We start from the raw sequence: 57,671 nt of genomic DNA, 5'->3' as shown, positions 1-57,671 counted from the left end.
ATAGAATAGAGTAGGATTCAAAGTGTATTTTTTCTTGGAAACGCTGTATCCAAATTCAAATGAATCAACATATGAAGGATTAAGATTTACATTTCCTAAGAATATGTTCTGATTATCTGTAATAGAAAAATATGGAATTAAAAACCAAGAACGTGGTCTGTCAATTCTTCTGGAATAATTTAGTAAAAACTGATTATCTTTTCCTAAATCATAACTTAAATATACACTTGGAAATAAATTGTTGTAGTTTTTATTATTATTTATAGAGTTTGTTTTAGGGTCAGTGTCAAGATTTCTATAATCAACTTTTACATTAGATAATTCATCTCTGAGGCCTAGCTGATAGCCAAATTTTCCAATTTTACTACGGAATTGCAAATAAAATGCATTAAATAATTCGTCGTAATTGGTGACATTTGTAAACTTAGGCATTAATGTAAGGGGAAGATTTAAATCAAACGCTTCATTAGCTGTGTTATCATAGAAATTGTTATTACTATCAATTCTGTAACCTGCTTCTAATTTTGAATTTTCACCTATAGGAAGTTCGTAATCAACTTTACCAATTATCGTTTTTGTAAGAGAATATTGCGAGTTATTACTTACTTGATAACTCATTGCTCTATCAATACCTATGATTTCATTAAAATCATCATCATTATCAACATCAAGCTCATCTCTTCTTATTTTGAAATTAGATTCCTGGAAGATGTCTGTATAATTATTACTTCTGTTTCGTTGAAGACTTAATGATACTGATAAATTTTGGCCTTTGTCATCAAATTTGTGATCCCAGCCCAAATCACCCTGTAATGCAAGGTTGGTATTGTTACCATCACTTGTTCTTAAAGTATAAGGATTTGGAAAGGCAGCATAATTATAAAGATAATTATAATTTATTCTGCCATCTGTTTCGTTATCAAAAGTCCGTATTGTTCCTGATAAATTTACAGAGTTTTTATAATCAATATCATAAACAAATCCAGCATTTGCATTGTAATTTTTAGAATAATTTTTATTCTTGGTTTCCTGGTCAGATCTCAATAATTGAAACTCTTGATTCTTATCATAATTCGTATTGCTGTTTCTATTGGTATTCGTGGCTTCATTATAGCCTCCACCACCGTTTAGAAACCATGTCCATTTATTTTTTCTCCAGCTTAGATTTGCATTTAACATTGTTCTCGGCTGGTAACCCAGTGTTCCTACAACGCTTCCATTAAATCCTACTTTTTTGCTTTTCTTCAAAATAATATTCAGAATTCCTGAAGTTCCACTTGCCTCAAACTTTGAAGAAGGGTTTGTTATCACCTCAATTCTTTCAATTTGATCGGCTGGAATACTTTGAAGTGCATTACTTCCTTCAGAAATACCAAGAAGTGCAGAGGGTTTGCCATTAATCAGAAATTTGACATTAGAACTTCCTCTCATAGAAACAGTTCCATCTGTGTCAACTTCTACAGAAGGTACATTTTGAAGCACATCCTGAAGATTTCCTCCTTTACTTACGATGTCCTGGGATGGGTCGTAGGTTCTTTTATCAAGCTCTACCTTGTAAGGTTTTGTGGAAGGTGCAGTGATAACAACGCCCTGGATTTCTCCTGTTTTGATGTTGGTGGCACTTGATTCCGGATCAATGGAAAGTGCCCCGATATTGCCGGCTGCAGCAATTTGTTTGGTAATGACGCTCTTTTTGTAATCGATTGCCTCTACCGTAATGTCATACTGGCCGGGAGTAAGATCAAGCTTGTACTGTCCTTTTTCATCGGTAAGCGTAGCGTCGCTGAACTGTTTGTTTGCTTTATTGCTGAACGTAACCGATGCGTAAGGAACGGGTTGGTTGTTTTTGCTGACGACCGACCCGGAAATACCCACCTTCTCCTGTGCAAAAGCCAAGGCAGCTGCTGAAAGTACAAAAGTAAGCCCTAAGGTTTTTTTTGTAAAAATGTTAATGATTTCCGTCTGATTCATAAGGTATTTTTTTGTGTAAAATCGTGAAAGATTTCTCTTAATATTATGAAATTGTCAATTGGATTTTAATTTCAAATATTAAGCCTAATTTATTATTTGTAATATATATGTCGCTTTTAAAAGCGAAATGTTAATTATTAAATAGTTAAAAAAAAGTTAATATGGTTATTATTTTATGTTTTTTGAATTCAGCCAGTCCTGATAGGCCTTTGCATTGATGGCGTGCTGCTCCGCACTTGCCGTGAATTTGTGGTATCCCAAACGTGCGGGATCTGCACACATAAAAATGTAGTCGTTTTTTTCAGCATTTAAAACCGCATCCACCGAATTTTTATCTACTATGCAGATCGGTCCCGGAGGAATGCCTTTATTAGCGTAGGTGTTATAAGGTGATGGAGTAGACAGATGTTTATAGAAAACTCTTTTGATCTGCTGTTTAAAATTCGTCAGCTTATTGATGGCATAAATTACCGTAGGATCAGACTGAAGCTTCATCCCTTTTCTGTAGCGGTTCAGGTATAATCCAGCGATCGTTCTCATCTCATCTTTCTTGCCTCCGGATTCTTTGTAAACAATAGAAGCCAATGCATAGATCTGATCTCTCGTCAGTCCGGACTGCTGTTCCTTAGCTTTTCTCTCAGTGTTCCAGAATTCATTGTACTGATCGTCGAATTTAGTGAAAAATTCTTCAGGAGTTACCGTCCAGAAAAAATTATACGTATCGATAAAGAAATATTTTTTTAGGTCTTCTGCGCTGTTGTAACCTTTTTCAGAGGCAATGGTGTTAAGGCCGGTTACAAATTTTAAAGAATCCAGTTCTGTTTTTTTTGTGACTTTTCCCAGCATCTGGTAAACATCCCCGAAATCGCCGATCCTGAAGCTGTTTTCACTTTGGTTTCCTGCTTTGATCATGTTGATTAATTTGGCATTTCCCAAACCCTTCTGAAAGTGGTATCTTCCGGGCTTGAAATGTGTTTCCAAATCTTTTTCTTTAGCCACCGCTTCAAACGCTTCGTTGTTATCCACATATTTTGCGGTAGAATCAAGAATCTGTTTAAAGCTTGCGTTATGGGGAATCAGTACATAACCGTCTTTTTTAATGTTGTTCCCGTAATATTTTATATAAAATCTAAAACCAAAAAATCCACCTATCACAAAAACAAGAAGGATAATGATGAGTATAGCTTTTTTCATTTACTATTTGATTAATTTTGTTTTAAATAAGGTCAATTTTGCCTTTAAAAACCTGTTTTGCAGGACCTTCCAGCCATATATTTCTGAAAGCATCTCCATCTTTTTCAGCATATACCTTAAGATTTCCTCCCAAAGTCTTTACCTTAACGGAAATTAGATTATGGTTTTGAAGAAAAGTTAAAGCTGAAGCTGTAACTCCGGTACCACAGCTGTAGGTTTCATCCTCAACGCCACGCTCATACGTTCTTACAAAAATTTCGTCATCATTTACTTTTTCCACAAAATTCACATTAATTCCCTTTTCCATATAATGTTCAGAATTTCTGATGCCGTTGCCTTCTGCGAAAACATTGTAATTAACAAGATCTTCAACATATTTCACATAATGCGGAGATCCGGTATCCATTACCGAATCGTTACCGTCATTAGAGATTGTGTCGACATCAGACATTTTCAGTTTTACAATACCATTATGAATTTCTGCAATATGTTCGCCGTCTATCGCAGTAAATTTGCAGTGGCCTTCAAAAATATCAAGAAAAAAAGCAAAAGCTACCGAGCATCGTGCGCCGTTTCCGCAAAAACTTTTCGAACCGTCTGAGTTATAATAATCCACTTCAAAATCATAACCTTCCGCTGTGTTTATTTTAATCAGTCCGTCTGCACCGATTCCGAAGCGGCGGTCACAAAGTTTCTGAATATGATCGATTGATAGGTCGTTCCATTCCCCGGAGCGGTTGTCGATCATGACGAAATCGTTTCCCGTTCCCTGATATTTATAAAATTCCATATGATAGCTGATTGATTCGAATTTAACATGCAAAATTAGTGCAATTAAAATAAAAAACGAACAGTGTTAGCTGTCCGTTTTCTTATTTATAATCGTTTTACCTAAAACCACCGCTGTTCGTATTCCGGTTGGTGTTTGGCTGGGGCGAGCTCTGCTGGGTTGTGGTTCCGGAATTATTTCTGAACCCTCCGCTGTTGGAATTGGAACCCGGATTGGAGTTGGAAGAATTATTCCTGAAGGTATTGTTTGAACTATTCGACGAGTTGTTTCTGAATCCTCCGTTGTTATTCTGGTTTTTCGGAGTACTGCTCTGCTGTGGGCTTCTGAATCCGCCGCTGCTTGATCGCTGGCCATTATCAGTTCTGCCGCTGTTTCTGAACCCTCCGTTGTTTCCGTTTCCTCTGAAACCGTTGTTGGGTCTTGCAGAAGCGGTTCCGCCATCGGATCTTCTTTCAACATAGACTTTTCTTCTCGTGTTGTTGTAGTTCTGATAGTAGTATGGGATTCCGTTATCATAGTAATAATTCATATTATTCCTGTAATAATATCCGTCATTTCCCCAATATCCTCCGCTACCGTAATATCCCTGCGGTGCGTAATAATATCCGTTATCATAATAAGGATCTCCGTATGCATTTGCATAAGGATCCGCGTACGCTGTACATGAAGCTAAACTTGCTATGGTGACAACGCTGAATGCTATTTTTAATAAATTTTTCATGACTTTCTCAAACTTTTTTTCTTAAACTTTTTTTCCAGGTGATAAAGCCCTGGATGGCCATTATAGTAAATACCAAATATTGAACCGAAGTGATTCCAAGACCTTTATAAATCATCATGGGAATGCAGATGAAATCCCCGATGATCCAGAAGATCCAGTTTTCGATGCGTCTTTTGGCCATGAACCACATGCCGACCAGAAATACGGAAGTGGTGACAACATCCAGCCAGTTTCCCCAGTCGAGATGATAAAGACCTAAAGTAACCCTATCCATCGAAAACTGATTATCGATATACGGTTTATAATAGTATACTCCACTTACTAAGATTAAACTTAATGCAAAAAGTAAAATCGCGTAACCCCATTCTTTTTTGGTGGCCCAGGTAACATCGACGTGAATATGGTCGTCTGAGCTCTTTGCCCACAGTATCCATCCGTAAATGCTCATGACAGTATAATATACATTGATCATGCAGTCTCCCAGTAAGCCGAAATTAAAGAGAATGTAAACATATAGAAGAGTGGAAATGATTCCTGTCGGGTAAACCCAGATATTTTTTTTAATAGAAAAATAAACACTTAAAATTCCGAATACGCTGGCAAAGGCTTCCAGGAAAATCTCAAATGTAGTGTAGGTTTCGTAGGGCTTTACGAAAAGATCGTATAAATTCATGACTTCAAAAATACTCAAAAATTAAGACAGTTTAAATGATTTAAATAATATGGAAATCAGTTTTTTATATTTCTTTATCTAAAATAAATGATGAAAATCTATTAATAAACGTTAAGGTTTGTAAAATTTTTATATTTTCGTAAATCTTTAATAAATAATAAAATATGTCTAAAATTTGGACCAAGAAACCGATGAGTGCTTTCGAAAATGATATGAAAAGCAGTCAGCTCAAAAGAGTACTCGGTAAATGGAGTCTTACAGCTATCGGGATCGGAGCTATTATTGGTGGGGGAATTTTCGTACTTACAGGTACCGGAGCTTACTACCATGCCGGACCCGCATTGGCTATTTCTTTTATCATTGCGGGAATTGCCTGTATTTTCGCAGCATTATGTTATTCTGAGTTTGCCTCCATACTTCCTGTAGAAGGGTCTGCCTATGCCTACGCCTACGGAACGGTAGGAGAGATCTTTGCCTGGATCATCGGGTGGGGACTTATCCTCGAATACGCAATGGGATCGATGACGGTGGCGGTTTCCTGGTCGGGATATTTTAATAAACTTTTGAAAATGTTCGGGATTCATCTTCCGGATTATCTTACTTCAGATCCTGCCAGTTATGCGGGAGAAGGTTTTTCTATGAATTTGCCGGCTTTTCTTATTGTTTTATTTGTGATCGGTATCCTGATCAAAGGAACAAAAGAAGCTGCCAAAACCAATAACCTTATTGTGATCATGAAAGTTTCTGCCGTTCTTTTTGTTATTATTGCAGGGGTTTTCTTTATCAATACTTCAAACTGGGATCCTTTTATTCCTGCACAGAAAATGGTAATGGAAGGAGATAAAATGAAAGAAGCCTATGGCATTCAGGGGATTGTGTCCGGAGCGGCTGCAATCTTTTTTGCTTATATAGGGTTTGATGCCGTATCTACCCAGGCGGGAGAAGCGATTAATCCTAAAAAAGACGTTCCTTTTGCGATTATCGTTTCGCTTTTGGTATGTACGTTTTTGTATATTTTAGTATCTCTTGTGCTTACAGGAATGATGCATTATTCAGATTTTGATCCGCAGGGTAAATATCCTGACGCAATCAAAGCACCCGTAGCCTACGCCTTTGAAATTGCAGGGCAGGGCTGGGCCGGATATATTATCACGATTGCAGCAACCGTAGGTCTGGTTTCCGTTTTAATGGTAATGATTATGGGACAGTCGAGAATTTTCTTGGGAATGTCTAAAGATGGCCTGATCCCTAAGTTATTCAGTGACGTACATCCCGTAAGGAAAACGCCTGCTAAAAGTTTAATGCTATTGGGAATCGTAATTGCAACCATCGCTGCTCTAACGCCGATCAGTAAGCTGGCAGACATGACAAGTTTCGGGACGCTTTTCGCTTTCACAATGGTGTGTGTAGCGGTTTGGATCCTTAGAAAAAAAGAACCTCATTTACCAAGAACATTCAAAGTACCGGCATTACCAGTGATTGCAACTTTGGGAATCTGCATCAACGTATACCTGATCTGGAACCTGAGCCACGAAGCAAAATACCTTTCCTTAGGATGGCTTGTACTGGGTGTTTTGATCTATTTCACCTACAGTCTTAAGAACAGTAAGCTTCATAAAGTTGGTTATGGCGAAACTTTCAAAGCAGAGCAGGAGCCTTTAGATAAACCTGATTTAGATTTATAATTAAAAATATATATCAACAAAAACCACAGCATGCTGTGGTTTTTATATTTTTGTGAATATGAAAAAAGCCTTATTATTTTTATTTCTATTTGTCGGTATTTCTGCATTTTCTCAAAAGATAGAAAGCTTTAAAAATATTTTAAACGATAAAATCAGCATCAGGGCATTAGAAATATACGACAATAAAGTCTGGTACAGCGGTACGGATTCGAAATTCGGCTTTGTGGATTTTAAAAATCCTGGAAATCAAAAGCAGATCAGATTATCTGAAAAGAAATTACAATTCAGGACGTTAGCACAGAATAAAAATGCTTTTTATGCTGTAAATATCGAGAGTCCTGCTGAGTTTTTCAGAGTAGATAAGAAGGATCTCAGTATACATAATATTTATACGGATACTTTAAAAACAGCCTTTTATGATACATTTGTTTTTGCAGATGAAGAAATGGGTTTAGCTTTGAGTGATCCCGACAAGGATCATAACATGAGATTGGAAATGCCACTGATCTCAGCCCATAGAATCTATGATTTTAATGAAACCAGGACAAAAGATAAAAAGGAGTTTGTAAAGTTTAATGAAGGAGAAGCGGCCTTTGCGGCAAGTAATACCAATATTGCGACTTATAAAACCCAATTCTGGATAGCCACAGGAGGAAAAGTGTCAAGAATCATAAAAGGTGATTTCGGATCCTTGGAATTAAGTATCTACAATACGCCTTTCATCCAGGGAGAATCTTCTCAAGGAATTTATTCCATCGATTTTTATGAAGATAAATTCGGGATTGCTGTCGGCGGAGATTACACCAGGCAGGAAGCCAATATCAACAATATCGCCACCACGAAAGACGGCGGCAAAACCTGGCAGATTCAGGCATCAGGGAAAAATGCGGGCTATATGACCTGTGTAAAGATAAAGCCTGGTTCCAAAGGAAAAGAGATCATTTCTGTGGGAGATCAACACATCAGCTATTCCTCAGACTTCGGGAAAACCTGGAAGAAAATTTCGGATGAAAAAGGTTTTTATGTATGCAGGTGGATTGATGGAAATACCGTTGTATTCGCAGGCAAGGACAAGATTTCTTTAATGAAGTTAAGCTTTAAATAAAAGAATATCCTCGAACGAAGAGAAATTCGCTATGCCAATGAAATTTAACGGAAAAATCAAAAGCAATTGGATTGATTTAAATTTGCACAAAACAGGCTAATATATTTCATGGTTAAAAATTCATCAGTTATGCGTAATTTTGTATTATGAAACTTGATGCAAGTTCATTAAAATTTTAAATCAATAATGAATTCTTTAATAGATAAATATAATATTCCCGGTCCGCGTTACACCTCTTATCCTACCGTTCCGTATTGGGATGAAAGCAGTTTTTCTCCCGAACGGTGGAAGCAGAGTGTAATCCGAACGTTTAAGGAATCCAATGCAGAGGAAGGAATCTCCATTTATATCCATTTGCCTTTTTGTGAGGCGCTCTGTACGTTTTGTGCCTGTCATAAACGGATTACCAAGCAGCACAGTGTAGAAATTCCCTATCTGGAAAGTGTTTTGAAAGAATGGCAGCTTTATCTTAATCTGTTTAACGAAAAGCCGAAACTGAAGGAACTACACCTTGGAGGAGGGACCCCGACTTTCTTTTCGCCACAGAATCTTAAAACCTTACTGGAAGGTATTTTCGAAACGGTTGATATTGCCGGAGATCAGGAGTTTTCTTTTGAAGGACATCCCAATAATACGACGAGGGAACATCTTCAGACCTTATATGATCTTGGATTCAGAAGAGTAAGCTTCGGCGTGCAGGATTATGATTTAAAAGTTCAGAAAGCCATCAACAGGATTCAGCCTTTCGAAAATGTAAAGCAGGTGACCGAATGGGCCAGGGAAATCGGGTACAGAGGCATCAGCCATGATCTCGTGTTTGGTCTTCCGCACCAGACCTGGGAAGCGATGGAATATACCATCCGCAAAACGATGGAACTGAAGCCCGACAGGCTGGCTTTTTATTCTTATGCCCACGTCCCTTGGGTAAAAGGGGTCGGGCAGAGAGGTTTTGATGAAAACGACCTTCCGAGCGGCGAAGAAAAACGAAGACTGTATGAAGATGGTAAAAAATTACTTGAAGATCTGGGATATATCGAAGTCGGGATGGATCATTTCTCGCTTGCGCATGACGATCTCTACCAGTCTCTGATTCAGAAGAAGCTGCATAGGAATTTTATGGGCTATACATCCAGCAAAACCCAGCTGATGGTCGGCCTGGGGATGTCTGCTATTTCAGATTCCTGGTATGCTTTTGCCCAGAATGTAAAAACGGTGGAAGAATACCAGAAAATCGTCGAAGAAGGGGAGATTCCGGTGGTGAAAGGCCATATCCTTAATGAAGAAGACCTTCTGGTACGAAGACATATTCTTAATCTGATGTGTCAGCTGGAAACCACTTTCGATCTCAATAACGCATTTCCTGAATTGCAGAATGCCTTTGAGATGTTAAAAGAAATGGAAAAGGACGAACTGGTTGAAATTCATGACAGCCGGATCAGCATAACGGAGAAGGGAAGAGCCTTTACCAGGAATGTGGCGATGGTATTCGACCTTAGAATGATGAGAAACAAACCCGAAACAAGGATTTTCTCCATGACCATCTAATATAAACAACATTAAAAAATAGGCTTAAAATGTTTCTGTCCGAATCCTCAGGCAGAAGCATTTTTTTTTAAACTGGCGCGTCCGGAAATGATCATCCGCATCAATCTCAAAATTTATCAAGGTAATTTCGGAAAATCATCAAGGTAATTTCTGTAAATCATCAAGATAATTTCTGTAAATCATCAAGATAATTTTGGAAACTCATCAAGGTAATTTCGGAAAGTTATCAAGATAATTTCGGAAAGTTATCAAGGTAATTTCAGAAAATCATCAAGATGAATTTTTAAAGTCATTCGGATTAAGTTTTAAAGCAAAATTAAACTCCGGCTGAAATACCGGAGCTTAAAGGATTATGGATGTTGATTTGTTTATTTAATGATGAGCTTTTTACTGTAAGCTTTCTGATTTCCGGAATTGAGGTTGATGAAATAAACGCCGCTCGGAATCCCAGAAATATTGATCCCGTTGTCGCTTTCAATTTTTGCCTGTTCCAGAACTTTTCTTCCTTCGGTATTTACAATTTCCACCGTTGTATTTTTATCCTTTATTCCTTCAATAAAAACTCTTTTAGAGGCAGGATTAGGATAAATCTTTATCGGAGATGATAGCTCGCTGTCGTTCGTTGCCAGTGAAGAGGTCGTCACCCTGAATATCTTACCGTTATTCACTGCTGCTACGAAAAGCTCATTCTGATTGTTGATTCCGAAAGTGGCAAAGTTGTTTCCGGAAAAAGCAGGGGTCCAGGTAATAGAGTCGTCGTTATTAAGGATCCCGATCTGGGTAGAGCAATAGTCGGCAAAGATGTATTTTCCCTGCAGAGCGGGATATTGCGTTCCCCGGTACACATATCCTCCGGTGATGGAACATTTTCCACCCGAATGATCGTAGGCGGCTACCGGGAACGTCATGGTAGACTGTGCCGCACAGCCCGATGTATTGTACGAGTCATTCCCTTCGTAGCATCTCCATCCGTAATTGATTCCGGCCTGTGTCAAGGGCATTCCGTTGATCTCCTCGATCTGTCCCTGGCCCACATCCGCAATCATGACATTTCCCGAAACCGTGTCGAAATTGAATTTCCAGGCATTTCTCAGACCGTAAGCCCAGATCTCGTCGGCTCCGTCGGCACCTACAAAAGGATTGTCAGGCGGTATATTGTACGGCCCTGTGGAGTTGATATCGAGTCTCAGCATCTTTCCCAGGAGAGAATTTTTATTTTGGGCATTATTGTTGGGATCTCCACCGCTTCCTCCGTCTCCTGTTACGATCCAAAGATATCCGTCAGGTGCAAAATGAATGCTTCCTCCATTATGGTTGGCAAAAGGTTTGGGCTGATTTAAAATAATTTTTTCAGTGGCCGCATCGGCAACATCCGCATTGGAGCTTCGGGTATACCTTGCAACAGTAATATTTCCGCTGGTATCGTTATAATACACAAAAAAATACCCATTGGTAGCATATTGCGGATGAAAGGCAAGTCCCAGCAGGCCTCTTTCGCCGCCGTAGGTGATCTTTGAGCTGATATTCAGGAAATTTGTGGCGTTGACCGTTCCGTTCGGCTGCACGATTTTGATGATTCCGTTTTGCTGAACGACAAACATTCTGCTGTCATTGGCATTCACGATTTCCACAGGAGCCGTGAATCCCGTTGCAAATTCTTCAAGGTTAATGCTTTGCGCATTAAACAAGGTTGCAGAAAGAAGGCCTGCACAAAAAAGTAGATTTTTCATAATATTTTGATATTTAATGTATTAAATCAGAATGAAAATTTCGTACCATTAAATCATTACAAAATTCATTACAATACCACGAAAAAATTATTAAATCTTAAATAAAAATAAGATTGCCGATATATCTGAAAATAAATGATTTCTGTTGTTAAAAATTCCTAAAATTGAAGAAAATGATTATATTTGCCGACTTAATTTAACGTAGTTATAACAAAATGCAAGGAAAAGGACTTATTACAATTGTTGCTATTGTACTAGGGTTGATTTGCTTAAATGAGCTATTACCAACATGGTACGCCAGCAAAATTGAAAAGCAGGCGACTGCTATTGCAGGAGACAATCAGGAGAAGTATAACAAAGAAATCGCAAGACTTTCTAAGGATACACTGAATCTTGGATTCACAAAACTTTATTACACCAAAGCCAGAGACAAGGAAATGAAGCTTGGTCTAGACCTTAAAGGCGGGATCAACGTTCTTTTGGAGATCAACCAGAGAGACCTGGTAAACGATCTTACCAATTATTCCACCAACCCTGTTCTTATTGAGGCTTTGAACAAAACCGATGAAGTTCAGAAGAATTCCACAAAACCTTACATCGACAATTTCTTTGAGCAGTTCGATGCAATCAACAAGGCAAAAGGCACCAACCTGAAGCTGGCCGATCCGGAAATCTTCGGAAATACCGCGCTTACCGAGGTGAAGTACAACACGCCTGATGAGCAGGTAAAAAGTATTGTAAAAAGAAAAATCGATGCTTCTGTAGGAACTGCCTATGAAGTAATCAGAACCAGGATCGACAAAATGGGTGCTGTGCAGCCAAACGTTCAGAGAGTGCCGGGTACGGCAAGAATCTCAGTGGAAATGCCGGGGATGAAGGACATCGATAAAGTGAAAAAGATGCTTCAGACTTCTGCAAAACTTCAGTTCTGGGAAGTACAGCAGGTTCCTGAAATAGCGCCTTATTTCCAAAGCTTAACCGCAGCTGTTGCTGCAAAAGGTGATTCCATGGGGGTTGCGAAAACAACCAACTTCATGAACCTTTTACATATTGATAAACTGAGAACCAATGGTGTTGCCAATGTGAAGCTGTCTGATACCGCCGCTGTTAATAAAATTTTAAACAGCAAAGTAGCACAGTCTTTACGTCCGGCCAACATTAAATATACCCAATTCATGTGGGGATACAAGCCTGAAGCAACCGACGCGGAAAGCCTTGTATTGTACGCTATCAGAGGAAATATCAACCAAAAAGCCCCTGTAGACGGTGCCGTTGAAACAGCAAGCATCGGCTATGATGAACTGAGCAGAATAGTGGTAGACATGCAGATGGATTCCAAAGGAGCCAAAGAATGGAAAACCCTGACGGAGAAAAACGTAGGAAAACCAGTTGCTGTAACCCTTGATAACAGAGTGTATACTGCACCGAATGTGGTGGGTGCTATCCCTAACGGTAGAACGCAGATCTCAGGAAACTTCTCTCAGGAAGAAGCCAAAGAACTGGTAGATGTATTGGGAGCAGGAAAATTACCGGCCGGTGCCAAAGTAGTTCAGGCTACGGTAGTAGGACCTTCATTGGGTCAGGAATCGATCAACGCCGGGATGATCTCATTCGGTATCGCATTCCTTCTGATTATCGTTTATATCATTTTCTATTACGGAGGAGCGGGTGTTTATGCAGTGATTGCCATGATCATCAACTTATTCTATATTTTCGGAATTATGGATTCCGTGGATGCTACCCTTACACTTCCGGGGATCGCGGGTATCGTACTGACTATGGCCATGGCGGTGGATACCAACGTTATTATCTATGAAAGAACAAAAGAAGAACTTTTCGCCGGCAAAAGCATTCTGGAAGCCTATAAAGACGGTTTCAAACATGCATTGAACGCGATTGTCGACGGTCACTTGACGACATTGCTTACCGCAGGGGTACTTTTCCTTTTCGGAACAGGACCGATCAAAGGTTTCGCCTTAACACTGGGAATCGGTATCCTGATGACTTTCTTCACTTCGGTACTGATCTCAAGGGTCATGATCTTCTCAAGACTTAATAAAGGAAAACACCTTTCCGTATGGACTGGGGCAACGAAAAATCTTTTCAGAAATACCTGGATCGATTTTATCGGGAAAAGAAAATATGCATACATCGTTTCCGGGATCTTAACGGTAATTTCTATCGCATCGATTGCCATCCACGGATTCAAATACGGGATCGACTTTACCGGTGGTAGAAACTATATCGTAAGATTCGATAAACCGGTCAATGCTGAAGATGTTGAAGCCAATCTTGTGAAAATGTTCCAGACTGAAGACGGTAAGAACTCTTCTGTGGAAGCGAAAACATTCGGGAACGACAAGCAGCTGAAAATTTCTACGGATTACCTGATCGATGACGAATCGCTGAAAGCAGATCAGACGGTTGAGAAAAAGCTTTACGAAGGCCTGAAATCAAGCTTACCGGCCAATATGACAATGAATGCATTTAAATCTGCTGACAAAGACCATGCGGGAATTATTTCTTCCGAAAAAGTAGGTCCTACGGTGGCTGATGATATTCAGAAGCATGGTATTCTTGCGGTTGTTGCAGCTTTGGCAGGTATCTTTATCTATATCCTTGTGCGATTCAGAAAGTGGCAGTTTTCACTTGGGGCTGTTGCAGCATTATTCCACGATGCGGTTATTATTTTAGGAACGTATTCGTTACTTCACAAATACATGCCGTTCAATATGGAGATCAACCAGGATTTTGTGGCGGCGATCCTTACCGTATTAGGATATTCAATCAACGATACCGTAATCATCTTCGACAGAATCAGGGAATACTTAAGAGAGAAGAAGTCTTTAACCCTTGCCGGATTATTTGATGATTCTATTTCAAGTACGTTGGGTAGAACTTTCAACACGTCATTTACAACGATCCTTGTGATTTTAGCGATCTTCATTTTCGGTGGGGATAACTTAAGAGGATTTATGTTTGCGATGTTGATCGGTATCGGATTTGGTACGTACTCATCGATCTTTATTGCATCGGCGATCGCTTACGACTTCCTGAAAACAGGTAAGGAGGAAGAAGTTCACGGTAAGTCGACTTCAGATAAGGAAGTCCTTGCTTCAAAATAAAGTTTACTACAATAAATAAGAGAAAGCCTTTCATTAATGAGAGGCTTTTTTAGTTTATAAAGTTTAATGGTAGTTTAATGCTTTTTTTCTCCGCTTTTAATTTTTTCTTCGTTTTTTTGCCAATGGTCGGTTCCGTATGGTTCAATGATGAATTTTTCCATTATCATTAATAATTGACTCCCTTAGCAAAATTGCCAATTGACAATTCAAACTAATCTCCGATTTCACTATTTTTGCAACATTATGGAAAACTCAAGAAAGAAAGCCGCGATGAGCTTTATATTCATTACTCTGTTAATCGATATTACAGGATGGGGAATCATCATTCCGGTAGTTCCCAAACTGATAGAGGAGCTTATCCACAGCGATATCAGTGAAGCCGCAAAATATGGCGGATGGCTTGGGTTTGCCTATGCTTTTACGCAATTTATTTTTTCTCCGGTGGTCGGGAATCTGAGTGACAAGTTCGGGAGAAGACCGATTATACTGATTTCACTGTTCGGATTTGCGATAGATTACATTTTGCTGGCTTTGGCACCGACAATACTATGGCTGTTTATCGGAAGGGTTATCGCCGGGATCACCGGAGCAAGTGTGACCACCGCAAGTGCTTACATCGCCGATATTTCAACGGATGAAGACCGTGCGAAGAATTTCGGACTGATCGGTGCTGCTTTCGGACTTGGATTTATCATCGGACCTGTCGTAGGCGGTCTCTTAGGGCATTATGGAGCGCGTGTTCCGTTTTATGCTGCCGCTGTACTGTGTTTGCTGAATTTCCTGTATGGATATTTCATCCTTCCCGAAAGTTTAGATAAAGATAAAAGAAGGGAATTCAGCTGGAAGAGAGCAAATCCTATTGGCTCTTTTAAGTTCCTGGGAAAGCATCCTGAAATTTCCGGATTGATTGTTTCTTTAATACTAATTTATATCGCGGGACATGCTGTTCAGAGCAACTGGAGCTTTTTTACCATGTATAAATTCAACTGGACCGAAAGAATGGTCGGAATCTCTCTAGGGGTTGTGGGCTTGCTGGTAGGTCTTGTCCAGGGCGGGCTCATCAGATATACCACGCCTAAACTTGGTGAACAGAAAAGTATTTATTACGGACTTACGCTGTATGCAATTGGAATGTTATTATTTGCTTTTGCAACCGAAGGGTGGATGATGTTTGTCTTTTTAGTGCCTTACTGCCTCGGGGGAATCTGCGGTCCGGCTCTTCAGTCGGTGATCACGAAAAGTGTGCCTTCTAATGAGCAGGGCGCATTGCAGGGCGCACTGACCAGCCTTATGAGCGCTACATCGATCATCGGCCCGCCCATGATGACGAATTTGTTTTACTTTTTCACCCATGATAAGGCTCCGTTCAGATTTTCAGGGGCGCCCTTCTTTTTGGCTTTCATTTTAATGGCCGTAAGCGTAATCATTACGTATTTGAATTTCAGTAAGAAAAAAATCAATACCAAAGAAATTTAAGAACCCGTCCGGAAGCTTAATATTTTATTAAAACTAAATATTAAGTATTCAGATTCACATATCTTTTGTAATTTTGTGCTATGGAACTAAGCATTGGAGAAATGGCGCTGATTGCTGTGGCAATCGTAGTATTATTCGGACCGGATAAACTTCCTCAAATTGCCCGCGATCTGGGTGCAGGGGTAAGGAAAATGCGTGGGGCAGTGGAAGACATCAAAACGGAAATTATGAAAGAGACGGATAATCCTGTTTCTGAGATCAAACGTGAGATTGAAAAAGTAAAAGATGCTGCAAAGGATTTTAATCCGATGAAAGATGTTCAGGAGAATATTCTTACCGATCCCAAGACTTCAGAAGAACTTCCAAAACCCAAGCCTTCTTCAGAGGATGAAACCTACGAAGGCCCTGTAAGCAGATAATATGGAGGAAATTATTCAGGAAGACAAGAAACTTTTTCTGTTTCTCAACAATTTGGGAGACTCATCTTTCGATCAGTTCTGGATGCTGATTTCAAGTACCTGGATCTGGGTTCCGCTTTACATTATTTTCCTTTATTTCTTATTTAAAAATTACAAACTAAGATCATTAGTTTTTATTCTGATATTTGTTGCAATCGGTGTGACGGTTTCTGATCAGGTCGCCGGCATCTTCAAACATGGCGTAGAACGGTTAAGGCCTTGTCATGATCCATCTTTAGAGCATTACATGAGGATTGTAAAATGTGGCGGACAGTTCGGGTTTTATTCTGCCCATGCTTCCAATACATTCTTTTTGGCAACTTATTTAAGTATTTTGTTAAAAAAGAAGCTTAAATGGTTTCCTTATGTTATATTTGTGTGGGCGGCAGTAGTATCTTACAGCCGTATATATTTAGGAGTGCATTTCCCGGTAGATATTTTGGTGGGGGCGTTTGTTGGAACTTTATTGGGGGTGATATTTGCTGCACTCGCAAAAAAAGTAATCAACAAACAGAATATAACCTCATGAAAAAACATTTACTCTTTTTAAGCTTAGTGCTTGCAACATCGTCTCTGAATGCCCAGGATAAAAAAAATGCCGAAGAATGCTTTCAGAAAGCAGACTATAAGTGTGCTGAAGAAGAATATTCAAAACTTGTGCAGACCGAGAAAATCCAGAAATTAAAATCCGAATATTATAATTACCTCGGAACTTCCCAAAGAAGACTGGGCAAGACAAATTCTGCCTTCAAATCTTACGAATCGGCGCTGAAAGCCAATCCCATGTCTGCTGCCGTATATGCAAATTTAGGCTCTATTCACGGCCAGAAAGGGAATAAACAGGCTGCGCTGGAATACCTTAATCAAGGGCTGAAACTGGAGCCGGAGAATGCCGATATGTATCTTACGCGGGCTAAGGTCTATGAAAATTTGGGTAAAAAAGATTTAGCCGCCAAAGACCTGAGCCAGATCCTAAGTTTTGCTCCGGATAATATTTATGCCAGAACGGGATTGGCGAATCTAAAAAAGAACAGCGGTGATCTGGAAGGCGCCCTTAAAGATTACAATCAGCTGATTTCCGAAAAACCGGAATCTCTCCTGTACACCGGAAGGGGAGATGTTTATTTTAAATTAAAGAAAAACAAAGAGGCTCTTGCTGATGTCAACAAAGCCATTTCCATAGATCCTAAATTTTCCCAGGCGCACGTCAATAAGGCGCTGATCTTATTTGAAACCGCAAAGCCGAAAGAAGCCTGCGCAAGTCTTGATAAGGCGGTAAGCTTAGGGTATGAAAAACCTCTGCTGCTGGAATATTATTCTAAATGTGAGATCAGGAAATAACCTAATCGTTATGATAAGGTTTGCCCTGTAAAATCTGGTCTGCACGATACAGTTGTTCCACGATGAAAAGTCGGATCATCTGGTGGGTAAAAGTCATTTTTGAAAGTGAGATTTTTTCATTTGCCCTGGCGTAGATCTCATCTGAAAATCCATAGGCACCGCCAATCAGAAGATGAATTTTTTTTACGGAAGAATTCATCCATGTATCAATTTTCTGTGAAAATTCACGGCTGGTAAACTGTTTTCCTTTTTCATCAAGAATCATGACGAGATCGGTTTTATCGATGGTATTCATAAACAGTTTGGCCTCTTCCTTCTTCAGCAGATCGGGAGACAGATTTCTTGCATTTTTCACATCAGGAATTTCTGTAATTTCAAAATTCCAGTGTTTTGGAAGTCTTTTTAAATAGTAATTAATTAAAGAAGTTATCTCCTTATCATCCGTTTTTCCGATACAAAGCAAGTTAATCTGCATTTTTTTTCTTAAATTATACTTCAAAGATATTCATAAATAAAGAAAAGTCATCATCACATAGTTCCACTGTTCAAGCAAAGTCTAAAAAAAGTATTATTTTTGTACCACACCAGACCGATGAAAGTAATAAATCTGCCTTTTTTATGTTTCTTTTTTCCGTTAATTTCTTTCGCACAGGAAAGTAATGATGAAAAGGCTGATCAATATCTGCAGGAAGACCGCCACAAAATTGCGGTAGTTGGCGGATTGAGCTATCTTCACAATTCGTTTGGTTTGCTTTACGAAGGCAAAGTATTCCGTTTAAGGCCTAATGATGCTTTTTATACTGAGTTTTTTCTAAGATACCGATGGCTTGATATCAGTTTTTCCTTTGCACCGAAGTTTACCCATATCAATAACGATGATCCAGAAAAAGGGGAATCAAAATATTTCAACTTCGGATTTACTTTCTTCCTTACCGAAAAGATCAGGCAGTATCTCTATTTCAGCCAGGTCAAAGGACTGTATTTCCAGGATACAAAAGAATTTATGAAGGCTTTTTATGGCAATGATTATAATGAAGAAGGGTACCTGCAGTTTCCGGATGCGAAATACCGTTCTTTTAAAGGAGAGACAACATACCTTTGGATGGGAAATAAAACAGATTACAGAAGCTTTAATAACATGACGTATCAGCCATTAAAAGATGTTTTTGTGGTGAGTACAGGTCTTTTTTATCAGTACAATATTCTGAACAATACCAACAAAACGGTTTACCAGGGCGAGACTTTTATATTGAATGATGATTCTCCTTCCAAGGATCTTAGGATTGCTTTAAGATCGGGTGGCGGTGTTCAAAAGAAGATTTATAATAATTGGTACGCGATTGTAGAAGCTTACCCGGAATTTTATTATGCACAGCTGATGGATGAGAATTTCCATGAATATAATGTGGGTCTTTTTTCAAACGCGAGAATAGGTTATGACAACGGAAAATGGTTTTTCGGCGGCGGTGCACAGGTGAACTGGATCAACAGTTCCAACGAAAATTTTTACTCCACCACGCAATGGCTGTTCAGGGCAGGAATTGGTTTTCGTTTTAATTCTCCTACATTTGTAAACAGAAACTTTGACAAAATAGATAATATTTTAAAATAATATGGGACTGAAACTTCCGAAATTTTTAGTAAAAGTTCACGATTTTTTTGATGACATCCATATTCCTCTTTTGGGAATATCGGTTTGGCAGATGTTTCAGATTTATATCAGGGGGATTTTTAAAGATAAAATCGGCAGGAAAGCAGCCGCCATATCATGGAGCTTTACGATCAGTTTATTTCCGTTTATTCTTTTTATACTCTCTGTAATTCCCTATATGCCTCATTATGAGAAGCTTCATTTTTACATATTTGATGTTCTGATGCATAATGTTTTCCCGTCCAATATGGAAGGAGATGTACGGAATTATATTGAAGAAAGCATTATTCCCAACATGAAGGGAATCAGTAATTTAACCATTGTTCTGGCTTTGGTATTCGCGACAAACGGGACGTTTTCCCTGATCAACGGATTCAATGAAAACACGAAGGAAAAAATGAGTGATGTCAAAGAGTTTATTCTGTCCTTTTTCATTACCATCGGCTTTGTGCTGATTGTTTTTCTTGCGCTTTTCGGAATATATTATTCTGAAATTGTGCTGAAGCAGTTTACTCCGGTTTATGATGTTTCGTGGCTGGTAGATAATCTTTCGAAGATCATTGGTTTTGTTTCTTTTCCTCTGTTTTATTTCATCCTTTTGACGCTCTTTTACTGGCTGGGAACGGTGAGGATTACCAGATTCAGACAAGCTATACCGGGAGCGATTCTTACAACGGTTCTGTTTGTGGTGACCACTTATTTTTTCGCGTTATACGTTAAAAATATTGCCCGTTACAATGTGCTCTACGGCTCCATAGGAAGTATGATTCTTCTGATGGTTTGGGTTAATGTGAATGTCTACCTTCTCCTTTTTGGAAATGAACTGAATATGGCGATCAGAAAGGTGAGAATGGAAAAACTGTTGTCCGACGAACTGAAACGGTCCAGAAGTCAGAATCCTGATCCTGAAAAGCAATAAATATTAAATGATATTGCTTTCTTCCTCTTCTTCAGAATAGCTTTTGCCTGAGCTTAATTTTAAGATCAGATATCCTGAAACACCAGCGAGAAAAGAAGCTATTAAGATGGCAAATTTTGCCTCATTCTGAATTTCAATTTCATTTTTAAAAGAGAGAAGTGCTATGAAAATCGACATGGTGAAACCGATACCCGCAAGAAAACCCACCCCCAGCATCTGTTTCCACGAACTGTTCTGAGGAAGCGAACTTAATTTTAATTTTATCGCAATTAAAGAAAATAAGTTGATTCCGATCAGTTTTCCTAACACAAGTCCGCAGATAATTCCCAAGCCTAAGGTGCTGGTAAGACCGGAAACCATCTCATTGTTAAAAGTAATATTGGTATTGGTAAGCGCAAATATAGGCATGATTAAAAATCCTACCGGAAAATGAAGCTGATGCTCAAGTTTTTCCAGAGGAGAGATTTCCGTATCTGAAATATTCGTCGGAATGGAAAATGCCAGTAAAACTCCCGCAATCGTCGCATGGATCCCCGAATGATGAAGGAAATACCATAAACATATTCCCGGAATAAGATAAAAAATAATTTTGGTAACCTTTAAAAAGTTTAAAGCAAATAATAAAACGGTTACCCCCAAAGAAAGCAATAGGTACATCCAGTGGATTTGCTCGGTATAAAATATGGCAATAACCAAAATAGCACCCAGATCATCTACAATCGCCAGAGCGGCTAAAAATATTTTAATGGAGTTTGGTACTTTTTTTCCCAACAGTGAAATAATGGCCAGCGAAAAAGCGATATCCGTCGCCATAGGAATTCCCCAGCCATTGCCATACGTTGTCCCTGAATTGAAAAAGGTATAAATGACAGCCGGAACAATCATTCCGCCGACAGCAGCAAAAATAGGAAGCGAGGCATTTTTGAAAGATGAAAGCTCACCTTCTATTATTTCCCTTTTGATCTCGAGCCCTACCAAAAGGAAGAAGACAGCCATGAGCCCGTCGTTGATCCATATACTGACCGGATATTTCAGTCCTAGTATGTCGGTTCCGGTTTCCTGGTCCAAAACTCTCTGGAAGGATTCCGCCAGAGAAGAATTGGCTATGACTAATGAAATTAATACGCAGAAAATCAGAATAATTCCCGAAGCCTGGTTGCTGCTGAAAAACTTTTTAAAGTACTTTGTAAGATTCATAATTAAGACTGTAACCTTCTTACTTTCGAAATGCCATCAATGTCATTAAGCTTTTTAAAGGTTTGTTCGAGCTGACTTTTATTTTTGACCTCAAGATTAATCGTTCCCGTAAAAATACCGTCATTGGATTCAATCGACATGCTTTTCATATCCATTCCCATGGCACCACTGATTACGGTGGTTATATCATTGATCATTCCCATCCTGTCGAGTCCTTCAATCTCAATTTTCACCCTGTTCTTAAAGCTTTCTGCGTTAACCCATTTGGCAGGAATGACCCTGTAATCGTACTGGGCACGAAGGTTGATCGCATTCGGGCAATTGTCACTGTGAACTTTTATTCCGTCTGAGATCGTAATGAATCCGAAGATTTTGTCTCCCGGAATTACAGTACAGCACTTGGCGTACGTGTAATTAAGTTTTTCTTCGTCCTTACCGAAGACGATCATATCAAGATTCTGCTCTTTGGGCTCTACAAAAGCAGTATTCTTAGAAGGAGACTTCCTGAACCTTGAAAGCAGGTTGTTGAATACATTTTTACTTTCAATGTATTTTCTTAAGCTGCTCGCATCCAGTTCGTTACTTTGGAATTTAAGGAAAAGCTCCTGGGAAGATTTGAGATGAAAAAATTTCTGAAGCTTGTTTACTTCATCATCATTGAAATTAATCTTAGCATGACGGAGTTTTCGCTGAAGAATCTCTTTTCCATCTTCTACCAGCTGATTTTTTTGTGAATTTAAATAACTCTTGATTTTCGATTTGGCCTTGGAAGTCACCACGAATTCCAGCCAGTCGGATTTTGGTTTCTGATTCTGAGAAGAAAGGATGTCTACCTGATCACCGTTCTGCAAAACATACGAAATCGGCACCAGTTTCCCATTGATTTTTGCGCCTAAACATTTCATTCCCAGATCAGAGTGTACGGAAAATGCAAAGTCAAGAGCGGTCGCATTGGTCGGAAGAATTTTAATTTCGCCTTTTGGGGTAAATACGAAGACTTCTTTTGAATACAGGTTCAGCTTAATATTATCCAGAAGCTCCGAAGTAGAAAGATTCTGCTGCTGTTCAAGCACTTCGCGGATTTCCGTCACCCAGTTTTCAAAATTCCGGTCTTCGGAACTTTGCTTGTAGCCTTCCTTGTATTTATAATGTGCTGCAACTCCTTTTTCGGCAATCTCATCCATTCTCTCGGAACGGATCTGTACCTCAATCCATTTTTTATCAGGTCCCAAAACCGTTAAATGCAAACTTTCGTATCCTGTGGAACGCGGCTGTGTGATCCAGTCACGCATTCTCGACGGATTACTGTGGTATACATCCGTTACGATCGAATAAATTTTCCAGGCCAGAAATTTCTCGTTCTTGGCATCTGATTTATAGATGATTCTGATCGCATAATTGTCATAAACTTCTTCAAAAGAAACCCCCTGTTTCAGCATTTTCCTGTAAATGGAAGAAATGGCTTTGGCGCGGCCTTTTATTTTAAAGTTTAAACCTTCTTCATGCAGCTTTTCAGAAACTTCCGTTTTAAATTCTTCGATATATCTTTCACGGCTTTCTTTGGCGAGCTCCAGTTTTTGCGTTATTTCCGTATAGACATCCGGATTATTATACTTTAAAGATAAATCTTCCAGCTCGGATTTTATATTGTACAGACCCAGACGGTGCGCCATGGGAGCGTAAATATACACGGTTTCGGAAGCAATTTTTTTCTGCTTGTCAGGAGCCATGCTTTCCAGCGTACGCATATTGTGGAGGCGGTCTGCAATCTTAATCAGGATCACCCTGAAGTCTTCTGAAAGGGTGAGCAGGAGTTTTCTGTAATTTTCTGACTGAACCGAGATATTCTGGTGGTTCATGATGGAAATCTTGGTAAGTCCGTTGACAATATTGGCAATTTTTTCACCAAAGATTTTCTTAAGATCTTCGTAGGTATAATCAGAATCTTCGATCACATCATGCAAAAGGGCACAGGCGATCGACGTCGCACCCAACCCGATTTCCGTAGCTACAATTTTGGCCACCGCAATGGGATGGTAAATGTACGGTTCACCAGATTTTCTTCGCTGATCTTTATGTGCATCCAATGCAATATCGAATGCTTTTCGGATAAGTTTGTTATTTTCCTCATCCAAAGTTCTGTATGTGTTAGAAATCAGATCCTTATACCGGGCTAAGATTTCTTTGTTTTCTTGTTCTAAGTCGTAACTCATTCGTGCTAATCCCTTATTTAGACGAAAATACGAAAATTTTCGCACTTTTCAAACACGAAAAAATCCGTAGACAATCTACGGATTCCGGTTATTAATTCTTATCATTTGTTTTAAAACTTGACTTCAGAGTCCATTCCGCTGGTAGAACCTTTGATTCTTACGTCGGGGCTGTTGTGGATTTCCGCTTTATTGGTGATGGTTATATAGTTTCTTATATCTTTATAATTAGCTTCTTCAAGGCTCATATTTTCTAACAGATACGTTTTTAAGGCTGTGTTCTTGTTAAAAACGTCCCGGGCATTGGCTATCTGATCATCCTTTACTTCCACGGTTACAAAGTAAGGTGAAGATTGACTTCTTTCATTCAGATAGACAATATAATCTGAATTTTCGAAACCGGAATTTTCAAGATCTGCTTCCAGCTTTTTGTAATCGCTCTGGTGTTCAAATAATCCAGCTAATATATTTGACATAGCAATAGTTTTTTAATTTGTCTAAAGGTACTGAAATTTATTTAAATATTGAATAATTTTTAAAGAAATGGTGTGTTTATTATTTTATCTATATTAAAATTAATTTTTATCTAAAATATCTATTATGTGAAATAAAAAAGAACGGAAGGAAATTCCGCTCTTTAGGGTTAAACTCTGTCATTCTTTATTTCCTCTACTATTTCAGGATTTAAAAGGGTCGTGATGTCTCCAAAATTGCTGAAATCGCCTTCTGCAATCTTCCGCAAAATCCTTCGCATAATCTTTCCTGAACGCGTCTTAGGCAATCCTGAGACAAATTGAATTTTGTCGAGCTTTGCAATCGGGCCGATCTGTTCGGAAATAAGCTGGTTGATCTCCTTTTTAAGATTGTCTCTCTGCCTGCTTTCTCCGGTTTCCTTTAAAACCACGTAACCGTACAATGCATTTCCCTTAATATCGTGGGGGTAACCTACAATCGCAGACTCTGCGACCGCCGGGTGCTGATTGATGCTGTCTTCGATCGGTGCTGTTCCCAGGTTGTGCCCCGATACGATGATGACGTCATCCACACGGCCGGTAATTCTGTAGTAGCCGACCTCATCACGCAAGGCGCCGTCTCCCGTAAAATATTTACCGGGAAAAGCAGTGAAATACGTTTCTTTATACCGCTGGTGATCTCCCCAGATAGTCCTCGCAATTCCAGGCCATGGAAAGCGGATGCAGAGATTCCCGGTAACCTGGTTGCCCAGGATTTCGTTTCGTTTGTCGTCCATCAAAACCGGCTGTATTCCCGGTAGCGGCAATGTGGCGTAAGTAGGTTTGGTAGGCGTTACAAAGGGGAGGGGAGAAATCATTATTCCGCCGGTTTCCGTCTGCCACCATGTATCCACGATCGGGCATTTTTTCTTCCCCACGTGATCGTTGAACCAGTGCCATGCTTCTTCATTGATAGGCTCACCTACAGATCCGATGACCTTTAAAGTGCTCAGATCGTGCTTATCAACCCATTCCACGCTCTCTTTTGCGAGTGATCGGATAGCCGTAGGAGCGGTATAGAACTGTGTAACTTTATGCTTTTCAATTACTTCCCAGAATCTGTCCGGTTGAGGATAGGTAGGCACACCTTCAAAAATAACGGTGGTCGCACCATTCAGAAGCGGTCCGTACAGAATGTATGAATGTCCTGTGATCCATCCGATATCCGCGGTACACCAGTAAATATCATTTTCCTTATAATTAAATACATTTTTAAACGTGTAAGCAGTATACACCATGTATCCTGCGCAGGTGTGAAGCATTCCTTTAGGTTTTCCTGTAGAGCCGGAAGTATATAGAATGAAAAGCGGATCTTCTGCATCCATAATTACACTCACAAAATCGGGAGAAGCTTGTTCGTAAAGATCTTCCATCCAGAAATCTCTGTGCTCCTTCATTTTAATCTCATTCTGTGTTCTTTTTACCACCAGCACTTTTTCAACACTTGGCGTTTTTTCAAGGGCTTCGTCAACGATACTTTTTAAATCCAGAACTTTATTGCCCCGGTAGCTGCCGTCGGAAGTGATTACCATTTTTGCTTCACAGTCATTTACTCTCGAAGCTACGGCAGAGGCGGAAAATCCTGCGAAAATAACAGAATGGATGGCGCCCAGTTTAGCACAGGCAAGCATGGTAACAGCCAGCTCAGGAATCATAGGAAGATAAATGCAGACTCTGTCTCCTTTTTCAACTCCCATTTCTCGGAGGACGTTTGCTGTTTTATTTACTCTTGTGTATAATTCGCTGTAAGAAATATGTTGGGCTTCCTCTTTCGGATCATTGGGTTCCCAGATGATAGCGGTTTTGTCTCCTCTTACGGAAAGATGCCTGTCCAGGCAGTTCTTCGTAATATTTAATTTGGCATTTTTAAACCAGGCGATTTTGGCTTCATTCATGTCGTATTTTACCACTTTGCTCCAGCGCTGATACCACACGAAGTTTTCATCGGCTATTTTATCCCAGAATTTTTTAGGGTTTTTAATCGATTTTTTATAATCTTCGAAATAATGCGGTAAATCTTCTATCAGGTAATTTCTCATATTCCTTCTTTTTATTTTTTTTATATTTTAAATTTAAACTTAATTTCTGTTTTTTGTCCTGTATTCCGTGATTTTTTGCTGAATTTCATCAATGATTTTTTCGTCGTCTATGGTAGACGGAACCTGAAAGTCTTTTTTATCCAATAGGGTTCTGATAAGCTTTCGCAATATTTTTCCGGATCGTGTTTTGGGAAGACGTTTTACAGTCATTACATTTTTGAGGCAGGCCACGGCGCCGATTTTTTCCCGGACATTGGCTACGATTTCTTTTTCAACCGTCTCTTCAGAGATTGTGGTGCCGTTTTTTAAAACAATGGCAGCAAAAGGAATTTGCCCTTTAAGATCATCATCAATTCCCACAACAGCGCATTCTGCAACATCCGGATGGGACGATACGATTTCTTCCATTTCCGAGGTAGAGAGTCGGTGCCCTGCAACGTTGATCACGTCGTCCACACGCCCAGTTATGAAAATATAGCCATCTTCATCTTTTATGGCGCCGTCACCGGAGAAATAATACCCGTTGTACTGCGACAGATAGCTGCTTTGGAAACGTTCTTCATCATTCCAGACGCCAAGCAGGGCGCCGGGTGGCAACGGAAGTTTTATCACCAGGTATCCTTCATGGTGAGGATCCAGTTCATATCCGTTTTCATCAAAAATTTTAATATCATATCCCGGAATGGGTTTTCCGGCAGAAGCTCTTTTAATATTATAATTTTCATCAAAAGTTATCAGACCCAACATCGGCCACCCAGATTCGGTCTGCCACCAATGGTCTATTGCCGGAACGCCGATGTGTTCTGCAAACCAGTCGAGTGTGGCTACGTCACATCTTTCGCCGGCCAGAAACTGTTTTTTAAAATGGCTCAGGTCATATTTTTTTACCAATTTCCCGTTTGGATCTTCCTTTTTTATGGCTCTTATCGCTGTGGGGGCCGTGAACATGACAGCAACCTTATGCTCGGAAATGACTCTCCAGAAAGTCCCGGCATCAGGTGTCATGATGGGTTTTCCTTCAAAAATAACGGTGGTATTCCTGTTGATCAATGGCCCGTACACGGAAAAGCTGTGGCCGACGGCCCATCCGAAATCCGAAGCCGCCCAGTAGGTTTCGCCCGGTTCGACACCGTAAATATATTTCATGGAAAATTTCAAAGCCGTAGCATATCCGCCCGTATCTCTGGTGATTCCTTTCGGCTTTCCGGTAGTTCCCGATGTGTACAATAAATACAATGGGTGGGTAGATTCTACCTCAACACAGCCTGCAGGTTCCGATTGCTGAACCAATTTTTCATAATCGATAATTCCGTCAAACATTTCGTGTTGGTTGTCTACCAATTTCCTGTTGAAGACGATGATATTTTCTACTTTATCCTGCGCAAGTTCAATGGCTTTTTCAACCAAAGGTAAATACGGGATTCTTTTGGCGATTTCTATGCCTGCCGTTGCGGTAATTAAAGCTTTGGGTTTGCAGTCGTCAATTCGTACCACCAGCTCGTGGGGTGCGAATCCGCCGAAAACGACATTGTGAATAACACCAATCCTTGCGCAGGCCAGCATGGCAAAAAGCGTCTGTGGAATCATCGGCATATAAATCACAGCCGTATCACCTTTTTCCAGGCCTAAAGAAATAAGGCCTCCCGCTAATTTTGAAATTTCCTCTTTCGCCTGATTAAAGGTATAAGAAATCTTCTGTTCCGTTACCGGCGAATCATAAATCACCGCGATTTGTTCTCCGTAACCGTCGGCAATATGTTGGTCTATGCATAAATAACACATATTCAGCTTTCCGTCGGAAAACCATTGGGTGTAATTGTTTCTATCTTTAGAAATAATCTTTGCAGGAAATGTAAACCATTCGATTTCCTGAGCTTGTTCTTTCCAGAAATTTTCTTTGTCGTCTATGCTTCTTTGAAATAAATCTTCTGCATTCATAATATTTTATTTTGTGTTTAATCCAAAAACTATTCAAACATTTCTTCGATCTGCTGCATGAGTTTTTTGATAGAATACGGTTTTGTCACGTATGCATTAGCACCCATTTCCAGCCCCTTTTCAATATCTTTCGGATTGTTTTTGGCACTCAGGAAAATAACTTTGGTGTCTTTTAATTTTTCATCCTGTCTGATGATCTGTAAAGTGCTGAAGCCATCCAGATTGGGCATCATGATATCCAGCAAAATAACGTCCGGAACCATGTCTTTCAGGAATTCCAGAACTTCTGTACCGTCTCTGGCAATATAAACATCATACCCGGTTTTCTTAAAGCTGTATTCCAGTGACATTAATATTTTGTGCTCATCATCTGCAATAATTATCTTTTTCATGTTTTGCTGTGGTTTTGTTCGACTGCATTTTTATATTCTTTCACCGAACCGGGCAATGTGATTGTAAATGTTACCCCAAGTCCGCTGTTTTCTGCTTTTATGGTTCCTCCCTGTGCCTGTACAATTTTTCTGCAGATCGCCAGCCCCAGTCCGCTTCCTGCAGGTTTCAGGATATTTTGGTTTTTTGACTGGTAAAACTTATCAAAAATCATCTCCAGGTCTTCCTCGGGAATATGTTTTCCGGTATTGAAGATTTTTATGATCAGCTGATTTTCCTTATCGGCCAATTTTGTCTGAATCGTTCCCTGGTCGTCTGTGAATTTTAAAGCATTTCCAAGGATATTCTGGAACAGCTGGATCATTCTTGCTTCATCATAATCAAACAAAAAATGATTCAGAAGGTTGACCTCATTCAGATGGATGTTTTTTTGCTGAATGAGATGTAAAATTGGATTTAATGCCTTTTTATAAGTTTCGAAAATATTGTTTTCCTGAATATGCAAAGCGATTTCACCATGCTCCAGCTTGTCGAGATAAAGGATGTCATTAATAATTTCGCTCAGCCTGTCGGATTCTGTGATGATGTTGTTTAAAAACTCTTTTTTTATTTCTAAAGGAATATCGTCATCATCGGCTAAGATTTCTCCAGCTGAACGGATGGCTGTAATCGGTGTTCTCAGCTCATGGGCCACCGAATCCAGGAAGTCATCTTTCTGGCGGTCTTTAATGATTAAATTTTCATTGGCATTGCGCAGGTCATCAGATAACTTCTGCAGTTCTTCCGACTGCTCGGTAAGCTTTTTATTAAGGCTGATGTTTTCTTTAGATTCCTCCAGGATATTTAAAACCTCTTTTAAGGATATCTTATCTTCTTTGGTGACGCCTTCGATTAAAATTTTTGCGGAAGCGGTTCCTATTCTTCCGGCCAGAAGATTTTCGGAAAACTTGATGAATCTCGAGTCTGCGGTTTCTGTCTGGGAATCAATATTGTATTTTAAATTGAAAATTCTCAAAGCCTGCTCTGTCTTGCTTTTACCTAAAAACCGTTCGAGAATATTTTTGATGTCCGAAATATAAGCGGTTCCGCGCCAGATGAAAGCATTTTCATGATTCTGGATGTATTTGTCGATATCCACATACAATTCGGCAAAATTTCTCTCGCGGTAATTTCCTTTGGTGCTGACTGAGATAATGGCAAATAAGCCGGTATTCACTAGGAGAGACCAGAAAAATATCTCCGGGATCCTGCTCAGGTACGGAATGGTGAAAAAATCAAAAGTGTTGTACAGATCTCTCAAAACGCCCTTGAATTCCTGGTTGTATGAGAAGTAATATTGTGGGATAATCAAGCCGAAATAGCAGATGGCAAGCCCTGCCAAAAGCCCGGTCATTGCGCCTTTGTAACTTCCTCTTCTCCAGAAAATAGCTCCGAAAAAGGCCGGAGCCAACTGGGCGATGACGACAAATGAAATCAGACCGACCGAATCCAGCGATGTTTTTAAGATGAAATATTTATAAAAAGCAAAAGCCATAATGATCAGTGCGAAAATGCTGAATTTCCTGATATTCGTGATGTTCCGTGTGTTCTGAATCTCATTCTCCGATTTGAATTTACCCAATAAGCCATACGGAATAATCAGGTTGTTGGAGAGCATGATGGATAAAGTAATTGAAGAAATGATAATCATTGAAATACAGGAGCTTAAGCCACCGAGGAAAACCAGAACCGTAATCAGTGTATTATTGAAATACTGAGGGATCAGGATCGAGTAAAATTCCGGATTTACTTTTTGTCCCTCGAAAATTAACCTTCCTCCCCAGGCAATCGGAAATATAAAAATGGTGAAAATCAATAAATAAAGCGGAAAAAACCAGATGGCTGTTTTAATGTGTTTTTCCTGTCGGTTTTCCACAATCGCGGTATGGAACTGTCTTGGTAAAATGCAGATCGCGGTCCCTGAAATCATACAGAGAATCATCCAGTTTATCGCTCCTTCGGGTCCGTTGAACGTGTTTTTTTCTTTAAAATCTTTAAACTGGCTTGCCTTCTGGTAAATATCTGAAAAACCATCAAAGACAAAATAAATAACAAAAAGGCCTAAGATGATGATAAAGAATAATTTAAGAAAGCTTTCAAGAGCGATGGCGGAAGTAATTCCCAATCGTTTTTCCGAGGCATCGACATAGCGGGTTCCGTAATATGATGAAAATAAGGCAATTAAAACAACCACAAATGTAGCATTATCAGTAAGGATATTTTTTGAAATAGCGGTTTCGGTCACCAGGTGGAAGGTTTCGGAGATCGCTTTGATCTGTAATCCGATATAGGGAACGATGGCCAGAAGACATACAATGGTGATAACGGCACTGAAACTCCGGCTGTTTCCATACCTGAGAGAAATGAAATCGGCGACGCTGCTGATCTTGTTTACCCTTGAGATCCGTACAATCCGCGTATTGATGTAGATCCATGCAGGGATGATCACGATAGGGCCTACGTAAATCGGCAGGTAATTCAGTCCGCTTGTTGCCGCAACACCAATGCTGCCATAATAGGTCCAGGCGGTACAGTAGACAGCAAGGGAAAGTGCATAGATGTAAGGGTTATTAATCCAGAGCTTGCTTTTTTTCTTCTCCGCCAGATAAGCGACTAAGAACAAAAGGGCCAGGTAAAACAAAACCACGGTGAATAAAGCGAAACTACTCATCATATTTTTTTATAATTACAAAAGATATAATGATGGAAATGAGCCAGAACACGAAAATATAAATCAGAATCATCGGATAGCCGAGGACTTCCCGGTCGCTGTTGAAAAGTAGCGAAACAGGAATGCTGAATGCAATCATAAGTCCGATGCTCAGGATGATCAATTTTTGTTCGTGTCTTTTTTTCATGATTGATGATTAATGCATAATTGATGATTGATAAATGATGATTGATTTTAAAATGAAAAACAATTTGTTACCGATTGATTCTTTTATCTTTTATTTGAATTTTTTGCGTACTCTGTAATTAATGAATGATAATTGATCATTTAACGGCTGTAAGTCCATCGGTGATCAATTATCATTCATTATTTTATACATCAGATCTTCTCATCTGAATATTCACCTGTCAGCGCATAATATCCGAAAATGGCCATTCCGCCGGAAATAATCGGCATAAGGACGAAGAGGATGATTATTCCGAAAACAAGATCTTCCTGCTTCCCGGAAGTTATTTTCGGAATTCCCATTACAGTGATTCCGAAATATCCTACTACCAGGGCGATTGCGATCCAAAGGATACCTAATATTTTTTTTAGTCCGTTCATTTTTAGTTGTTTTAAAATTAATAAAAAAATCGTGTGGTCCGTTGTCTAATCGTGAATATTGTTGTTCTTATTTTTCAGGTAAAATAATCCGATGAGTAAACAGACTCCCGCGACTCCGATCGGGTACCAGAGTCCTTCAAGATACCATGTGGCGTGTCCTGCTTCTTTTCCGGTAGTTACCAGGTAGGTGGCGACCGCCGGAAGAAGGCCTCCGAAGACTCCGTTTCCGATATGATAAGGAAGAGACATGGAAGTGTAGCGGATTCTCACCGGGAACATTTCCACTAAAAAGGCTGCAATAGGGCCGTAAACCATCGTCACAAAAATCACCTGGATAAATACCATGAAGATCAGGTACCATTTGGTGTTATCTGCCAGTTTTACCGTTTGAGAGACTTTCGGTTCTTCCGCTTTTCCGTCTTTCATTACGGGACCGTTGGCAGACCAGTGAACGATACTGTCTTTCTTAACTAAAGTTCCGTCTGTAAAAAGGGTTTCTTTATGGAAAGTGATCAGGCTGTCGGTAGCGATTTCGTTGTGTACTTTGGAGGTTATTTTCTCTGAAACCCCATTAGCCGCAACGGTTTTATTTTCAAGGTTTACACTTTTAAACATAGAATCATAGATCGGCCGGTACGCGAGAATGGCTACAAGCATTCCGGTCATCATAACAGCTTTTCGCCCGATTTTGTCAGACAGCCACCCGAAAAATACGAAGAACGGCGTGCCCAGGAATAAGGCCGTGGCCATTAATGAGTCTACCTGTGCAGATTCTACATTCATCACTTTCTGAAGGAAACTCATGGCATAAAACTGCCCGGTGTACCAGATTACACCTTGTCCCATCGCAGCTCCAAACAACGCCAGCAAGACAAATTTGAAGTTTAATTTGTTTCCGAAACTTTCTTTTAAAGGATTTTTTGAGGTTTTTCCTTCACTTTTCGCTTTGGCAAACAACGGAGATTCTTTCATATTTCTTCTGATGATGTAAGAAACGCCGACCATTAAAATTGAAATCCAGAACGGAACCCTCCAGCCCCAGCCGTCAAATTCCTCTGTAGAAAGCGTGGTTTTCGTCACCAAAATGACGATCAGTGAAATGAAAAGTCCTGCAGTTGCGGTGGTCTGGATCCAGGAGGTCCAGTAGCCTCTTCTTCCCGGTTGCGCATATTCTGCAACATACGTGGCAGCGCCGCCATACTCACCGCCGAGGGCCAGACCCTGTAAAAGTCTTAAAATGAGAACCAAAACCGGTGCTAAAAATCCAATGGTTTCATAGCTGGGAATACATCCGATCAGAAATGTCGAAAATCCCATGATGAGTAGAGTAACCAGGAAAGTATATTTTCTCCCGATAATGTCTCCGAGCCTTCCGAAGAATAAGGCTCCGAATGGTCTTACGACAAAACCCGCCGCGAAGGTGGCTAATGTGGATAAAAATGCGGCCGTCGGGTTATCAGAAGGAAAGAACTTCGTCGCTAAAACCACAGCAAGACTTCCGAAAATATAGAAGTCATACCATTCGATGAGGGTTCCGAGTGATGATGCCGTAATCACGCCCCAAATGGTGCGGTTTTTCTGCTTTTCGGTCATATTCTCGTAGCTTACTTGATTGTTATCGCTCATTATGATTAATTTTTAAGTTAGTTTGAATTGATATTGAGTTTTCGTAATTTATTTTTTAACCACTTATTTAAATTATACAGATCTACAGGTAAATTTGAAATTGTATAATGAACTCTCCTTTTGAAGAAGGGCTTTCGGTGGGGCTTGTATAAACAGGTCTTGTAGAATATTGTGTGGTGATTTTTGCATGATGTCCGTCGATAAACCAGTTGGCACCGACATCAAATTGTGAGGAGGACTTATCAAATGCTTCAAAGCTTTTGTGGGTATATGCGGCAAACGGCTGGATCCTGATCTTTGGTTTTTCGGCCTGGCTTGGCAGCAGTAAACCCGCCTGGGCATAGATAATATTTCCTGTTCCGATGGTGGGCTGCAGGTTTCCCTGTCCGGCAATGGCTTTATTTCCGACAAAATTAGGATCTGAAGAAGCAATATTCATGATGCCGATATTTCTGATGTAGTTAGGGCCAAACTGGTAATTGTAGTAGCCTGCGTAAGCCGACACCGCCATTTTATTTTTCGCATTTCCCAGTGGAATATCTGCGAAAGCATCAACGGCTACCAAAGTGATGTCGTGTTTCTCAGTACTGGAATTGACCGATGTTCTCGTTCCGTCTTTCTGGTGGTAAAAACCGGCTCCGATGTTGAATACCTTTTTAGTCCCCAAATAGGAGCCCACTTTAAAAGGCAGCAGATTTGATTCTTCATCCAGGAACTGATATTCAACATATCCGGCCTTAGAAAAGTTAGGATTTCCATTATTGTCTACTGCGACAGCTTTTGAAGGGTCTGTGGCATTTGCGGGAACAAGGTCTGTTGCAAAGGGTTTGTTTAAGCTGAAGCGGTATTCCAGTTTTCCGTATTTTCCTTTGGCAAACATCCCGAGCTGTCTCGCAAACTGATCGGAATTGTCTATCAACGGCCATGTGAAAATAGGAGAGTCCACCGTGAGGAAGTTCAATGTGGAAGCCATCGTCATCCGGGAAAGTCCCATGTAATAATGTAATCCTGCCCCTAATGAAAGACTGAATTTCCCTGCCTCTCCAGGTAAAACGACGGCGTATTCGTTCCATGCATCATGGAAGAACATTTGTGGCTTTTTACCGTTTCCATATCCTCCTGTTCCGGAAGTTCCGGATCCGCCTCCGTTGATAAAGGTCTGATTATTAATTCCAAAATGAGCCAGGATCATATACCTTTTAGAGATCTGAGCGTATGCCAGAGCCCTTAATCTCCGGTTTCCAAGGCTCCATGAATTATCTGTCGCTTCTCCGCCAACCATGCTTCCGGGATTCATGTCGGTATTCCTTACCCAAAACTGGTCCCATAAAATAAATCTGATGTATTTGTCGCCCTGCTGATTAAGGTTTACTTTTAATCCGCTCCCATAATCCGCGGAACCCTGGCTGTATACAGAATTGCTGATTAAGGCTAATCCAATGAAAGTAATTAATTTTTTCATAAATTATCAATTTTTGGCTTTGTTTTTTATGAAAGCCAAATTGTAATTAATAATTTATTTAGAAAAATTTAATATATATTAGTGCTAAGAATATATATAAATAATAAATAATGTATTATTTAATTGAATATAAATGATTTGCTGATTTGTATTCCATTAATACAAAAGTTGAACTTACTTTTTGTCCGTTGCTTATTTTTTAAACCTTTCCCATTTAATCAGCATGTATTTGTCGGCAAATTGGGTGATGATTAATCCTGAATTTTTAATATTTTCTTCCTTACTCATATATTCGATGAGTTCGTTTTGTTTTAAGATTTTATAGACCGGATGAAACTCGGAATGCGGTGGTCTCGTGATGTTGTATTTTTTGATCCATGAACTGATTGTGACATGAGAAACGCCGATAATCCTTTCAATTTCGCGGAAGCTTAATCCTTCAAGATAGAGCTGTAATGCCTTGGTGACATAGTAATCATCAATCTGCTTTCCCAGCTTTTTTACGGTAAAATAATAATGGCAGTCCTTGCAGAGAAAGCGTTGTTTTTCATTCACAATTCCGCTTTTTACGATTTTGCTGCCGCCGCATCTCGGACAGTTGTTTTCCATAACTATAGTTTTTTAGCAAATATATAATAATATAGCAAATTCTTAATTTAACATAAAGATAAAATTACCTGTATATTAATTTAATTCAATAAAATTATCTTTTTTATTTGTTTATTATGGAAAATATATTTTAAATTTGCCAAAAATTTTAGATAAATCAATGGAAATAGAAATTTCCTCATCCATTCATTTAACGTATGTGAATGAAATACAACAGGAAATGTATGATTCTGCACAACGTAGAGGAACGGGGATTGCAAAGCGCTCGGTCGAATATCTCAGTAAGAAAATTACCGAAGGAAACGCGGTAGTCGCTACCGATAAAGGAAAGTGGGTGGGATTCTGCTATATTGAAACCTGGTCTCACGGTCAGTTTGTAGCGAATTCGGGGCTCATTGTTTCTCCTGAGTTCAGGCATTTGGGCGTGGCTACTTTAATTAAGGATAAAGTTTTCGCTTTGTCCCGGAAAAAGTATCCGGAAGCCAAAATTTTTGGATTAACCACGGGTCTTGCCGTAATGAAAATTAATAGCGACCTGGGTTACAAACCCGTAATTTATTCTGAGCTTACCCAGGACGAAGAATTCTGGAACGGCTGCAAGAGCTGTGTGAATTATGATATTTTAATCAAAAAAGAACGGAAAAACTGTCTCTGTACGGCAATGCTTTTCGTTCCCGATCCCATAAAAAGCATAGCTAAAAAAAATAAGTCTGAAAATCAATATAATAATGAACAAGAAAGTAGTTTTAGCATTTAGCGGAGGTCTTGATACTTCCTACTGCGCCAAATATCTCAGTGAAATACTGGGATTTGATGTGTACGCAGTCACGGTAAACACCGGAGGTTTTTCTAAAGAAGAGGAAAAAGAGCTGGAGAAAAAAGCCCTGAATCTTGGGGTAAAAGAATACAGGTGCGTGGATGCTCAGGAAGACTATTACAATTCTTGTGTGAAATATTTGATTTTTGGGAATGTGCTGAAAAACAATACCTATCCATTGTCCGTAAGTGCAGAACGTACGATTCAGGCACAGGAAATTGCAAAATATGCGCTGGAGGCCGGGGCAGATGCCATTGCTCACGGAAGTACGGGAGCCGGTAATGATCAGGTGCGTTTTGATTTAATTTTTCAGGTGATGTGCCCAAATGTGGAAATCATCACCCCGATTCGTGATATGGCGTTGTCCCGCGAAGAGGAAATTGAATTCCTGAAAGATCATGGTTATGAAATGGAGTTCCTGAAAGCGCAATATTCTGTCAATAAAGGACTTTGGGGAACCTCCGTCGGCGGAAAAGAGACCCTGACATCAAGAAGTTACCTTCCTGAAGATGCTTTTCCTTCTCAAATTAAAGAAACACAACCTTCAGAACTGGAAATTGAGTTTAAATATGGGGACGTCGTGGCCGTAAACGGAGAGAATTTCGGACATCCTGTGTATGCCATCCAGAAAATCGAGGAACTGGCATCAGCTTATGGAATAGGCAGAGACATTCATGTTGGAGACACGATTGTAGGAATTAAAGGAAGAGTGGGTTTTGAAGCAGCGGCAGCAGCGGTTATCATCAAAGCACATCATTTATTGGAGAAACATACCCTTTCGAAATATCAGCAGATGATGAAGTCACAGTTGTCCGACTGGTATGGGAACTGGCTTCATGAAGCACTTTTCCTGGATCCGGTGATGAGAAACATCGAGTCTTTTCTAATGGATTCTCAGAAAACAGTAAGCGGGAAAGTATTTGTCACCCTTCATCCGTACAGGTTTATTCTCAACGGAATTGAGTCTGATCATAATCTGATGTCGGATAAATTCGGAAGCTATGGGGAAGCTAACAGAGCCTGGACGGGCGAAGATGTAAAAGGTTACACGAAAATCCTGAGTAATTCATTGAATATCTATCATCAGATTAATCAAGATTTGATTACAGAAAACTCAAAGAAAAATTAACGTTAATAACAAGTCCTGAAAGGACAGTTTAAATAAGGATAGGATGAAATTCTATCAAAAATATTCAAAATGATTGATCGAAAAGATACCAAAACAGCAGGAATTATAGGAGCCAACGGTTATACCGGAAGCGAACTGGTCCGTTTGCTGGCTGTCCATCCACTTGTGTCCCTGGTATTTTTATACAGCCGTTCAAATGCCGGGACGAAAATTTCAGATCTGTATCCTGATTTGGAAATGGTCTGTGAAATGGTCTTAACCGATAAGCCTGAGGAGGTAGATGTTTTATTTTTATGCCTTCCCCATAAAGAAAGCCAAAACTGGCTCGCTCAAAACGCGGTGAAAGATTCAACGCTGGTAATTGATCTGGGGAATGATTTTCGTCTGGAAGGAAGTTTTGGAAACAGGGATTTTATCTACGGATTGCCGGCGATCAATAAAAAACAGCTGCAGGGAGCTAAAAGCATTGCCAATCCCGGATGTTTTGCCACGGCAATTCAGCTGGCATTGCTTCCTTTAGCGCAGAAAGGTTTGTTAAATGAAGTATATACAACGGGAATTACGGGTTCAACCGGGGCCGGACAGTCTTTACAGGCAACGACCCATTTTACCTGGCGGAATGATAATATTTCAGCCTATAAAACATTAACCCATCAGCATGTAGAGGAAATTTTACAGCAGCTCGGCACTTTAAATAAGGAAGAAATCAGTCTCAATTTTGTCCCATGGAGAGGCGATTTCACAAGAGGGATTTTTACCAGTTCCACGGTGAAGACAGATTGGGAACTGTCAGATATTGAGCAATTGTTCAGGGATTTTTATGCAGATGAGCCTTTTGTAAAGGTAAGTGAAAAAGCCATTGACTTAAAACAGATTGTCAATACCAATCGCTGTGTGATACAGATTGAAAAATGTGGGAATGTTGCGGTCATTCACTCAGCGATTGACAATTTGTTGAAAGGCGCTTCAGGCCAGGCGGTGCAGAATATGAACATTGCGATGGGCTGGAAAGAAAACCTGGGACTGGACCTGAAACCCGTAGCTTTTTAAAGGTGAACGGTCAATAAGTCAATTGTCAATCAGGTCAATGGTGAATTTTTAAAATACTTTGTTTATCAATCATCAATCATCAATCATCAATTATCATTTATAATTAAGACATGAATTTATTCAACGTATATCCATTATTCAACATTAATCCGGTTAAAGCCCGGGGTTCGTTCCTTTGGGATGATAAAGGTGAAAAGTACCTTGATTTTTACGGAGGTCATGCCGTGATTTCGATTGGGCATAATCATCCTCATTATCAAAGCAGGTTAAAGGAACAGTTAGATAAAATTTCTTTTTACTCAAATTCAGTTCAGAATGAGCTACAGACTGAATTGGCAGATAAATTAGGAAAACTTTCAGGGTTGGAAGGTTATAATTTGTTTCTATGTAATTCAGGCGCAGAAGCCAATGAAAATGCCTTAAAACTGGCGTCTTTTCATAACGGTAAAAGTAAAGTGCTGTATTTTTCGGGTTCATTTCATGGGAGGACTTCGGCAGCTGTTTCCGTGACCGATAATCCAAAAATCGTGGCTCCGGTGAATTATGATGAAAGGTTTATTAAATCCGGGTTCAATGACATCGGGCATCTTGAAGAGATTTTTAAAAAACAGGGAAACGAAATTTCATCCGTTATCATCGAAGGTATCCAGGGCGTTGGCGGAATTATGATTCCCGACTTTGAATTTTTAAATAAAATCAAAGAATTATGCGAAAAGTATAATGCTGTTCTGATTTTGGATGAAGTTCAATCAGGATATGGAAGAAGCGGATATTTTTTCGCATACCAGGAATCCGGAATTGAGGCGGATATCGTTACGACCGCTAAAGGAATGGGGAACGGCTTCCCGGTCGGCGGTGTTCTGATTCATCCGAAATTTAAAGCCAGCAATGGTTTACTGGGAACTACTTTCGGAGGAAATCATCTGGCCTGTGTAGCGGCTATTGCGGTGCTGGATGTAATAAAAGAAGAAAACCTGATGGAAAATGCCCGCGTGATGGGAGATTATATTGAGGAAGAAATTAAAGATTTGCCATATATCAACACGATCAGGCGAAAAGGATTGATGATCGGCATTGAACTCGACCGGGATTGTGCGGAAGTCAGAAACAGTCTGCTCTATGATCACCATATTTTTACCGGAAACTCCAATGATAAAACGGTTCTTAGGATCCTTCCCGCACTGAATATTAAAAAAGAGGAAGCTGACCTGTTTATTGAAGCTTTGAAAACGGTTTTGGAAAGTTTAAGTATAAAAGAAAAGGAATTTTTAACGAATAAGGCACATTAGTGTTGCGCATATTTTAGATCACGGAAAAAGAAAAATCAAAGATTTTCAACAAGATTATTGCCTTTTAAATTAAGAAGGATTTAAACCACAAAGTCACAAAAGCTTTAATAAAATAGAAGAGATAAAATTTAAGTTTGGAAACAATAAGATCACATAAGTTTTTGAAAATCTTTGATAAATGTTCTAAAATATTCTCAAAGTGATTAAATTCTCTTCCGTGACTTATGTGTTAAAAAGTAAAGAGCAGCCCTCTGTGAAAATCCGTGAAATGCGTAGGAGAAAAAACAATAACCGAAAGCTCTTAAAAATGTATTACAATGAAAAAATTTACCACTGTAAGTGATGTAGAAAACTTACAGGAAATGATAAAAAAAGCTTTACACATCAAAGAAAACCCTCTTTTGGAAACCGGGAAAGGAACTGGGAAAACCATTGGATTGGTATTTTTAAATTCAAGTTTGAGAACGCGTTTGAGCAGTCAGATAGCTGCGCAGAATTTAGGGTTAAATATTCTCACATTAAATGCCGCTCAGGAAGCCTGGAATCTGGAATTTGCAGACGGAGCGGTCATGAATGGCGATACGGTTGAGCATATTAAAGATGCCATTGAAGTGTTGAATCAATATTGTGACATTATTGCGGTGCGTTGTTTTGCGGGAATGAAAAGCAAAGATGATGACGTTAACGAAAGTATTTTAAGCCAGTTTGAGCAGCATGCAAAAGTTCCGGTGATCTCTTTGGAGTCGGCAACACGCCATCCGCTACAGAGTTTTGCCGACTGCATCACGATTACTGAAAACTGGACCGAAAAACGCAAACCAAAGGTTGTATTGACCTGGGCACCTCACATCAAGCCGATTGCCCATGCGGTAGGAAACTCTTTCGCAGAGTGGATACAGGAGATGGATGTTGATTTTGTGATTACCAATCCTGAAGGCTATGATTTGGATAAAAATTTTACGAAAAATGTGAAAGTGATTCATAATCAGGATGAAGCCTTAAAAGATGCAGATTTTATCTACGTTAAAAACTGGTCGTCTTTTGATGATTATGCAGCCATGCCTGAAGTGAAAGAAAACTGGATGCTGACCAACGAGAAGCTTGAAAATACCAATCAGGCAAAAGTAATGCACTGTCTTCCCGTCCGCCGGAATGTGGAATTGAGCGATGAGGTGATGGATGGTAAAAATTCTATTATTTATCAGCAGGCCAAAAACCGGATTTTCTCGGCACAGGCAGTATTTTCTGAAATTCTGGATGGACTTAGTGCTGAATAACGAACTAAACCTCATAGCTTTTCAAAACCTGTGAGGTTTGAATGGGGTTTTAAAAAAGGATAAAGATGAAAGAAAAATTATACATCATAAAAATTGGCGGCGCATTAATCGATGACGAAGAACTGCTGGATCAGTTCCTGGATCAGTTTTCTGCGATTCCGGAAAAAAAGATCCTGGTTCATGGCGGCGGAAAACTGGCTACAACTTTGGCGGATAAATTGGGAATAGAGCAGAAGCTTGTCAACGGACGGAGAATCACGGATAAAGAAACGCTGGATATTGTCGCGATGGTTTACGCGGGAGGAATTAATAAAAATATTGTGGCAAAGCTCCAGCAAAGAAAATGTAAAGCGATAGGTTTTTCCGGGGCCGATGCCAATTTAATCAAAGCTAAAAAAAGGGAGCATGCAGAAATTGATTTCGGATTTGTAGGAGATATTACCGAAGAAAGTGTAAATAAAAAGCTGATTTCTAAAATGTTAAAACTGAAGCTGGTTCCCGTTTTTTCAGCCATTACCCATGATAAAAAGGGCCATTTGTTTAATACCAATGCTGATACCATCGCAGCGGTGATTGCCCAGTCTTTATCCTTGAAATATGATGTTGAATTGCTGTATTGCTTTGATAAACAAGGTGTTTTGGAAGATGTGAATGACCCGGAATCGCTCATCAAAAATATTTCTGAAGAAGATTTTTCTGCTTTAAAAGATGAAGGGAAACTTCATAGGGGAATTCTTCCCAAGCTTGAAAATGCTTTGGGAGCCGTAAAAAATAAAGTCAATAAAGTGTTTTTAATCAAAGAAACCGAACTGAAAAACCATATAGAAAACCATCATGCAGGAACTGAAATCTGTCTATAGTAAAGAAGAATTACTCAATAACGCAGTAGATTTGCTGAAAAAGCTGATTGAAATTCCGTCGTTCAGCAAAGATGAGTTCAATACGTCGGTGGAAATTGAAAATTTTTTCAAAAAACATCATATTCCGACCAAACGTTTTAAAAACAATATCTGGGCAGTAAACAAAAATTTCGATGTCTTCAAACCTTCGATTTTACTGAATACGCATCACGACACCGTAAAACCGAATAAAGCATATTCGTTGGATCCTTTTTTACCTATAGAAAAAGATGGGAAACTGTTTGGGCTGGGCAGTAATGATGCGGGAGCTTCGTTGGTTTCAATGGCGCAGGTTTTTCTGCATTTTTATGATCGGGAAAATTTGAAATATAATCTCATCATTGCTTTGACGGGAGAAGAGGAAATTTCAGGGTTTGACGGAATTGAAGCCTTATTCCCGCAATTGCCTAATATTGAACTTGCTATTGTAGGTGAACCCACCCAGATGAATCTCGCGATTGCCGAGAAAGGTCTGCTGGTTATTGATGGTGAAATGAAAGGTACGCCTTCTCATGCCGCACATCCCAATGATGACCATTCGATTGTAAAGTGCATGGAAGATCTGCAGCATATCTTAAGCTTTAAATTTCCAAAGGTTTCGGATCATTTAGGTGAGGTTAAGATTACTTTATCGAGAATTCATGCCGGCGTTCAGCATAATGTGGTTCCGGAATCGTGTGCTTTTACGTTGGACGTAAGAGTTACCGATGCCTATTCCAATAAAGAAGTCTTCGAAATTATTCAGTCGCAGATGACATCAACCCTTACGGCAAGGTCTTTCAGGTTAAATTCTTCAAAAATTGAAATAAGCCATCCGTTTGTACAGGCGGGTCTGGAAATCGGAAGGACGGCTTACGGCTCACCCACGTCGTCCGATCAGGCTATTATTCCGTGTACATCGGTGAAGCTCGGTCCCGGCGACAGCAGGCGTTCCCATACGGCAGATGAATTTATTTTCATTGAAGAAATCAGGGAAGGAATTGAGGTGTATATTAAAATTCTGGAAATGGTATTGTAGGTTGAAAACGGGATGATGGGTGCTGGAAGTAAATCATGCCTGCAGACAAGCTTTTTTCTTAAAAACAACAAATTTACAATGAAATGAAGATATGGCAGTTAGTAGTAAACTTCCGGCATCCTGCTTCCATCTTCCATCAAAATAAAAAGAACTTATGAAAAAAATATGGCAAAAAGACGATAATGCCACCAATATATTAGTCAATACATTTACAGTCGGGAAAGATCTTGATTTTGATGAGCGGCTGGCAAAATACGATGTCAAAGGTTCGATGGCGCACTGTAAAATGTTGGCAGAAGTCGGAATTATTTCCGATGAAGAATCTAAACAGATGCTGTCTGTTTTGGCGGAAATTTTAAGTGATATTGAAGAGGGAAGTTTTGAAATTGATAAACATGCCGAAGACATCCATTCGCAGGTGGAATCTCTTTTAATTGAGAGATTAGGTGATACCGGCAAGAAAATCCACACGGCGCGATCCAGAAACGATCAGGTTTTATTGGATATTAAATTATATCTCCTCGATGAAATCCGTGAAATTACGGCTCTTACCGACGGATTTTTTCAGATACTCATCAGACTTGCGGAGCAGCATAAAAACGTCCTGTTGCCCGGCTATACTCATTTGCAGATTGCCATGCCTTCCTCATTTGGACTGTGGTTTGGAGCTTATGCCGAAGCATTGCTGGATGATGTCGAAATGTTGTTTTCAGTCAAAAATATCATCAATAAAAACCCGTTAGGTTCAGCTGCCGGATATGGATCATCGTTCCCGATTGATCGTGAGAGCACGACTTATAATTTAGGCTTTAACTCGATGAATTACAATTCGGTGTATGCCCAGATGACCCGTGGGAAATCGGAGAAAATGCTGTCGATGGCCATGGCAACTCTGGCAGGAACGTTAAGTAAATTTTCGTATGATGTTTGTTTATATTTAAGTCAGAACTTTGACTTTATCAGTTTTCCTAAAGCCTTTACGACGGGAAGCAGCATTATGCCCCACAAAAAAAATCCCGATATTTTCGAGTTGGTGCGTGCGCGTTGCAACAGAATCCAGTCGTTGCCGAATGAGTTTATTTTGTTGACCAATAATCTTCCTTCGGGTTACCACCGGGATATGCAGCTCACCAAGGAGATTCTTTTCCCAGCCATCGATTCATTGAAAGAATGTCTGGAAATTTTAAATTATACCTTGCCGAATATTCAGGTGAAAGACGGAATTCTGGACAATGAAAAGTACAAATACCTGTTCAGCGTGGAAAAAATCAATGAAGAGGTAAAAAACGGAAGTTCTTTCCGCGATGCTTATGTTAAAGTTGGACAGGAGATTGAAAATAATCAGTTTGATTTCGAGATAAAAGATTTACACCACACTCACCAGGGAAGCATTGGGAATCTTTGCCTGGATAAGATTGAATATCAGTTTAATAAGGTGAAAAGTAAATTGTTGGGTTAAAATATTGCGAAGGCCTGAAATTAACGTATATTTCTTTAACACAAAGATTTATTTCGCCGGTAAATAGACTAAGTGAGAAAAGATTGAATCAGCAAACTGATTGATGAAGCATACGTTTTAGCATAATCTTCATCAGTGGCTATGCCGCATTGCTTTACTCTCTTATGATTTTGCGCTGTTTTAATAAAAACCTTACGTTTAAATTTAATCCAGATCAATTTTAAACTTCGTGGATTTCTTCACCTCATGAAGCACGATAGAACTGTGATATTGCCCGATATTCGGAATATTTGAAATGACATTCACCGTAAATTCATTGTAAGAATTGATGTCTTTTGCAATAATTTTCAGCATATAATCATACTCGCCGGAAAGACTGATGATTTCCTGTACTTCATCGTGTTGCATGATGTTTTTTTCAAACGTTTCCAATACTTTTTTGGATTGTTCTTTCAGTCTCACATTGCAGTAAACGACAATATTTAAACCCAGTTTTTCACGGTTCAGCAGTCCGACGTATTTTTCAATAATCCCGTTCTTCTCGAGCTGCTTGATGCGTTCGTAGGTCGGCGTAAAAGTGAGACCGATCTTTTCTGAGATTTCTTTTACAGAATAGGTTGAGTCTTCCTGAATAATACTGAGAATCATTTTGTCTTTTAAATCCATATACTATAAATATTGAATGGTAACAAAAATAGTATTTAAAAATTAAAATCTTTAAAAATCAGGCTTTTTTAATATTAATGAATTTTGATTTTGCAGGTTTGTGAAATTGTTGTATCTTTGCATCTAATGAATAACACAGTATTTATATCATTAGAATTACCGGGCGATAGCGCCCTTTACGATATTTATTTATTTTAAGCGAAGATATTTTCTTCGCTTTTTTTTTGTAAAAAATTAAAATATTATGTTTACGATTACAGAACTAAGCACCGAGAGAATCAACAGGATAGTAACAGAAGCTTTGGCCTTTGCCAATGGGAAGACCGCTAAAATTGAAGGAGAAGTTTTTTGCTCGAATCTTTTTTTTGAAGACAGCACAAGAACTAAAACAAGTTTTGATATTGCAGAAAGAAAACTGGGTTTGCAGGTCGTGCCTTTTGACGCCTCAAATTCTTCAGTAAACAAAGGAGAAAGCCTATACGATACGGTGAAAACTATTGAAAGCCTGGGGGTAAACCTGGTCGTGATCAGAGATAAGAAAGACAGATATTTTGATGAATTAAAAGAGATAAAAATCCCTGTAATCAACGGTGGAGACGGTACAGGAAACCATCCGTCACAATGCATGCTTGATCTCATGACCATCTATCAGGAGTTCGGAAAATTTGAAGGCCTGAAAGTAGGGATCGTAGGCGATGTAAAACACAGCAGGGTGGCCAATTCCAATGCCGAAGCGCTAAGAAGATTAGGCGCCAAGGTATATTTCTCAGGGCCTGAACAATGGTTCGATGAAGGAGCGCTGATCAACGGAACCTATTTGAGTGTTGATGAAATGATTCACGAAGTTGATGTTCTGATGCTCCTGAGAATCCAGCACGAAAGACACGATGCCAAAATGAGTTTCTCCGCTTCCGAATACCACAAAAAATACGGATTGACCAAAGCCAGGGAAAAAGCCATGAAAAAGGAAGCCATCATCATGCACCCTGCGCCCATCAACAGAGGAGTGGAAATTGATACGGATCTCGTAGAATGCGAACGCTCAAGAGTTTTCAAGCAAATGCAGAATGGCGTTTTCGCAAGAATGGCAATTTTAAAAGAGGCCCTGGAGAAAGAAGGGTATGCTTTTAAATAAGAGCCAGGTAAAAAGATAAAAGTAAAAAGTTTGATGTGCCCTGAATCGATGATTTGGCAACATTAAATCTCCATCGCAAAATTCCCCTCCTCCGGAAGGGTGGCAAAATTCAAAGAATTTTGACGGGGTGGTTTAAAAGAAATTAAAAGAATAAAATAATAAGAGATAAAAGTTTAAAATGAAGAAAAAGTTAATACTGGAGTCCGGTGAAGTATTTCATGGAGAAGGTTTCGGAGCAGAACTGGAAACTGCCGGAGAAGTGGTTTTCAATACCGGGATGACAGGGTATCAGGAACTGATTTCCGACCCGTCTTATTGCGGTCAGATTGTGTGTATGACCTATCCGCTTATCGGAAACTATGGCATTAATAGAGATGATTATGAGAGTATTGAGCCGGCAATCAAAGGACTTATCGTAAAAGAACTTTGTGATCTGCCATCTAATTTCCGTACTCAGATTACTTTAGATGAATTATTTAAAAGAAAAAACCTTTCAGGAATTTCAGGAATCGACACCAGAAGATTAACCAGAATTCTTCGTAACCACGGGGTGGTAAAAGGAAAAATCGTAAACGCTGATGCTGATGAAAGCACAGTGGTTTCTGAATTAAAATCAACCAATTTCCCGACCAACCAGGTGGAGCAGGTATCCACAAAAACCCCTTACGCCAACCCGGGTAGAGGTTTGAAAGTCGTCTTGGTGGATTTTGGTTCCAAATTGGGAATCATCAGGGAATTATCCCAAAGAAACTGCGATATTACCGTAGTTTCACAGGATGTAACCGCAGAAGAAATTTTACTGATGAACCCGGACGGGGTAATGTTATCCAACGGTCCCGGCGACCCGGAAGATAATCAGCAGGCTTTAGAAATGATTAACGGAATCTTAGGAAAAGTTCCCATTTTCGGGATCTGTTTAGGACACCAATTGATAGGTCTGGCTTGCGGTGCCAAAACATTCAAATTAAAATTCGGACACAGAGGCGGAAATCACCCGGTGTTGGATTTAGAGAAAAACAAAGTGGCCATAACCTCCCAGAACCACGGGTACGCCGTAGATCAGGAAAGTTTAAAAAGCACAGATTTAATTGAAACGCACATTGCTTTGAACGACCGTACCAACGAAGGTCTGAAACACAAAATTCACCCTTGCTTCTCCGTGCAATATCACCCGGAAGCAAGCCCTGGTCCGGAGGATGCGAATTATCTGTTTGATGATTTCATTGAAATGATGGAGAATTTTAAAAAGTAATAGATTTCAGATATTAGATAACAGACTTATCATGCACAATTTTGAGAAATTACTTTTCTGGCAAAAATCAATACAACTTGCAAAAGAAGTTTATATTATTTGTGCAGATTTGCCAAAAGATGAAAAATTTGGTTTGATTTCTCAAATTAAAAGGTCAGTTATTTCAATTCCTTCTAATATTGCGGAAGGTGCTGGAAGAAATAATAACAGAGAGTTTTATCATTTTCTAGGAATTGCAAATGCTTCCTCTTTTGAACTACAAACTCAATTAATTCTTACAAGGGAATTAAATTTATTAAATGCAGAAAAAGTCAATAGTTTAATATTAAATCTGAATGAAATTCAACGAATGATTCACACGTTTAAATCTAATCTTAAAAAGTAAATACAACGCTGGAAGTCTAGAATCTGAAATCTGACATCTAGTATCTAATTAAAAATTAAAATGGCAAAACGTACAGATATAAAAACAATTTTAGTAATCGGTTCAGGTCCCATCATCATCGGTCAGGCGGCGGAATTTGATTACGCAGGGACGCAGGCTTGTCTGTCTTTGAGAGAAGAAGGTTACAAGGTAATTTTGATTAATTCAAATCCGGCTACGATTATGACGGATGTGGAAATCGCGGACAAAGTATACATCGAACCGATTTCCCTTCAGTTTGTAAGTCACATCATCAGAAAGGAACGTCCGGACGCGTTATTACCGACACTTGGAGGACAAACCGGACTGAACATGGCGGTAGAACTTGAAAAATCAGGAATTCTTGAAGAATGTAAGGTTGAGGTTTTGGGAACCAAGCTTTCAGCCATCAACAGAGCGGAAGACAGAGATCTGTTCCGTGAACTGATGAGAGAACTCAATGAGCCGGTTCCGGAATCGGATATCGTAAACACGGTAGAAGGTGCATTAAGTTTTGCTGACAGAATCGGATATCCTGTGATCGTTCGTCCTGCCTTCACGATGGGCGGAACAGGAGGCGGTATCGCTTCCAACGAGGCTGAGTTAAAGGAAATCGCCGAATTAGGATTAAAACACAGCCCGGTAACGCAGTGTCTGATCGAAAAATCCATCGCCGGATTCAAAGAAATCGAATATGAGGTGATGCGTGACGCCAACGACAACGCCATCGTGGTTTGCAACATGGAAAACATCGACCCGGTTGGAGTTCATACCGGAGATTCAATCGTTGTGGCGCCTTCGCAGACACTTTCCGACAGAGAATACCAATTGTTGAGAAATGCTTCATTAAAAATCATCAGAGCATTGGGAATCGAAGGGGGATGTAACGTGCAGCTTGCCTTAGACCCACACTCATTCAATTATTATATCATCGAGGTGAACCCGAGGGTTTCCCGTTCATCAGCTTTAGCATCAAAAGCAACCGGTTATCCGATTGCAAAAATTGCGGCTAAAATCGCTGTAGGATTAACGCTTGATGAGATCATGAACCCGGTTACCGGAAAGACCTACGCTTGTTTTGAGCCGGCGCTGGATTATGTGGTCACCAAATTTCCGAGATTCCCGTTCGATAAATTTGAAACGGCGGACAGAAGATTATCAACACAGATGAAAGCCACGGGAGAAGTAATGGCCATCGGAAGAAACTTCGAAGAATCTTTACAGAAAGCCATCCGTTCTTTAGAAACCGGAATCAGACATATCGGTTTAAAAACCAAACAGGCAGAGGCTTTAACGGCGGAAGAAATCGAAAGAAGAATCAGGGTTTGCGACGACGAAAGATTGTTCATCATCGGAGACGCTTTGAGAAGAGGGTACGATTGGGAACAGATTGTAGAATGGAGTAAAATTGATAAATTCTTCATCTGGAAAATCAAAAAGCTGATTGATTTCGAAAAAACGATTGCCGAAAATAAATTCAACAAAGAAATTCTGATTGAAGCTAAAAAATTAGGCTTTGCAGATTTAAATATTGCTCATCTGTGGGACGTTTCACAGCGTGAAGTTTTCAATTTCAGAAAAGAAAACGATATGATGCCGGTATACAAAATGGTGGATACCTGCGCTGCGGAATTTGAATCTGAAACGCCATATTTCTACGGTACTTACGAAGAAGAAAACGAAAGTGTGGTTTCAGATAAAGAAAAAATCATTGTTCTGGGTTCCGGTCCGATCAGAATTGGACAGGGGGTTGAGTTTGATTATGCGACCGTACACTCGGTTTGGGCCATCAAGGAAATGGGGTATGAAGCGATCATCATCAATAATAACCCTGAAACGGTCTCTACGGATTTCTCGATTTCGGATAAATTATACTTCGAACCTCTGGCGGAAGAAGATGTAATGAATATTATCGAGCTTGAAAAACCGAAAGGGGTTGTCGTGCAGTTCGGGGGTCAGACGGCGATCAACTTAGCCGACAAACTGGCCGCTCATGGCGTTCAGATTCTAGGGACTTCCCTGGAGGATCTTGACAGAGCGGAGAATAGGGATAAGTTTGAAAAAGCGCTTCAGGAAATGCAGATCCCTCAGCCTTTAGGAAAAACATCTACCTCAAAAGAAGAAGCGATAAAAATTGCCAATGAAATCGGGTATCCGGTATTGGTTCGTCCAAGCTACGTTTTAGGAGGAAGAGCCATGGAAATCGTATATACGGAAACGGAACTCGCCCACTACATGGAAAATGCAGTAGAAGCCAGCCCTGAACATCCGGTTTTAGTGGACAAATACATGGTGGGCAAAGAGGTTGAAATCGATGCCATCTGTGATGGGGAAACAGTAATTATTCCGGGAATTATGGAGCATATTGAGAGAGCGGGAGTTCACTCGGGAGACTCGATCGCGGTATATCCTCCACAGAATATTTCACAAAAGGAAATAGAAACTTTGGTAGATTACACGAAGAGACTGGCAAAAGGACTGAATGTAATCGGATTAATGAACATCCAATACGTTCTTTTTGAAGGAAATGTATATGTGATTGAGGTAAACCCGCGGTCATCTAGAACAGTTCCTTTCTTATCTAAAATCACCGAAGTTCCGATGGCAAACCTGGCTACGAAAGCCATTTTAGGTCAGAAACTGAGAGATTTAGGCTACGAAAGCGGCCTGGTTCCGAATAAAGAAGGCGTTTTCGTAAAAGTTCCGGTGTTCTCTTTCTCTAAACTAACGAAAGTAGACATCTCTTTAGGCCCTGAAATGAAGTCCACCGGAGAAGTAATGGGTAAAGACACGACTTTAGAAAAAGCCCTTTACAAAGGATTGGTAGCGGCAGGAAGAAAAGTTCCGATGCATGGTTCCATTTTGTTCACTGTAGCGGATAAGCACAAGCAGGAAGCCGCTGATCTGGCAGAAAGATTCCATGAAGTGGGATTCAGGATCTGGGCAACGGAAGGAACGGCTAAATTCTTCGAAGAAAAAGGCATCCCTTGCAAAATCGGATACAAAATCGGCGAAGAAAGCGTAAACCTGATCGACCTGATCCAGAAAGGAAAAGTGCAGTATGTGGTCAATACTATGACGAAAGGAAAGCAGTCTGAAAGAGACGGGTTCCAGATCAGAAGAATGAGTGTGGAAAACGGTGTTCCCTGCTTAACTTCCATGGATACGGTAGAAGCCATCCTGAAAGTGATCGAAAGCATGAGCTTTAAGATGGAGACGATGTAGTTTTCAGATTAATATAAAACAAAAGCGGGAGATTTTTTCTTCCGCTTTTTTTATGGATACTTTTCGGTGTTTTGGGAAGTGTGGAATACTCTGTAGATTCTGATGATTCGTTTTTCCTTTTCAATTTTGTAGATGATAATATAAGGAAATGTCTTCATTGAGAATCCATGAAAATCATTATAAATTTTTTGAAAATGGCGAATAAAAATCAAAGATTTTTCCGCTTCAAGAAGTTTTTTGTAGAATGATTTTGCAACTCTTCTGGATGCATTTTCAAGATAATAATCAATCGCATTATTAACATCAGTTTCAGCCTGATATGTATATTCGATCTTAAAATCCATATTTTTCTTTTGTCCTTTTATGAAATTCTTCCAGAGGCATAAAATCTTCATCTGTGAGATTTTCCATAGTATCCAGTTCTTGTTTTTGCTGTTCCGTGAGTTGATAATTGGTGTTATGCTCCAGCCAGTTTTTTTCTTTTTTATTTTCCAGAATTCCATCCAGATATCCCAAAACCTGTTTCAGAATTTCCTCTGATTGATTTTGTAATTTTTCATTAATGATATTTAAAGTCTTGGAAGTCATTATACTTATTTTTTATCAAAGTTAATAAAAAACCGATGAAATTAAATATGTGTTAATTAAGAATAGATAGTTCTTCACTAGACAAATCGTAAGCGAAAAAGGATTTACCGGAAATAAAAACTTAATGAAAGCCAACGAAAATAAAGCCGAAAAAGTGTTTCGGTATATCAAAATTGAAGTGCTTCAAAAATGGGGAAGAAGTAAGTTATTAATTTTAGGGATTAATTTCATCGGTCTTTTTTAACAAAATTTATCAGATTCCGAAAAAGATTTTTGTACTCAATTTCGTATTTTTAAGCAAAATTTTAAAAGTGAAAAAATTACTATTTGCCATTTGCATATCAGCTTCAGTGTTCGGTTTTGCTCAGGATTATTCGGTGCCGGCGGCAAGTCCGCGCCAAAAGGTGGAGCAGCAGTTTTCGATGTCTAAAATCACCATTGATTACGGAAGACCGGGAGTAAAAGGACGTAAAATCTTCGGGGAATTGGTACCTTACGGACAGGTTTGGAGAGCGGGAGCCAACTCCTCAACGAAAATCACTTTCGGACAGTCGGTGAATTTCGGGGGCAAAGTAGTACCTGCCGGAACTTACGGATTATTCATCGTTCCTACTGAAAAAGAATGGAAAGTGATCTTAAATAAAGATTTCCAGCAATGGGGAGCATATACCTACGATCCGAAGCAGGATGTGGTAGATGTGATGGTTCCGGTGAACAAGCTTGCCGATAAGCAGGAATGGTTTGAAATTACCCTCAACCCGACAGGAGAAAATTCTGCAAATCTTGTCTTGAAATGGGATATGGCCCAGGCGGAAGTGGCTTTGAAACCATCCAGCCCGGAAGCGGTAAATAAAATTGCAGATAAGCTCAAAGAAATTAAAAAAATAGAAGCAGACGCTGCAAAAACAAAAAGCTAAAAAATGAAATTTTCTGTTCAGACGATCTTGGAAAATGAAAAATATCAGTTAATCCCCTTGCTGCAAGGGGATTTTGAGTCTTTGTACGAAGTGGCTTCCGACCCGGAAGTCTGGCAGCAGCATCCCAACAGAGACCGGTACAAAAGGGAAGTCTTCGAAAACTTTTTTAAAGGTGCCCTGGAAAGCAAAGGCGCTTTTAAAATAACCGATAAAGCGAACGGCGAAGTTCTCGGAAGTACCCGTTTCTATGATTATGATGAAGCAAACAGCAGTATTTTCATCGGCTACACCTTTTACGGCACTAAGTTCTGGGGTAAAAAGATCAATCCGCAGATCAAAAAGCTGATGCTGGAATATATATATCAATTTGTCGATACCGTGTATTTCCATGTGGGAAAAGACAATATCCGCTCTCGAATCGCTATGGAAAGACTGGGCGCAGAAAATCTGGGCGAACATGAGGTGGCGTACTTCGGGGAACCCTCCAGAACCAATATTGTATACCAAATCCAAAAAATAATTTATGAAAAAATTTAAAATCCAACAGACGCCGTTTGTCGTTCCTACCACCGACGGCAAGCTGATTGAAGAACACTGGGGAAACTCCACCGGGAATTCAGAGATTTCCATTGCTCACATGATTGCGCCTGCAGGATGGAGCGAACCGCATCAGACTCCTGAGTTTGGTGAATTTACTTTGATTATTTCAGGAAAAAAACAGTTTGACATCGACGGGGAAACTGTTGTTCTTGAAAAAGGGCAAAGTATCTTCATTGAGAAGGGAGCAAGAATCCGTTACAGCAACCCCTTTCCGGAAGAATGCGAATATGTGTCTATCTGTCTGCCTGCTTTTTCGGCCGAATCGGTACATCGGGAAGAAGAAGGCGTTGATTAATTATGGCAACACAAATATGTCCGAAATGCCATATGGATTCCTTCACATGGTTTCCATAGATGACGAGATTTCCGAATTTACTATTTGGGGATGTTTCCATTGCGGCTATGAAGCAACGGAAAACGAAGCCGAAGAATGCATCTGCGAAAAATGCTGGAAAAAGACAAAAACCAAATTAAAAGATCACGAAACGGAATATTGGTGGTGCTTTACCTGCAATGAAACTTTTCAGCAGTGAAGTTCCATTTAAAACACTCTTAGCTTCGAAATCCTCTCTTTTAAAAATGAAGCAGTGTAACAATTATGAAATTTCACCTATTGTTACACTGTTATACTTATTTATTGTTAGATTATTTAAGAATTTCTTTCAGGAACATCAGCGTGTGATTCCAGGCTCTTTTGGCCATCACAGGATTGTAATCCGGAGATTTCGGATCCGTAAACGTATGCTTGGAATGGGCATAGGTGATGATCTGCCAGTCGGCATTACCGTCGTTCATTTCTTTGATCAGGTTGTTGTAATCTTCCGGCGTTACGCTTTGGTCATCTGCAGGATTTTCCACCAGGATCTTTGTCGAAATCGGTCCGTTCGGTCTCGACTGGTCTTTTCCGATGCTTCCGTGAATGGAAACAACACCCACTACCGGCAGTTTACCTCTGGCGGATTCAAGAGCACCCGTCCCTCCGAAACAGTAGCCGATCACCGCAATCCGGTCCGGAATCGCTCCGTTTTTCTTCAGCTGGTCCAAAGCAAGCGTGATCCTCTTCTGGTAAGCTTCATAATTTTTCTTGTAGTAACCGGAGTTTTTGGCTGCCGTATCCATATTGGTCGGAATATTCCCTTCTCCATAAATATCCGCAATAAAAGCAACGTATCCCTGTTTTTCAAGTTCAGCCGCGGCGGTCTTTGCTTCATCGTCAATGCCTTTCCAAGCAGGTAGGATCAGTACTCCCGGAAGCTTTTTTCCTGCATTTGAGGTAACCAGTCCGTTTAATTTCTGGGAACCATCCTGGTACGGAATAGGTTTAAGATTCTGGCCGAATAATGTAGCGGAGGCAAACAATGCCGCGCTGAGTAAGATAGATTGTGTCATAAAATAGAGTTTTTTGGAGCTGTTTCCCGCTTTCTGTTGCAATCTTTTTTTGCAAAAAAGGATTTCCACGGCAATCGGGGCTATGCAGTCTCATCAGTACAAAAACCGTGCTTCATTTGCGGCCTGAGACTTATAAATTTTATACTCATATGGTATGAACTCAAAATAGAAGCCGGGCTAAAAAGCTGTAAGCCGGATGCTGGAAGTGTCATCGATCAACTTATTGCTGAATAGTCTTAAATACAGACTCCCAATCAAGCCCTTAAAGGAAGATTTAAATCATAATCGTTGTTGCCGGATGAGAAAAAAACACGATCCGCATCAAATCCTGGGACAAAAGATATATCAAGCCCGATAAAATACATACTCCCCATTCTCATAAGAAGCCCGGATATGCTGCAGCCCGTTTGTTAAGACAATCTCTTCCGCACCGACGATCGAATTGTAGCGTGCCGTCTGCTCAAAGGTTTTCTCCGTCAGCTTAACCTGCGGTGCCTTGCATTCAATTAAAATTTTGGGCTGTGCTTTTTCAGTGATCAGAAGATCGATTCTTTTGGTCAAACCATTAAGAACAATCTTTTTTTCGGTGATCAGGGCGGAGGTGGAGTAGGATTTCACCGTCAGGTAATAATGGACCCAGTGCTGCCGAACCCATTCTTCAGGAGTAAGCAAAAGATAGGTTTTACGAACAAGATCATAAATAAAAAACTTATCTTTGTCTTTCTTGAATTTAAAATCAAAAGTTTCCTGAAAGTTCAGTTTTGGAAGTTCCATTTATAAGATGAAAGAATTAGATTTAATCCTCAAAAATATTAAAAATAAAGAAGTATTACCGATTTATTTTTTTCACGGAGAAGAACCCTACTTTATCGATCTGGCTGTCAAAGCCCTTGAACACGATTTTTTAACGGAAGATGAAAAAGCATTCAACCAGACGGTCGTTTACGGGAAAGATACTTCATATCAGGAAATCCTTTCACTGGCCCGGCAATTTCCGATGATGGGCGATAAGCAGGTTATTATTGTGAAGGAAGCGCAGGATCTCAGGCTTGCGGAAAGCGAAACCAATGCTCTGGAAACCTACGTTCAGAATCCGGTTCCTTCTACCGTTTTGGTCTTCGCGCACAAGCACAAAAAGCTAGACAGCCGTAAAAAGGTAACCAAATCCCTGGAAAAGACCGGGGCTTTATTCCTGAGCGAATCCATTAAAGAATCACAGCTCCCGAAATGGATTGCCGATGAGTGCATCAAACTGAGCATTAAAACAGCCCCGAATATTTCCCATCTGCTCGCGGAATATTTAGGAAATGACCTCTCAAGAATCGCCAACGAACTGAATAAACTCAAAATCATCCTTAAACCGGGCGAACTGCTGGACGGGAAAATCGTGGAAGATCATATCGGGATCAGTAAAGAGTATAATGTTTTTGAACTTCAGAAAGCTTTGGGAACCAAAAATGCCAATGCCGCTTTTAAAATTGCCCATTTTATGGGAAAAAATCCTAAAAATAATCCTTTTGTCATGATGCTGGCCAGTTTGTACAATTACTTTTCCAATGTCATTATTTACAATACGATGGCCGGGCAGCCTCCACAGATGATCGCCGCACAGATGGGGGTAAATCCTTATTTTATTAAAGATTATGCAGAATCGGCAAGGCTTTATCCTCTGAAACATGCTACACGGGTGATTTCAATTCTGCGCGAATTCGATATGAAAGGAAAAGGCCTCGGTGCCGTCAACATGAGCGAAGCGGAACTGATCAAAGAACTGGTGTATAAAATCATTAATGTCGACAAGATTAAGATGAAGGTGTGAAGGGTGAAGGGTGATAGTGAATAGTGAATAGTGAATTCGCTGCGCTTGTCAATTTTAAAAGGATGAAAATTCTCTGTTATTGACAAACCGCCAAACCTTAACCGGAAATTCCCCTCCTCTGGAGGGGTGGCAGAAATTCAGAAAGAATTTTTGACGGGGTGGTTTTGAGAAAGTGAATCGTGAATGATTAATTCGCTGCGCTCGTCAATTTTAGCAGCATGAAAATTCACAATTCACAATTCACCATTCACAATTGACCATTCACATATTAGATATTGACAAGTATCATTAAAATAACTTTAATTACATATTAAAAATTACGAACTTAGCGGACGTAAATTTTAAATCCTTTTGAAAAGCAAATTATGGAGCAAAACATTTTAGATTGTGTGATCGTCGGATCCGGGCCTTCCGGCTTTACAGCAGCTATTTATGCAGCAAGAGCAGATCTGAAACCTGAACTGTATACAGGTTTGGAGCCGGGCGGACAATTAACCACCACCACGGAAGTAGACAACTTCCCGGGATATCCGGAGGGAATTACAGGTCCTGAAATGATGATGGATTTACAGAAACAGGCAGAGCGATTCGATACAAAAGTGCATTACGAAATGATCACAAAGGTCGAATTTTCCAAAGAAGTTGGCGGAGTTCACAAATTATATGCAGGCAATAAAGAAATTTTTGCCAGAACAGTCATTATTTCTACAGGTGCTACGGCAAAATATCTGGGTCTTGATGATGAAAAAAAATATGCAGGAGGAGGAGTTTCCGCATGTGCTACCTGTGATGGCTTTTTCTATAAAGGAAAAGATGTCGTGGTCGTAGGGGCAGGAGATACCGCTGCTGAAGAGGCTACTTACCTTGCCAAGCTGTGTAGAAAAGTAACCATGCTGGTAAGAAAGGATGTCTTCAGAGCATCGAAAGCCATGATTCACAGGGTACATAATACGCCGAACATTGAAGTTAAATTTCATCACGAACTGATTGCTATTGAAGGGGAAAATAATTTGGTTGAAAGAGCAGTGGTGATCAATAATCAGACTCAGGAAACCT

General features: G+C 39.8%; 52 protein-coding genes (2 of these 52 running past the window's edge). 28 read left to right on the top strand and 24 right to left on the bottom strand.

Translation table 11 applies throughout. The features are described from left to right. The 5 genes from AC0N32_RS11130 to pnuC form a co-directional block, all read right to left on the bottom strand. On the bottom strand, positions 1 to 1,971 hold the 5' portion of the coding sequence (locus AC0N32_RS11130) for a TonB-dependent receptor domain-containing protein (RefSeq protein ID WP_476393931.1). Its footprint begins 651 nt before the window's first position; 1,971 of the gene's 2,622 nt are visible here — the first part of the coding sequence; its start codon is at positions 1,969 to 1,971; the stop codon falls past the left edge of the window. Between the two features lie 168 nt (positions 1,972 to 2,139). Beyond that, complete coding sequence (mltG, locus tag AC0N32_RS11125; RefSeq protein ID WP_476393930.1) at positions 2,140 to 3,165, bottom strand: endolytic transglycosylase MltG; 1,026 nt, start codon at positions 3,163 to 3,165, stop codon at positions 2,140 to 2,142. Between the two features lie 22 nt (positions 3,166 to 3,187). Beyond that, positions 3,188 to 3,955: a diaminopimelate epimerase gene (gene dapF / locus AC0N32_RS11120; protein WP_476393929.1), complete on the bottom strand. Its 768-nt coding sequence runs from the start codon at positions 3,953 to 3,955 to the stop codon at positions 3,188 to 3,190. A 97-nt stretch (positions 3,956 to 4,052) separates the two neighbouring features. Beyond that, positions 4,053 to 4,676, bottom strand: coding sequence for a hypothetical protein (locus tag AC0N32_RS11115; protein ID WP_476393928.1), 624 nt, complete (start codon positions 4,674 to 4,676; stop codon positions 4,053 to 4,055). A 7-nt stretch (positions 4,677 to 4,683) separates the two neighbouring features. Beyond that, positions 4,684 to 5,349 carry a nicotinamide riboside transporter PnuC gene (gene pnuC / locus AC0N32_RS11110; protein WP_476394158.1) on the bottom strand — a complete coding sequence of 222 codons (666 nt, stop codon included), beginning with the start codon at positions 5,347 to 5,349 and terminating at the stop codon, positions 4,684 to 4,686. Positions 5,350 to 5,513: 164 nt separating this feature from the next. On the opposite strand from pnuC, the gene AC0N32_RS11105 reads away from it, so the two are divergent. The 3 genes from AC0N32_RS11105 (at position 5,514) to hemN (ending at position 9,684) form a co-directional block, all read left to right on the top strand. Continuing rightward, complete coding sequence (locus AC0N32_RS11105; RefSeq protein WP_476393927.1) at positions 5,514 to 7,034, top strand: APC family permease; 1,521 nt, start codon at positions 5,514 to 5,516, stop codon at positions 7,032 to 7,034. 58 nt (positions 7,035 to 7,092) lie between these two features. Then, positions 7,093 to 8,139, top strand: coding sequence for a WD40/YVTN/BNR-like repeat-containing protein (locus AC0N32_RS11100; RefSeq protein ID WP_476393926.1), 1,047 nt, complete (start codon positions 7,093 to 7,095; stop codon positions 8,137 to 8,139). A gap of 186 nt (positions 8,140 to 8,325) precedes the next feature. After that, positions 8,326 to 9,684 carry an oxygen-independent coproporphyrinogen III oxidase gene (gene hemN / locus AC0N32_RS11095; RefSeq protein ID WP_476393925.1) on the top strand — a complete coding sequence of 453 codons (1,359 nt, stop codon included), beginning with the start codon at positions 8,326 to 8,328 and terminating at the stop codon, positions 9,682 to 9,684. Positions 9,685 to 10,052: 368 nt separating this feature from the next. On the opposite strand, the gene AC0N32_RS11090 is transcribed toward hemN, so the two are convergent. Next, complete coding sequence (locus tag AC0N32_RS11090; protein WP_476393924.1) at positions 10,053 to 11,414, bottom strand: PQQ-dependent sugar dehydrogenase; 1,362 nt, start codon at positions 11,412 to 11,414, stop codon at positions 10,053 to 10,055. A 215-nt stretch (positions 11,415 to 11,629) separates the two neighbouring features. Here AC0N32_RS11090 and secD point away from each other — a divergent pair, with 215 nt between their 5' ends. The 5 genes from secD to AC0N32_RS11065 all read left to right on the top strand — a co-directional run bounded on the left by secD (position 11,630) and on the right by AC0N32_RS11065 (position 17,814). Continuing rightward, complete coding sequence (gene secD / locus AC0N32_RS11085) at positions 11,630 to 14,539, top strand: protein translocase subunit SecD (protein ID WP_476393923.1); 2,910 nt, start codon at positions 11,630 to 11,632, stop codon at positions 14,537 to 14,539. A gap of 243 nt (positions 14,540 to 14,782) precedes the next feature. Further along, complete coding sequence (locus AC0N32_RS11080) at positions 14,783 to 16,015, top strand: TCR/Tet family MFS transporter (protein ID WP_476393922.1); 1,233 nt, start codon at positions 14,783 to 14,785, stop codon at positions 16,013 to 16,015. 80 nt (positions 16,016 to 16,095) lie between these two features. Beyond that, positions 16,096 to 16,434, top strand: coding sequence for a Sec-independent protein translocase subunit TatA/TatB (locus tag AC0N32_RS11075; protein WP_476393921.1), 339 nt, complete (start codon positions 16,096 to 16,098; stop codon positions 16,432 to 16,434). A gap of 1 nt (position 16,435) precedes the next feature. Beyond that, positions 16,436 to 17,002 carry a phosphatase PAP2 family protein gene (locus AC0N32_RS11070; protein ID WP_476393920.1) on the top strand — a complete coding sequence of 189 codons (567 nt, stop codon included), beginning with the start codon at positions 16,436 to 16,438 and terminating at the stop codon, positions 17,000 to 17,002. Next, complete coding sequence (locus AC0N32_RS11065; RefSeq protein ID WP_476393919.1) at positions 16,999 to 17,814, top strand: tetratricopeptide repeat protein; 816 nt, start codon at positions 16,999 to 17,001, stop codon at positions 17,812 to 17,814. The genes AC0N32_RS11070 and AC0N32_RS11065 overlap by 4 nt, the downstream gene beginning before the upstream one ends. A gap of 1 nt (position 17,815) precedes the next feature. Here AC0N32_RS11065 and rlmH read toward each other — a convergent pair whose 3' ends face one another. Next, positions 17,816 to 18,289: a 23S rRNA (pseudouridine(1915)-N(3))-methyltransferase RlmH gene (gene rlmH, locus AC0N32_RS11060; protein WP_476393918.1), complete on the bottom strand. Its 474-nt coding sequence runs from the start codon at positions 18,287 to 18,289 to the stop codon at positions 17,816 to 17,818. Between the two features lie 117 nt (positions 18,290 to 18,406). Here rlmH and AC0N32_RS11055 point away from each other — a divergent pair, with 117 nt between their 5' ends. Beyond that, a complete protein-coding gene (locus tag AC0N32_RS11055; protein WP_476393917.1) occupies positions 18,407 to 19,426 on the top strand; it encodes a DUF4421 family protein in 1,020 nt (339 codons plus the stop codon). A gap of 1 nt (position 19,427) precedes the next feature. After that, on the top strand, positions 19,428 to 20,384 hold the full coding sequence (locus AC0N32_RS11050) for a YihY/virulence factor BrkB family protein (RefSeq protein WP_476393916.1): 957 nt from the start codon (positions 19,428 to 19,430) through the stop codon (positions 20,382 to 20,384). 3 nt (positions 20,385 to 20,387) lie between these two features. On the opposite strand, the gene nhaA is transcribed toward AC0N32_RS11050, so the two are convergent. From nhaA to AC0N32_RS10990, 12 genes are all read right to left on the bottom strand, one after another. Next, the gene (gene nhaA, locus AC0N32_RS11045; RefSeq protein WP_476393915.1) at positions 20,388 to 21,581 is read right to left on the bottom strand and encodes a Na+/H+ antiporter NhaA; all 1,194 of its coding nucleotides are present in this window, start codon (positions 21,579 to 21,581) and stop codon (positions 20,388 to 20,390) included. Between the two features lie 2 nt (positions 21,582 to 21,583). After that, a complete protein-coding gene (locus tag AC0N32_RS11040; protein WP_476393914.1) occupies positions 21,584 to 23,794 on the bottom strand; it encodes a RelA/SpoT family protein in 2,211 nt (736 codons plus the stop codon). 110 nt (positions 23,795 to 23,904) lie between these two features. After that, positions 23,905 to 24,267, bottom strand: a complete 363-nt coding sequence (locus AC0N32_RS11035) for a hypothetical protein (RefSeq protein ID WP_476393913.1) — start codon at positions 24,265 to 24,267, stop codon at positions 23,905 to 23,907. Positions 24,268 to 24,434: 167 nt separating this feature from the next. After that, a complete protein-coding gene (acs, locus tag AC0N32_RS11030; protein ID WP_476393912.1) occupies positions 24,435 to 26,342 on the bottom strand; it encodes an acetate--CoA ligase in 1,908 nt (635 codons plus the stop codon). A gap of 39 nt (positions 26,343 to 26,381) precedes the next feature. After that, entirely contained in the window at positions 26,382 to 28,280 is a 1,899-nt protein-coding gene (locus AC0N32_RS11025) for an AMP-binding protein (protein WP_476393911.1), read from the bottom strand. Between the two features lie 29 nt (positions 28,281 to 28,309). Beyond that, positions 28,310 to 28,672: a response regulator transcription factor gene (locus AC0N32_RS11020; protein WP_476393910.1), complete on the bottom strand. Its 363-nt coding sequence runs from the start codon at positions 28,670 to 28,672 to the stop codon at positions 28,310 to 28,312. Beyond that, positions 28,669 to 31,380 (bottom strand): ATP-binding protein, encoded by a 2,712-nt coding sequence (locus AC0N32_RS11015; protein WP_476394157.1) that lies wholly within the window; start codon positions 31,378 to 31,380, stop codon positions 28,669 to 28,671. Before AC0N32_RS11015 ends, AC0N32_RS11020 begins: the two co-directional genes overlap by 4 nt. Beyond that, on the bottom strand, positions 31,373 to 31,567 hold the full coding sequence (locus AC0N32_RS11010; RefSeq protein ID WP_476393909.1) for a hypothetical protein: 195 nt from the start codon (positions 31,565 to 31,567) through the stop codon (positions 31,373 to 31,375). Before AC0N32_RS11010 ends, AC0N32_RS11015 begins: the two co-directional genes overlap by 8 nt. A 191-nt stretch (positions 31,568 to 31,758) precedes the next feature. Beyond that, positions 31,759 to 31,986: a DUF6814 family protein gene (locus tag AC0N32_RS11005; RefSeq protein ID WP_476393908.1), complete on the bottom strand. Its 228-nt coding sequence runs from the start codon at positions 31,984 to 31,986 to the stop codon at positions 31,759 to 31,761. 45 nt (positions 31,987 to 32,031) lie between these two features. Continuing rightward, a complete protein-coding gene (locus tag AC0N32_RS11000; RefSeq protein WP_476393907.1) occupies positions 32,032 to 33,612 on the bottom strand; it encodes an MFS transporter in 1,581 nt (526 codons plus the stop codon). An 82-nt stretch (positions 33,613 to 33,694) separates the two neighbouring features. Further along, positions 33,695 to 35,074 (bottom strand): porin, encoded by a 1,380-nt coding sequence (locus tag AC0N32_RS10995; RefSeq protein ID WP_476393906.1) that lies wholly within the window; start codon positions 35,072 to 35,074, stop codon positions 33,695 to 33,697. A 192-nt stretch (positions 35,075 to 35,266) separates the two neighbouring features. Next, positions 35,267 to 35,683, bottom strand: coding sequence for an IS1/IS1595 family N-terminal zinc-binding domain-containing protein (locus AC0N32_RS10990; protein WP_476393905.1), 417 nt, complete (start codon positions 35,681 to 35,683; stop codon positions 35,267 to 35,269). A gap of 160 nt (positions 35,684 to 35,843) precedes the next feature. On the opposite strand from AC0N32_RS10990, the gene AC0N32_RS10985 reads away from it, so the two are divergent. The 8 genes from AC0N32_RS10985 (at position 35,844) to argH (ending at position 44,621) form a co-directional block, all read left to right on the top strand. Further along, on the top strand, positions 35,844 to 36,440 hold the full coding sequence (locus tag AC0N32_RS10985; RefSeq protein WP_476393904.1) for a GNAT family N-acetyltransferase: 597 nt from the start codon (positions 35,844 to 35,846) through the stop codon (positions 36,438 to 36,440). Further along, on the top strand, positions 36,412 to 37,629 hold the full coding sequence (argG, locus tag AC0N32_RS10980; protein WP_476393903.1) for an argininosuccinate synthase: 1,218 nt from the start codon (positions 36,412 to 36,414) through the stop codon (positions 37,627 to 37,629). Before AC0N32_RS10985 ends, argG begins: the two co-directional genes overlap by 29 nt. Positions 37,630 to 37,698: 69 nt before the next feature. Continuing rightward, complete coding sequence (argC, locus tag AC0N32_RS10975) at positions 37,699 to 38,679, top strand: N-acetyl-gamma-glutamyl-phosphate reductase (RefSeq protein WP_476393902.1); 981 nt, start codon at positions 37,699 to 37,701, stop codon at positions 38,677 to 38,679. Positions 38,680 to 38,789: 110 nt separating this feature from the next. After that, on the top strand, positions 38,790 to 39,968 hold the full coding sequence (locus AC0N32_RS10970) for an aspartate aminotransferase family protein (RefSeq protein ID WP_476393901.1): 1,179 nt from the start codon (positions 38,790 to 38,792) through the stop codon (positions 39,966 to 39,968). 317 nt (positions 39,969 to 40,285) lie between these two features. After that, entirely contained in the window at positions 40,286 to 41,245 is a 960-nt protein-coding gene (locus AC0N32_RS10965; RefSeq protein WP_476393900.1) for a Rossmann-fold NAD(P)-binding domain-containing protein, read from the top strand. A gap of 65 nt (positions 41,246 to 41,310) precedes the next feature. After that, on the top strand, positions 41,311 to 42,105 hold the full coding sequence (gene argB, locus AC0N32_RS10960; RefSeq protein WP_476393899.1) for an acetylglutamate kinase: 795 nt from the start codon (positions 41,311 to 41,313) through the stop codon (positions 42,103 to 42,105). Next, positions 42,080 to 43,162 (top strand): M20 family metallo-hydrolase, encoded by a 1,083-nt coding sequence (locus AC0N32_RS10955; RefSeq protein ID WP_476393898.1) that lies wholly within the window; start codon positions 42,080 to 42,082, stop codon positions 43,160 to 43,162. Before argB ends, AC0N32_RS10955 begins: the two co-directional genes overlap by 26 nt. 154 nt (positions 43,163 to 43,316) lie before the next feature. Further along, positions 43,317 to 44,621 (top strand): argininosuccinate lyase, encoded by a 1,305-nt coding sequence (gene argH / locus AC0N32_RS10950; protein WP_476393897.1) that lies wholly within the window; start codon positions 43,317 to 43,319, stop codon positions 44,619 to 44,621. A 204-nt stretch (positions 44,622 to 44,825) separates the two neighbouring features. Here the strand turns inward: argH and AC0N32_RS10945 are convergent, their stop codons facing one another. Next, on the bottom strand, positions 44,826 to 45,287 hold the full coding sequence (locus AC0N32_RS10945; protein WP_476393896.1) for an Lrp/AsnC family transcriptional regulator: 462 nt from the start codon (positions 45,285 to 45,287) through the stop codon (positions 44,826 to 44,828). Between the two features lie 244 nt (positions 45,288 to 45,531). Here AC0N32_RS10945 and AC0N32_RS10940 point away from each other — a divergent pair, with 244 nt between their 5' ends. From AC0N32_RS10940 to carB, 4 genes are all read left to right on the top strand, one after another. Next, complete coding sequence (locus AC0N32_RS10940) at positions 45,532 to 46,422, top strand: aspartate carbamoyltransferase catalytic subunit (protein ID WP_476393895.1); 891 nt, start codon at positions 45,532 to 45,534, stop codon at positions 46,420 to 46,422. A gap of 178 nt (positions 46,423 to 46,600) precedes the next feature. Then, positions 46,601 to 47,674: a carbamoyl phosphate synthase small subunit gene (locus tag AC0N32_RS10935; protein ID WP_476393894.1), complete on the top strand. Its 1,074-nt coding sequence runs from the start codon at positions 46,601 to 46,603 to the stop codon at positions 47,672 to 47,674. 31 nt (positions 47,675 to 47,705) lie between these two features. Next, the gene (locus AC0N32_RS10930) at positions 47,706 to 48,059 is read left to right on the top strand and encodes a four helix bundle protein (RefSeq protein WP_476393893.1); all 354 of its coding nucleotides are present in this window, start codon (positions 47,706 to 47,708) and stop codon (positions 48,057 to 48,059) included. 60 nt (positions 48,060 to 48,119) lie between these two features. Further along, entirely contained in the window at positions 48,120 to 51,302 is a 3,183-nt protein-coding gene (gene carB / locus AC0N32_RS10925) for a carbamoyl-phosphate synthase large subunit (RefSeq protein WP_476393892.1), read from the top strand. 50 nt (positions 51,303 to 51,352) lie between these two features. Here the strand turns inward: carB and AC0N32_RS10920 are convergent, their stop codons facing one another. After that, positions 51,353 to 51,646, bottom strand: coding sequence for a type II toxin-antitoxin system RelE/ParE family toxin (locus AC0N32_RS10920; RefSeq protein WP_476393891.1), 294 nt, complete (start codon positions 51,644 to 51,646; stop codon positions 51,353 to 51,355). Then, positions 51,636 to 51,890 carry a hypothetical protein gene (locus AC0N32_RS10915; protein ID WP_476393890.1) on the bottom strand — a complete coding sequence of 85 codons (255 nt, stop codon included), beginning with the start codon at positions 51,888 to 51,890 and terminating at the stop codon, positions 51,636 to 51,638. Before AC0N32_RS10915 ends, AC0N32_RS10920 begins: the two co-directional genes overlap by 11 nt. A gap of 311 nt (positions 51,891 to 52,201) precedes the next feature. On the opposite strand from AC0N32_RS10915, the gene AC0N32_RS10910 reads away from it, so the two are divergent. From AC0N32_RS10910 to AC0N32_RS10895, 4 genes are read left to right on the top strand one after another with little or no spacing between them, the layout of a single operon-like run. After that, positions 52,202 to 52,807, top strand: coding sequence for a DUF2911 domain-containing protein (locus AC0N32_RS10910; protein WP_476393889.1), 606 nt, complete (start codon positions 52,202 to 52,204; stop codon positions 52,805 to 52,807). A 3-nt stretch (positions 52,808 to 52,810) separates the two neighbouring features. Further along, the gene (locus AC0N32_RS10905) at positions 52,811 to 53,344 is read left to right on the top strand and encodes a GNAT family N-acetyltransferase (protein WP_476393888.1); all 534 of its coding nucleotides are present in this window, start codon (positions 52,811 to 52,813) and stop codon (positions 53,342 to 53,344) included. Beyond that, complete coding sequence (locus AC0N32_RS10900; protein WP_476393887.1) at positions 53,331 to 53,702, top strand: cupin domain-containing protein; 372 nt, start codon at positions 53,331 to 53,333, stop codon at positions 53,700 to 53,702. The genes AC0N32_RS10905 and AC0N32_RS10900 overlap by 14 nt, the downstream gene beginning before the upstream one ends. A gap of 25 nt (positions 53,703 to 53,727) precedes the next feature. Continuing rightward, the gene (locus AC0N32_RS10895) at positions 53,728 to 53,940 is read left to right on the top strand and encodes a hypothetical protein (protein ID WP_476393886.1); all 213 of its coding nucleotides are present in this window, start codon (positions 53,728 to 53,730) and stop codon (positions 53,938 to 53,940) included. 112 nt (positions 53,941 to 54,052) lie between these two features. On the opposite strand, the gene AC0N32_RS10890 is transcribed toward AC0N32_RS10895, so the two are convergent. Together AC0N32_RS10890 and AC0N32_RS10885 are read right to left on the bottom strand one after the other, a co-directional pair. Next, entirely contained in the window at positions 54,053 to 54,796 is a 744-nt protein-coding gene (locus AC0N32_RS10890) for a dienelactone hydrolase family protein (RefSeq protein WP_476393885.1), read from the bottom strand. 345 nt (positions 54,797 to 55,141) lie between these two features. Next, positions 55,142 to 55,570, bottom strand: coding sequence for a type I restriction enzyme HsdR N-terminal domain-containing protein (locus tag AC0N32_RS10885; RefSeq protein ID WP_476393884.1), 429 nt, complete (start codon positions 55,568 to 55,570; stop codon positions 55,142 to 55,144). 7 nt (positions 55,571 to 55,577) lie between these two features. On the opposite strand from AC0N32_RS10885, the gene holA reads away from it, so the two are divergent. Then, positions 55,578 to 56,615 (top strand): DNA polymerase III subunit delta, encoded by a 1,038-nt coding sequence (holA, locus tag AC0N32_RS10880; RefSeq protein ID WP_476393883.1) that lies wholly within the window; start codon positions 55,578 to 55,580, stop codon positions 56,613 to 56,615. Positions 56,616 to 56,980: 365 nt separating this feature from the next. Then, positions 56,981 to 57,671, top strand: the 5' portion of a protein-coding gene (gene trxB / locus AC0N32_RS10875; RefSeq protein WP_476393882.1) for a thioredoxin-disulfide reductase. It continues 251 nt past the right edge of the window; the window shows 691 of its 942 coding nt (coding positions 1-691); the start codon lies at positions 56,981 to 56,983; its stop codon lies beyond the right edge, outside the window.

The sequence above is a fragment of the Chryseobacterium endophyticum genome (genome assembly GCF_056333165.1).
This window is presented reverse-complemented; position numbering and strand designations above follow the sequence as displayed.

What these genes read in the sequence shown, in the direction of transcription:
- AC0N32_RS11015 (WP_476394157.1), bottom strand. Translation starts at nt 31,380, where the DNA reads ATGAGTAGTTTCGCTTTATTCACCGTGGTTTTGTTTTACCTGGCCCTT.
- dapF (WP_476393929.1), bottom strand. Translation starts at nt 3,955, where the DNA reads ATGGAATTTTATAAATATCAGGGAACGGGAAACGATTTCGTCATGATC.
- argH (WP_476393897.1), top strand. Translation starts at nt 43,317, where the DNA reads ATGAAAAAAATATGGCAAAAAGACGATAATGCCACCAATATATTAGTC.
- AC0N32_RS10965 (WP_476393900.1), top strand. Translation starts at nt 40,286, where the DNA reads ATGAAAAAATTTACCACTGTAAGTGATGTAGAAAACTTACAGGAAATG.
- AC0N32_RS10940 (WP_476393895.1), top strand. Translation starts at nt 45,532, where the DNA reads ATGTTTACGATTACAGAACTAAGCACCGAGAGAATCAACAGGATAGTA.
- AC0N32_RS10895 (WP_476393886.1), top strand. Translation starts at nt 53,728, where the DNA reads ATGCCATATGGATTCCTTCACATGGTTTCCATAGATGACGAGATTTCC.
- rlmH (WP_476393918.1), bottom strand. Translation starts at nt 18,289, where the DNA reads ATGCAGATTAACTTGCTTTGTATCGGAAAAACGGATGATAAGGAGATA.
- AC0N32_RS10985 (WP_476393904.1), top strand. Translation starts at nt 35,844, where the DNA reads ATGGAAATAGAAATTTCCTCATCCATTCATTTAACGTATGTGAATGAA.
- mltG (WP_476393930.1), bottom strand. Translation starts at nt 3,165, where the DNA reads ATGAAAAAAGCTATACTCATCATTATCCTTCTTGTTTTTGTGATAGGT.
- AC0N32_RS10955 (WP_476393898.1), top strand. Translation starts at nt 42,080, where the DNA reads ATGCAGGAACTGAAATCTGTCTATAGTAAAGAAGAATTACTCAATAAC.
- AC0N32_RS11000 (WP_476393907.1), bottom strand. Translation starts at nt 33,612, where the DNA reads ATGAGCGATAACAATCAAGTAAGCTACGAGAATATGACCGAAAAGCAG.
- AC0N32_RS10920 (WP_476393891.1), bottom strand. Translation starts at nt 51,646, where the DNA reads ATGGATTTTAAGATCGAATATACATATCAGGCTGAAACTGATGTTAAT.
- pnuC (WP_476394158.1), bottom strand. Translation starts at nt 5,349, where the DNA reads ATGAATTTATACGATCTTTTCGTAAAGCCCTACGAAACCTACACTACA.
- argC (WP_476393902.1), top strand. Translation starts at nt 37,699, where the DNA reads ATGATTGATCGAAAAGATACCAAAACAGCAGGAATTATAGGAGCCAAC.
- AC0N32_RS10900 (WP_476393887.1), top strand. Translation starts at nt 53,331, where the DNA reads ATGAAAAAATTTAAAATCCAACAGACGCCGTTTGTCGTTCCTACCACC.
- AC0N32_RS11090 (WP_476393924.1), bottom strand. Translation starts at nt 11,414, where the DNA reads ATGAAAAATCTACTTTTTTGTGCAGGCCTTCTTTCTGCAACCTTGTTT.
- AC0N32_RS10945 (WP_476393896.1), bottom strand. Translation starts at nt 45,287, where the DNA reads ATGGATTTAAAAGACAAAATGATTCTCAGTATTATTCAGGAAGACTCA.
- AC0N32_RS11040 (WP_476393914.1), bottom strand. Translation starts at nt 23,794, where the DNA reads ATGAGTTACGACTTAGAACAAGAAAACAAAGAAATCTTAGCCCGGTAT.
- AC0N32_RS10885 (WP_476393884.1), bottom strand. Translation starts at nt 55,570, where the DNA reads ATGGAACTTCCAAAACTGAACTTTCAGGAAACTTTTGATTTTAAATTC.
- AC0N32_RS10915 (WP_476393890.1), bottom strand. Translation starts at nt 51,890, where the DNA reads ATGACTTCCAAGACTTTAAATATCATTAATGAAAAATTACAAAATCAA.
- AC0N32_RS10990 (WP_476393905.1), bottom strand. Translation starts at nt 35,683, where the DNA reads ATGGAAAACAACTGTCCGAGATGCGGCGGCAGCAAAATCGTAAAAAGC.
- nhaA (WP_476393915.1), bottom strand. Translation starts at nt 21,581, where the DNA reads ATGAATCTTACAAAGTACTTTAAAAAGTTTTTCAGCAGCAACCAGGCT.
- AC0N32_RS10995 (WP_476393906.1), bottom strand. Translation starts at nt 35,074, where the DNA reads ATGAAAAAATTAATTACTTTCATTGGATTAGCCTTAATCAGCAATTCT.
- AC0N32_RS11020 (WP_476393910.1), bottom strand. Translation starts at nt 28,672, where the DNA reads ATGAAAAAGATAATTATTGCAGATGATGAGCACAAAATATTAATGTCA.
- AC0N32_RS11050 (WP_476393916.1), top strand. Translation starts at nt 19,428, where the DNA reads ATGGGACTGAAACTTCCGAAATTTTTAGTAAAAGTTCACGATTTTTTT.
- AC0N32_RS11005 (WP_476393908.1), bottom strand. Translation starts at nt 31,986, where the DNA reads ATGAACGGACTAAAAAAAATATTAGGTATCCTTTGGATCGCAATCGCC.
- hemN (WP_476393925.1), top strand. Translation starts at nt 8,326, where the DNA reads ATGAATTCTTTAATAGATAAATATAATATTCCCGGTCCGCGTTACACC.
- AC0N32_RS11065 (WP_476393919.1), top strand. Translation starts at nt 16,999, where the DNA reads ATGAAAAAACATTTACTCTTTTTAAGCTTAGTGCTTGCAACATCGTCT.
- AC0N32_RS11115 (WP_476393928.1), bottom strand. Translation starts at nt 4,676, where the DNA reads ATGAAAAATTTATTAAAAATAGCATTCAGCGTTGTCACCATAGCAAGT.
- AC0N32_RS11105 (WP_476393927.1), top strand. Translation starts at nt 5,514, where the DNA reads ATGTCTAAAATTTGGACCAAGAAACCGATGAGTGCTTTCGAAAATGAT.
- AC0N32_RS11025 (WP_476393911.1), bottom strand. Translation starts at nt 28,280, where the DNA reads ATGAATGCAGAAGATTTATTTCAAAGAAGCATAGACGACAAAGAAAAT.
- carB (WP_476393892.1), top strand. Translation starts at nt 48,120, where the DNA reads ATGGCAAAACGTACAGATATAAAAACAATTTTAGTAATCGGTTCAGGT.
- AC0N32_RS10935 (WP_476393894.1), top strand. Translation starts at nt 46,601, where the DNA reads ATGAAGAAAAAGTTAATACTGGAGTCCGGTGAAGTATTTCATGGAGAA.
- argB (WP_476393899.1), top strand. Translation starts at nt 41,311, where the DNA reads ATGAAAGAAAAATTATACATCATAAAAATTGGCGGCGCATTAATCGAT.
- holA (WP_476393883.1), top strand. Translation starts at nt 55,578, where the DNA reads ATGAAAGAATTAGATTTAATCCTCAAAAATATTAAAAATAAAGAAGTA.
- AC0N32_RS11035 (WP_476393913.1), bottom strand. Translation starts at nt 24,267, where the DNA reads ATGTCAAATATATTAGCTGGATTATTTGAACACCAGAGCGATTACAAA.
- AC0N32_RS11010 (WP_476393909.1), bottom strand. Translation starts at nt 31,567, where the DNA reads ATGAAAAAAAGACACGAACAAAAATTGATCATCCTGAGCATCGGACTT.
- AC0N32_RS10930 (WP_476393893.1), top strand. Translation starts at nt 47,706, where the DNA reads ATGCACAATTTTGAGAAATTACTTTTCTGGCAAAAATCAATACAACTT.
- AC0N32_RS11070 (WP_476393920.1), top strand. Translation starts at nt 16,436, where the DNA reads ATGGAGGAAATTATTCAGGAAGACAAGAAACTTTTTCTGTTTCTCAAC.
- argG (WP_476393903.1), top strand. Translation starts at nt 36,412, where the DNA reads ATGAACAAGAAAGTAGTTTTAGCATTTAGCGGAGGTCTTGATACTTCC.
- AC0N32_RS11100 (WP_476393926.1), top strand. Translation starts at nt 7,093, where the DNA reads ATGAAAAAAGCCTTATTATTTTTATTTCTATTTGTCGGTATTTCTGCA.
- AC0N32_RS10890 (WP_476393885.1), bottom strand. Translation starts at nt 54,796, where the DNA reads ATGACACAATCTATCTTACTCAGCGCGGCATTGTTTGCCTCCGCTACA.
- secD (WP_476393923.1), top strand. Translation starts at nt 11,630, where the DNA reads ATGCAAGGAAAAGGACTTATTACAATTGTTGCTATTGTACTAGGGTTG.
- AC0N32_RS11075 (WP_476393921.1), top strand. Translation starts at nt 16,096, where the DNA reads ATGGAACTAAGCATTGGAGAAATGGCGCTGATTGCTGTGGCAATCGTA.
- AC0N32_RS10905 (WP_476393888.1), top strand. Translation starts at nt 52,811, where the DNA reads ATGAAATTTTCTGTTCAGACGATCTTGGAAAATGAAAAATATCAGTTA.
- AC0N32_RS11055 (WP_476393917.1), top strand. Translation starts at nt 18,407, where the DNA reads ATGAAAGTAATAAATCTGCCTTTTTTATGTTTCTTTTTTCCGTTAATT.
- acs (WP_476393912.1), bottom strand. Translation starts at nt 26,342, where the DNA reads ATGAGAAATTACCTGATAGAAGATTTACCGCATTATTTCGAAGATTAT.
- AC0N32_RS11080 (WP_476393922.1), top strand. Translation starts at nt 14,783, where the DNA reads ATGGAAAACTCAAGAAAGAAAGCCGCGATGAGCTTTATATTCATTACT.
- AC0N32_RS10970 (WP_476393901.1), top strand. Translation starts at nt 38,790, where the DNA reads ATGAATTTATTCAACGTATATCCATTATTCAACATTAATCCGGTTAAA.